The sequence below is a fragment of the Amycolatopsis sp. NPDC102522 genome (genome assembly GCF_055584485.1).
Window position 1 is genome coordinate 449,558 of record NZ_JBVJLY010000003.1, and the last position, 55,337, is coordinate 504,894.

General features: G+C 68.9%; 56 protein-coding genes and 3 tRNA genes (1 of these 59 cut by a window edge). 24 read left to right on the forward strand and 35 right to left on the reverse strand.

The genetic code is table 11. The features are described from left to right. Window positions 1–423 precede the first annotated feature (423 nt). Window positions 424–1,863: an NADP-dependent phosphogluconate dehydrogenase gene (gene gndA / locus ACZ6YV_RS12410; protein WP_465509649.1), complete on the forward strand. Its 1,440-nt coding sequence runs from the start codon at window positions 424–426 to the stop codon at window positions 1,861–1,863. Between the two features lie 106 nt (window positions 1,864–1,969). On the opposite strand, the gene ACZ6YV_RS12415 is transcribed toward gndA, so the two are convergent. Continuing rightward, entirely contained in the window at window positions 1,970–2,689 is a 720-nt protein-coding gene (locus ACZ6YV_RS12415; protein WP_465509650.1) for a Clp protease N-terminal domain-containing protein, read from the reverse strand. A 32-nt stretch (window positions 2,690–2,721) separates the two neighbouring features. Further along, window positions 2,722–3,936, reverse strand: coding sequence for an NAD(P)/FAD-dependent oxidoreductase (locus tag ACZ6YV_RS12420; RefSeq protein WP_465509651.1), 1,215 nt, complete (start codon window positions 3,934–3,936; stop codon window positions 2,722–2,724). A 148-nt stretch (window positions 3,937–4,084) separates the two neighbouring features. Here ACZ6YV_RS12420 and ACZ6YV_RS12425 point away from each other — a divergent pair, with 148 nt between their 5' ends. Next, entirely contained in the window at window positions 4,085–5,434 is a 1,350-nt protein-coding gene (locus ACZ6YV_RS12425) for a nucleobase:cation symporter-2 family protein (protein ID WP_465509652.1), read from the forward strand. 11 nt (window positions 5,435–5,445) lie between these two features. Here the strand turns inward: ACZ6YV_RS12425 and ACZ6YV_RS12430 are convergent, their stop codons facing one another. Continuing rightward, the gene (locus tag ACZ6YV_RS12430) at window positions 5,446–5,970 is read right to left on the reverse strand and encodes a serine/threonine protein kinase (RefSeq protein ID WP_465509653.1); all 525 of its coding nucleotides are present in this window, start codon (window positions 5,968–5,970) and stop codon (window positions 5,446–5,448) included. 246 nt (window positions 5,971–6,216) lie between these two features. On the opposite strand from ACZ6YV_RS12430, the gene ACZ6YV_RS12435 reads away from it, so the two are divergent. Next, entirely contained in the window at window positions 6,217–8,994 is a 2,778-nt protein-coding gene (locus tag ACZ6YV_RS12435; protein ID WP_465509654.1) for a sensor domain-containing protein, read from the forward strand. After that, window positions 8,991–9,290, forward strand: coding sequence for a GNAT family N-acetyltransferase (locus ACZ6YV_RS12440; RefSeq protein ID WP_465509655.1), 300 nt, complete (start codon window positions 8,991–8,993; stop codon window positions 9,288–9,290). Before ACZ6YV_RS12435 ends, ACZ6YV_RS12440 begins: the two co-directional genes overlap by 4 nt. Window positions 9,291–9,294: 4 nt before the next feature. Here ACZ6YV_RS12440 and ACZ6YV_RS12445 read toward each other — a convergent pair whose 3' ends face one another. The 12 genes from ACZ6YV_RS12445 to ACZ6YV_RS12500 all read right to left on the reverse strand — a co-directional run bounded on the left by ACZ6YV_RS12445 (window position 9,295) and on the right by ACZ6YV_RS12500 (window position 16,573). Continuing rightward, window positions 9,295–10,116: an arylamine N-acetyltransferase family protein gene (locus ACZ6YV_RS12445; protein ID WP_465509656.1), complete on the reverse strand. Its 822-nt coding sequence runs from the start codon at window positions 10,114–10,116 to the stop codon at window positions 9,295–9,297. Window positions 10,117–10,155: 39 nt separating this feature from the next. Further along, window positions 10,156–10,548 carry an alpha/beta hydrolase gene (locus tag ACZ6YV_RS12450; protein WP_465509657.1) on the reverse strand — a complete coding sequence of 131 codons (393 nt, stop codon included), beginning with the start codon at window positions 10,546–10,548 and terminating at the stop codon, window positions 10,156–10,158. Between the two features lie 37 nt (window positions 10,549–10,585). Next, the gene (locus ACZ6YV_RS12455; RefSeq protein WP_465509658.1) at window positions 10,586–11,095 is read right to left on the reverse strand and encodes a hypothetical protein; all 510 of its coding nucleotides are present in this window, start codon (window positions 11,093–11,095) and stop codon (window positions 10,586–10,588) included. Window positions 11,096–11,103: 8 nt separating this feature from the next. After that, the gene (locus ACZ6YV_RS12460; RefSeq protein WP_465509659.1) at window positions 11,104–12,306 is read right to left on the reverse strand and encodes an ABC transporter permease; all 1,203 of its coding nucleotides are present in this window, start codon (window positions 12,304–12,306) and stop codon (window positions 11,104–11,106) included. Beyond that, complete coding sequence (locus ACZ6YV_RS12465) at window positions 12,303–13,007, reverse strand: ABC transporter ATP-binding protein (RefSeq protein WP_465509660.1); 705 nt, start codon at window positions 13,005–13,007, stop codon at window positions 12,303–12,305. The genes ACZ6YV_RS12460 and ACZ6YV_RS12465 overlap by 4 nt, the downstream gene beginning before the upstream one ends. Continuing rightward, window positions 13,004–14,245 (reverse strand): efflux RND transporter periplasmic adaptor subunit, encoded by a 1,242-nt coding sequence (locus ACZ6YV_RS12470; RefSeq protein WP_465509661.1) that lies wholly within the window; start codon window positions 14,243–14,245, stop codon window positions 13,004–13,006. The genes ACZ6YV_RS12465 and ACZ6YV_RS12470 overlap by 4 nt, the downstream gene beginning before the upstream one ends. Window positions 14,246–14,381: 136 nt before the next feature. Continuing rightward, entirely contained in the window at window positions 14,382–14,903 is a 522-nt protein-coding gene (locus ACZ6YV_RS12475) for a hypothetical protein (protein WP_465509662.1), read from the reverse strand. Window positions 14,904–14,983: 80 nt separating this feature from the next. Then, window positions 14,984–15,057: transfer RNA gene (locus tag ACZ6YV_RS12480), tRNA-Phe, on the reverse strand. Between the two features lie 31 nt (window positions 15,058–15,088). After that, window positions 15,089–15,162, reverse strand: a tRNA-Asp gene (locus ACZ6YV_RS12485). Between the two features lie 28 nt (window positions 15,163–15,190). After that, window positions 15,191–15,263, reverse strand: a tRNA-Glu gene (locus ACZ6YV_RS12490). Window positions 15,264–15,408: 145 nt separating this feature from the next. Then, window positions 15,409–16,188, reverse strand: coding sequence for an SCO6745 family protein (locus tag ACZ6YV_RS12495; protein WP_465509663.1), 780 nt, complete (start codon window positions 16,186–16,188; stop codon window positions 15,409–15,411). Window positions 16,189–16,312: 124 nt separating this feature from the next. Then, on the reverse strand, window positions 16,313–16,573 hold the full coding sequence (locus ACZ6YV_RS12500; protein ID WP_465509664.1) for a hypothetical protein: 261 nt from the start codon (window positions 16,571–16,573) through the stop codon (window positions 16,313–16,315). Between the two features lie 536 nt (window positions 16,574–17,109). Between ACZ6YV_RS12500 and ACZ6YV_RS12505 the strand changes: the two genes are divergently transcribed. Further along, a complete protein-coding gene (locus tag ACZ6YV_RS12505) occupies window positions 17,110–17,532 on the forward strand; it encodes a hypothetical protein (RefSeq protein WP_465509665.1) in 423 nt (140 codons plus the stop codon). 117 nt (window positions 17,533–17,649) lie between these two features. On the opposite strand, the gene ACZ6YV_RS12510 is transcribed toward ACZ6YV_RS12505, so the two are convergent. Then, the gene (locus ACZ6YV_RS12510) at window positions 17,650–17,853 is read right to left on the reverse strand and encodes a cold-shock protein (RefSeq protein WP_003097368.1); all 204 of its coding nucleotides are present in this window, start codon (window positions 17,851–17,853) and stop codon (window positions 17,650–17,652) included. A gap of 421 nt (window positions 17,854–18,274) precedes the next feature. On the opposite strand from ACZ6YV_RS12510, the gene ACZ6YV_RS12515 reads away from it, so the two are divergent. From ACZ6YV_RS12515 to ACZ6YV_RS12540, 6 genes are all read left to right on the forward strand, one after another. Then, window positions 18,275–19,516: a L,D-transpeptidase gene (locus ACZ6YV_RS12515; RefSeq protein WP_465509666.1), complete on the forward strand. Its 1,242-nt coding sequence runs from the start codon at window positions 18,275–18,277 to the stop codon at window positions 19,514–19,516. A gap of 148 nt (window positions 19,517–19,664) precedes the next feature. Then, a complete protein-coding gene (locus ACZ6YV_RS12520; protein WP_465509667.1) occupies window positions 19,665–20,009 on the forward strand; it encodes a hypothetical protein in 345 nt (114 codons plus the stop codon). Continuing rightward, the gene (locus tag ACZ6YV_RS12525) at window positions 20,010–20,567 is read left to right on the forward strand and encodes a SigE family RNA polymerase sigma factor (protein ID WP_465509668.1); all 558 of its coding nucleotides are present in this window, start codon (window positions 20,010–20,012) and stop codon (window positions 20,565–20,567) included. A gap of 4 nt (window positions 20,568–20,571) precedes the next feature. Next, entirely contained in the window at window positions 20,572–21,033 is a 462-nt protein-coding gene (locus ACZ6YV_RS12530) for a hypothetical protein (protein WP_465509669.1), read from the forward strand. Window positions 21,034–21,247: 214 nt separating this feature from the next. After that, the gene (locus ACZ6YV_RS12535; RefSeq protein ID WP_465509670.1) at window positions 21,248–22,663 is read left to right on the forward strand and encodes an MFS transporter; all 1,416 of its coding nucleotides are present in this window, start codon (window positions 21,248–21,250) and stop codon (window positions 22,661–22,663) included. A 9-nt stretch (window positions 22,664–22,672) separates the two neighbouring features. Then, window positions 22,673–23,257, forward strand: a complete 585-nt coding sequence (locus ACZ6YV_RS12540) for a PaaI family thioesterase (protein ID WP_465509671.1) — start codon at window positions 22,673–22,675, stop codon at window positions 23,255–23,257. Window positions 23,258–23,267: 10 nt separating this feature from the next. On the opposite strand, the gene ACZ6YV_RS12545 is transcribed toward ACZ6YV_RS12540, so the two are convergent. Continuing rightward, window positions 23,268–25,937 carry a serine/threonine-protein kinase gene (locus tag ACZ6YV_RS12545; RefSeq protein WP_465509672.1) on the reverse strand — a complete coding sequence of 890 codons (2,670 nt, stop codon included), beginning with the start codon at window positions 25,935–25,937 and terminating at the stop codon, window positions 23,268–23,270. 134 nt (window positions 25,938–26,071) lie between these two features. Here ACZ6YV_RS12545 and ACZ6YV_RS12550 point away from each other — a divergent pair, with 134 nt between their 5' ends. From ACZ6YV_RS12550 to ACZ6YV_RS12575, 6 genes are all read left to right on the forward strand, one after another. After that, window positions 26,072–26,824 carry an ESX secretion-associated protein EspG gene (locus ACZ6YV_RS12550; protein ID WP_465509673.1) on the forward strand — a complete coding sequence of 251 codons (753 nt, stop codon included), beginning with the start codon at window positions 26,072–26,074 and terminating at the stop codon, window positions 26,822–26,824. Between the two features lie 94 nt (window positions 26,825–26,918). Beyond that, on the forward strand, window positions 26,919–27,344 hold the full coding sequence (locus ACZ6YV_RS12555) for a hypothetical protein (protein WP_465509674.1): 426 nt from the start codon (window positions 26,919–26,921) through the stop codon (window positions 27,342–27,344). After that, window positions 27,344–27,886, forward strand: a complete 543-nt coding sequence (locus ACZ6YV_RS12560; protein WP_465509675.1) for a DUF3558 family protein — start codon at window positions 27,344–27,346, stop codon at window positions 27,884–27,886. The genes ACZ6YV_RS12555 and ACZ6YV_RS12560 overlap by 1 nt, the downstream gene beginning before the upstream one ends. Before the next feature lie 2 nt (window positions 27,887–27,888). Next, window positions 27,889–28,500 (forward strand): DUF3558 domain-containing protein, encoded by a 612-nt coding sequence (locus ACZ6YV_RS12565; RefSeq protein ID WP_465509676.1) that lies wholly within the window; start codon window positions 27,889–27,891, stop codon window positions 28,498–28,500. A gap of 2 nt (window positions 28,501–28,502) precedes the next feature. Further along, window positions 28,503–28,856 carry a hypothetical protein gene (locus ACZ6YV_RS12570; RefSeq protein WP_465509677.1) on the forward strand — a complete coding sequence of 118 codons (354 nt, stop codon included), beginning with the start codon at window positions 28,503–28,505 and terminating at the stop codon, window positions 28,854–28,856. A gap of 211 nt (window positions 28,857–29,067) precedes the next feature. After that, entirely contained in the window at window positions 29,068–30,555 is a 1,488-nt protein-coding gene (locus ACZ6YV_RS12575) for a hypothetical protein (protein ID WP_465509678.1), read from the forward strand. 43 nt (window positions 30,556–30,598) lie between these two features. Here the strand turns inward: ACZ6YV_RS12575 and ACZ6YV_RS12580 are convergent, their stop codons facing one another. The 10 genes from ACZ6YV_RS12580 to ACZ6YV_RS12625 all read right to left on the reverse strand — a co-directional run bounded on the left by ACZ6YV_RS12580 (window position 30,599) and on the right by ACZ6YV_RS12625 (window position 40,037). After that, window positions 30,599–31,564, reverse strand: coding sequence for a glutamate ABC transporter substrate-binding protein (locus ACZ6YV_RS12580; protein ID WP_465509679.1), 966 nt, complete (start codon window positions 31,562–31,564; stop codon window positions 30,599–30,601). After that, on the reverse strand, window positions 31,564–32,958 hold the full coding sequence (locus ACZ6YV_RS12585) for a hypothetical protein (protein WP_465509680.1): 1,395 nt from the start codon (window positions 32,956–32,958) through the stop codon (window positions 31,564–31,566). Before ACZ6YV_RS12585 ends, ACZ6YV_RS12580 begins: the two co-directional genes overlap by 1 nt. A 106-nt stretch (window positions 32,959–33,064) precedes the next feature. Further along, window positions 33,065–33,703: a response regulator gene (locus tag ACZ6YV_RS12590; protein WP_465509681.1), complete on the reverse strand. Its 639-nt coding sequence runs from the start codon at window positions 33,701–33,703 to the stop codon at window positions 33,065–33,067. After that, window positions 33,700–34,827, reverse strand: coding sequence for a sensor histidine kinase (locus tag ACZ6YV_RS12595; RefSeq protein WP_465509682.1), 1,128 nt, complete (start codon window positions 34,825–34,827; stop codon window positions 33,700–33,702). The genes ACZ6YV_RS12590 and ACZ6YV_RS12595 overlap by 4 nt, the downstream gene beginning before the upstream one ends. An 8-nt stretch (window positions 34,828–34,835) precedes the next feature. Further along, a complete protein-coding gene (locus tag ACZ6YV_RS12600; RefSeq protein ID WP_255432399.1) occupies window positions 34,836–34,958 on the reverse strand; it encodes a hypothetical protein in 123 nt (40 codons plus the stop codon). Window positions 34,959–35,025: 67 nt separating this feature from the next. Further along, window positions 35,026–36,279: a GAF domain-containing protein gene (locus ACZ6YV_RS12605; protein WP_465509683.1), complete on the reverse strand. Its 1,254-nt coding sequence runs from the start codon at window positions 36,277–36,279 to the stop codon at window positions 35,026–35,028. Window positions 36,280–36,360: 81 nt separating this feature from the next. Then, window positions 36,361–37,242, reverse strand: a complete 882-nt coding sequence (locus ACZ6YV_RS12610) for an NAD(+)/NADH kinase (RefSeq protein ID WP_465509684.1) — start codon at window positions 37,240–37,242, stop codon at window positions 36,361–36,363. Window positions 37,243–37,447: 205 nt separating this feature from the next. Then, on the reverse strand, window positions 37,448–37,651 hold the full coding sequence (locus ACZ6YV_RS12615; RefSeq protein ID WP_409495731.1) for a cold-shock protein: 204 nt from the start codon (window positions 37,649–37,651) through the stop codon (window positions 37,448–37,450). Window positions 37,652–37,913: 262 nt separating this feature from the next. Continuing rightward, window positions 37,914–38,084 carry a hypothetical protein gene (locus ACZ6YV_RS12620; RefSeq protein ID WP_378238307.1) on the reverse strand — a complete coding sequence of 57 codons (171 nt, stop codon included), beginning with the start codon at window positions 38,082–38,084 and terminating at the stop codon, window positions 37,914–37,916. A 291-nt stretch (window positions 38,085–38,375) separates the two neighbouring features. Then, a complete protein-coding gene (locus ACZ6YV_RS12625; RefSeq protein WP_465509750.1) occupies window positions 38,376–40,037 on the reverse strand; it encodes a thiamine pyrophosphate-binding protein in 1,662 nt (553 codons plus the stop codon). A gap of 116 nt (window positions 40,038–40,153) precedes the next feature. Here ACZ6YV_RS12625 and ACZ6YV_RS12630 point away from each other — a divergent pair, with 116 nt between their 5' ends. Then, window positions 40,154–41,440: a hydroxyacid-oxoacid transhydrogenase gene (locus ACZ6YV_RS12630; RefSeq protein ID WP_465509685.1), complete on the forward strand. Its 1,287-nt coding sequence runs from the start codon at window positions 40,154–40,156 to the stop codon at window positions 41,438–41,440. After that, window positions 41,434–41,853, forward strand: coding sequence for an acyl-CoA thioesterase (locus ACZ6YV_RS12635; protein WP_465509686.1), 420 nt, complete (start codon window positions 41,434–41,436; stop codon window positions 41,851–41,853). Before ACZ6YV_RS12630 ends, ACZ6YV_RS12635 begins: the two co-directional genes overlap by 7 nt. Here the strand turns inward: ACZ6YV_RS12635 and ACZ6YV_RS12640 are convergent. The 4 genes from ACZ6YV_RS12640 to lanKC form a co-directional block, all read right to left on the reverse strand. After that, window positions 41,809–43,545, reverse strand: a complete 1,737-nt coding sequence (locus tag ACZ6YV_RS12640) for an ATP-binding cassette domain-containing protein (protein WP_465509687.1) — start codon at window positions 43,543–43,545, stop codon at window positions 41,809–41,811. The two genes, ACZ6YV_RS12635 and ACZ6YV_RS12640, sit on opposite strands and share 45 nt — an antisense overlap. Then, a complete protein-coding gene (locus tag ACZ6YV_RS12645; protein WP_465509688.1) occupies window positions 43,542–45,209 on the reverse strand; it encodes an ABC transporter ATP-binding protein in 1,668 nt (555 codons plus the stop codon). Before ACZ6YV_RS12645 ends, ACZ6YV_RS12640 begins: the two co-directional genes overlap by 4 nt. A gap of 124 nt (window positions 45,210–45,333) precedes the next feature. Further along, on the reverse strand, window positions 45,334–45,474 hold the full coding sequence (locus ACZ6YV_RS12650) for a SapB/AmfS family lanthipeptide (RefSeq protein ID WP_101613675.1): 141 nt from the start codon (window positions 45,472–45,474) through the stop codon (window positions 45,334–45,336). 38 nt (window positions 45,475–45,512) lie between these two features. Beyond that, window positions 45,513–48,056, reverse strand: coding sequence for a class III lanthionine synthetase LanKC (lanKC, locus tag ACZ6YV_RS12655; protein WP_465509689.1), 2,544 nt, complete (start codon window positions 48,054–48,056; stop codon window positions 45,513–45,515). 425 nt (window positions 48,057–48,481) lie between these two features. Between lanKC and ACZ6YV_RS12660 the strand changes: the two genes are divergently transcribed. Beyond that, entirely contained in the window at window positions 48,482–48,847 is a 366-nt protein-coding gene (locus tag ACZ6YV_RS12660; RefSeq protein WP_465509690.1) for a hypothetical protein, read from the forward strand. Beyond that, window positions 48,840–49,274 (forward strand): hypothetical protein, encoded by a 435-nt coding sequence (locus ACZ6YV_RS12665; RefSeq protein WP_465509691.1) that lies wholly within the window; start codon window positions 48,840–48,842, stop codon window positions 49,272–49,274. Before ACZ6YV_RS12660 ends, ACZ6YV_RS12665 begins: the two co-directional genes overlap by 8 nt. A gap of 55 nt (window positions 49,275–49,329) precedes the next feature. Here ACZ6YV_RS12665 and ACZ6YV_RS12670 read toward each other — a convergent pair whose 3' ends face one another. Next, window positions 49,330–50,316 carry an MCE family protein gene (locus ACZ6YV_RS12670; RefSeq protein WP_465509692.1) on the reverse strand — a complete coding sequence of 329 codons (987 nt, stop codon included), beginning with the start codon at window positions 50,314–50,316 and terminating at the stop codon, window positions 49,330–49,332. A gap of 97 nt (window positions 50,317–50,413) precedes the next feature. After that, a complete protein-coding gene (locus ACZ6YV_RS12675) occupies window positions 50,414–50,821 on the reverse strand; it encodes a MerR family transcriptional regulator (protein ID WP_465509693.1) in 408 nt (135 codons plus the stop codon). A 55-nt stretch (window positions 50,822–50,876) separates the two neighbouring features. On the opposite strand from ACZ6YV_RS12675, the gene ACZ6YV_RS12680 reads away from it, so the two are divergent. Then, window positions 50,877–51,836 (forward strand): SDR family NAD(P)-dependent oxidoreductase, encoded by a 960-nt coding sequence (locus tag ACZ6YV_RS12680; protein ID WP_465509694.1) that lies wholly within the window; start codon window positions 50,877–50,879, stop codon window positions 51,834–51,836. On the opposite strand, the gene ACZ6YV_RS12685 is transcribed toward ACZ6YV_RS12680, so the two are convergent. Next, window positions 51,820–52,908 carry an alpha/beta hydrolase family protein gene (locus ACZ6YV_RS12685; RefSeq protein ID WP_465509695.1) on the reverse strand — a complete coding sequence of 363 codons (1,089 nt, stop codon included), beginning with the start codon at window positions 52,906–52,908 and terminating at the stop codon, window positions 51,820–51,822. The two genes, ACZ6YV_RS12680 and ACZ6YV_RS12685, sit on opposite strands and share 17 nt — an antisense overlap. 139 nt (window positions 52,909–53,047) lie before the next feature. Here ACZ6YV_RS12685 and ACZ6YV_RS12690 point away from each other — a divergent pair, with 139 nt between their 5' ends. Together ACZ6YV_RS12690 and ACZ6YV_RS12695 are read left to right on the forward strand one after the other, a co-directional pair. Further along, window positions 53,048–54,247 (forward strand): sensor histidine kinase, encoded by a 1,200-nt coding sequence (locus ACZ6YV_RS12690; RefSeq protein WP_465509696.1) that lies wholly within the window; start codon window positions 53,048–53,050, stop codon window positions 54,245–54,247. Then, window positions 54,244–54,891 carry a response regulator gene (locus tag ACZ6YV_RS12695; RefSeq protein ID WP_465509697.1) on the forward strand — a complete coding sequence of 216 codons (648 nt, stop codon included), beginning with the start codon at window positions 54,244–54,246 and terminating at the stop codon, window positions 54,889–54,891. The genes ACZ6YV_RS12690 and ACZ6YV_RS12695 overlap by 4 nt, the downstream gene beginning before the upstream one ends. Here ACZ6YV_RS12695 and ACZ6YV_RS12700 read toward each other — a convergent pair. After that, window positions 54,881–55,337, reverse strand: the 3' portion of a protein-coding gene (locus ACZ6YV_RS12700; RefSeq protein WP_465509698.1) for a GNAT family N-acetyltransferase. Its footprint extends 188 nt past the window's final position; 457 of the gene's 645 nt are visible here — the last part of the coding sequence; the start codon falls outside the window, past its right edge; it ends in the stop codon at window positions 54,881–54,883. The two genes, ACZ6YV_RS12695 and ACZ6YV_RS12700, sit on opposite strands and share 11 nt — an antisense overlap.

Below are 55,337 nucleotides of genomic sequence, written 5' to 3' on the forward strand. Positions count from 1 at the left end.
CCTCTGCTTCCTTCGCCCAAAATTGTGTTTCTCCAGGTTGGCGGGTCTGCGCGCGGGTGGCTTATGGGTTTGCTATAATCCAAATTTCTTCCGGTTGAAGGTTGCGAAAGTGGCTTTCGCGACACCGTCTGCCTGCTCGAAGTGGTCGTGAGTGGCAAGTCGTGCTCGCTTGAGAGATAAAGCCCAGGTACCGCGCCGGCGAGAGCGCGAGGTATCACTCAGGGTGATTGCCGTGTGGAAATTGGGACGTTCAACGTCCCTATTCCCACACACCTCCTCGTCTCCCCGCCGGTCCGGTGTCGAGCCGGGTTGTCCACAGGTCGGCCAGGTTGTGGACAACTCCCGGTTGATCCCTTCTCGCCCCGGCGCCGTATCCCTCAACGGGGATAGGCTCGGCACGGGAATCGAAGCGGAAGGGTGCGGATGAGCAAGAAGGCGAGCATCGGGGTCACGGGCCTGGCGGTCATGGGCCGCAACCTGGCCAGGAACCTGGCGAGGCACGGGCACACGGTGGCCCTGCACAACCGCTCCGAGCAGCGGACGAAGGAACTGGTCGAGCAGTTCGGCGACGAAGGCGACTTCATCCCGGCGTATTCGGCGCAGGCGTTCGTCGACGCGCTGGAGCGGCCGCGTCAGGTCGTGATCATGGTCAAGGCCGGTGCGCCGACGGACGCCGTGATCGACGAGTTCGTCCCGCTCCTCGAAAAGGGTGACGTGATCGTCGACGCGGGCAACGCGCACTTCGCGGACACCCGGCGGCGCGAGGCGGCGCTGCGCGAGAAGGGCATCCACTTCGTCGGCACCGGTGTGTCCGGCGGCGAGGAGGGCGCGCTGCACGGGCCGAGCATCATGCCAGGCGGGTCCAAGGAGTCGTACCAGTCGCTCGGGCCGCTGTTCGAGGACATCTCGGCGAAGGTCGACGGCGAACCGTGCTGCACGCACGTGGGCGCGGACGGCGCCGGGCATTTCGTGAAGATGGTGCACAACGGCATCGAGTACGCCGACATGCAGTTGATCGCCGAATCGTTCGACCTGCTGCGCGGCGCGGGCGGCTACTCCCCCGCCGAGATCGCGCAGGTCTTCCAGAACTGGAACTCCGGACGGCTGGACTCGTACCTGATCGAGATCACCTCGCAGGTGCTGGCCCACACCGACGCCGCTTCCGGCAAGCCGTTCGTCGACATCGTGGCGGACCAGGCGGAGCAGAAGGGCACCGGCCGCTGGACCGTCCAAATCGGACTGGACCTGGGCGTGCCGATCAGCGGGATCGCCGAAGCCGTCTTCGCGCGCTCGCTGTCCGGTTCGTCGAACCTGCGTGAGGCCTCGCGCGGTCTCGGCGGTCCTTCGCGCGCTCCGCTGACAGGGTCCGCTTTGGACACCTTCGCGGACGACGTGGAACAGGCGCTGTACGCGTCGAAGGTAGTGGCGTACGCCCAGGGCTTCAACCAGATCCAGGCGGGCGGCGCCGAATACGGCTGGGACATCGACCTCGGCAAGGTCGCGTCCATCTGGCGCGGCGGCTGCATCATCCGCGCGAAGTTCCTGAACGACATCACCGCCGCGTACGCCGAAGAGCCCGGTTTGCCGACGCTCCTGACCTCCGGCGGCTTCCGCAAGGCCGTCGAGGACGCCCAGGACTCCTGGCGTTCGGTGATCTCCACCGCCGTGCGGCTCGGCATCCCGACACCGGGCTTCTCGACCGCGCTGGCCTACTACGACGGTCTGCGCGCGGAGCGGCTCCCCGCCGCGCTGGTGCAGGGGCAGCGGGACTACTTCGGTGCCCACACGTACCGCCGGGTCGACCGGGAAGGTTCGTTCCACACCGCTTGGGCCGCCGACGGCCGTCCCGAGTCCTCCGCCTGACAGCTGTCTGCCGTGATGGCCCCCGACCCCGAGGAAAGGGGCCATCACGCACAGGCGGCCAACAGGACGAGGGCGACGAACACCAGGACGGTGAGCGCGATCCGCGTCATTCCCCGCGTGCCGCGACGATTTCCGCCAGGGACCGCAGGATCGTCGCCTCGGTCTTCTCTTTCGTGAGGCCGAGCCCGGTCAGCAAAGCGCTCTCGAGTTCGAACAGGGCCAGCAGGATGTGCTCGGTGCCGATGTAGTTGTGCCCGAGCCGCAGCGATTCCCGCATCGTCAGTTCGAGCGTCTTCTTGGCCTGCGCCCCGAAAGCCATCTTCGCCGCCTCCGCCGGTTCCTCGGCGGGTTCCGGCAACGCGGCCACCGCGGCCTCGCGGACGGCTTCCAGGGTCACCTTCTGCGCCACGATCGCCCCGGCGGCGAGCGCGGCGGGTTCGGCGAGCAGACCGAGGATCAGGTGCGCGGGCTCGATCTGCGGGCTCTTCGCCGTGACGGCTTCGTCCCGCGAAACGACGACGACGTGCCGTGCGCGGTCGGTGTAGCGGCTGAACACCTTCACCAGGTCTTCGAGCGAAGAGCCGCTGGAGTCGACAAAGCGTTTCTGGGCGGCCTGTTTGGACACCCCCATGTTCTTGCCGATTTCGGTCCAGGACGCGCCGGAACGCCGCGCCTGGTCGACGAAGTGGCCGATCAGGTGGTCGGCCACTTCGCCGAGGTGTTCGCCGAGGAAGACCGCGTCGGACAGCTGGCCGAGCACGTTGCCGTCGGGATGTTGCTGCTTGATGTGGGAGATGAGGTCGTCGAGCCGGACTGGATTCGTCATGCCGTCAACTTTAGGTTGACGCTCTTCAATCGTCAACCACGGGTTGACGCAAAGGTCGCCTTCAGATCGAAGCCGTTGGCCTCCAGCGTCTCGAACCGCGGCGCCGGATCCGCGGCGAAAAGCCGTCGCGCCGCGATGTGGTCCGGCGGCCGGTTCACCGACTCGACCCCGGCCAGCACGCCGTCCCGGAACGACAGCACCGAGAACTTCCCGCTCTCCCGGTCCCCGGTCACGACGGTCTTCTCCGCCCCGGTCAGGATCCCGGCGATCTGCAGTTTCGCGCCGAGCTGATCGGTCCAGAACCAGGGCAGGCTGTCGTAGGGCGCGGGTTCGCCGGCGATGGCCGCGGCCGCCGCCCGTGCCTGGTCGACGGCGTTCTGCACCGACTCCAGGCGCGTCGCCGTCCCCGCCTGGACACACGGGAAGTTCGCGCAGTCCCCGACCGCCGAGATCTTCGGGTCGCTCGTGCGCAGGTGCTCGTCGACGACGACACCGTTCGCCACGGCGAGCCCGGCCTCCTCCGCGAGCCGTGTCCGCGGCTCCACGCCGACCCCGACCAGCACCAGATCGGCGGGCAGCAGGCTGCCGTCGCCCAGTTCCACCTCGGTCACCCGGCCATCCCCACGCAGTGCGGCGACACCCTCGCCGAGCAGGATCGTGTGCCCGGCCCCCTCGTGCAGGGCGGCGAAGAACGCCGAGACCTCCGGAGTCGCGACGCGGGCCATGAGCCTGTCCTGTGCCTCCACGATCGTCACGGGCCGCCCGGCATGCGCGGCGAACTCCAGCCCGATGAAGCCGCCCCCGACCACGACCACGTTCTCCGCGCTTTCCAGGGCGGCACGCAGGACGTCAGCGTCGTCCTTGGTGCGCAAGGTGAACACACCGTCCAAAGTGGACCCCGGTACCGGCAGCACCCGGTTGACCGCTCCCGTCGCCAGCACGAGATGGTCGTATTCGTGGGCGCTCCCGTCGTCGAGCACCACCTTCGCGCCGTCCCGATCCACCGACGCGACCCGGCCCGGGATCAGCTCGATGCCCTTCTCCGCGAAGAAGTCCTCGGGCCGCAAGCGCAACTGGGCGTCGCCCGCCGTCCCGGCGAGATAGCCCTTCGACAACGGAGGCCGTTGATACGGCAGCCCGGGCTCGTCGCCGATGAGCACCACCCGCCCGTCGAACCCCTTGTCCCGCAGCGAGGTCGCGACTCCGAACCCGCTCTGCCCGGCCCCTACGACGAGGACGGTCTCCATCGGCGCTCCTTCCGTTGTGCCCGATCCCCATTCAACACAGCTCCGGCCCTTTCGACCGCCCTTTCGCGACGTGATCCTCACGCGGAAGACGCGCTACGGTCATGACCGACGAATCCACTGGTGTTCCCGCACGTCAGGAGGGGGTCGCATGACCCGGCCCGAGATCCATCCGGTCGACGCCCGCCCGCCGCTGCCGAAGCTGACCTTGCTCGGCCTGCAGCACATGACGATCATGTACGCGGGCTCGGTGGCCGTTCCGCTCGTCGTGGGCAGCGCGCTGAAGCTGGACGCGGCGACGATCGCGTTGCTGGTCAACGCGGATCTGCTGGTCGCGGGGATCGCGACGCTGATTCAGGCGATCGGGATCGGACGGATCTTCGGCATTCGCCTGCCGGTGGTGGCCGGCGCGACGTTCACCGTGGTCAACCCGATGATCATGATCGCGTCCCAGTACGGCATGCAGGCCGTCTACGGCGCGATGATCGCTTCGGGAGTGTTCGGCCTGCTCATCGCCAAACCCTTCGCGAAGATGATCCGGTTCTTCCCGCCGCTGGTCTCGGGCACGCTGCTCGTGGTCATCGGCATCTCGCTCATCGGCCCCGGCGTCGGCCTGATCGCCGGCCACGACACCACGTCGCCGGACTACGCGAAGCCCGCCAACATCGCGCTCGCGTTCGGCGTGATCGCGGTGATCGTCCTGTTCACCCGCGTCCTGCGCGGATTCGCGAACCAGATCGGCCCGCTGCTGGCCCTGCTCCTCGGCCTGGCCGCCGCCGTCCCGATGGGGCTGGTGAGTTTCAAGACCATCGCCGCCGCCGACTGGTTCGGCCTCGCGTCACCGTTCCACTTCGGCCCGCCGACCTTCCCGATCGCGGCCGTGCTGTCGATGTGCGTCGTGATGCTGGTGACCTACACCGAATCCACCGCGGACCTGGTCGCGGTCGGCGAGATCACCGGACGGCCGACGACCGATTCGGACCTCGCGCGCGGGCTCGCCACCGACGGTCTTTCCGCCATCCTCGGCGGCGCGATGAACTCGTTCCCGGACACGGCTTTCGCGCAGAACGTCGGGCTCGTGCAGATGACCGGGGTGCGCAGCCGCTGGGTGGTCGCGATGGCGGGCGGCCTGCTCGTGCTGATGGGCCTGGTACCGAAGGTCGGCGCCTTCGTCGCGGCCGTGCCGGAACCGGTGATCGGCGCCGTCGCGGTGGTCATGTTCGCGATGGTCGCCGCGGTCGGCGTACAGAACCTGAAGAAGGTGGAATTCTCCGGCAACCACAACACGTTCATCGTCGCGGTGTCGTTCGGCGTCGGCCTGCTGCCGGCGTTCTCCACGAACCGGTTCGGGAACTCGATCTTCTTCCAGCACTTCCCGGCGTGGCTGCAGACCATCTGCGGCAGCCCGATCACGGTCGCCGCGATCGTCGCCTTCACCCTCAACCTGCTGTTCAACCACCTCGGCAAGCGCCGGGAGCCCGATCTACTGCAGGCGCCCTGAAAACCCGAGCCCTAACACCAGAGCCACTTCGGCCACAGGTTGCACTCTTCGGTGGGTGTCGTGGAGGGCGGCGGCGGGGTCTGGTTGGGCGGCTGAGGAGGGACCGTTGATCCCGTCGGCTTCGGCGGGTCGGCGGGCGCGTGTGACGAGGTCGGAGTCGTCGGAGTGTCCGGGGAGTCGGACGTCGACGCGGCCGAACTCGACGTGCGACGGCTCGACGTCGTCTTGCTGGGCTTCGACGAAGTCCCGCCGTCGCCGGTTTCGACCGTCTCGGTGGACGGGACCGCCGACGTCGCGTCGGCTCCCCTGTTCTCCGAAGGCCGCTTCGGCATCTCGATGACGCTGATGTTGTTCGGCTGCGCATTCTGCTCGGGATCCGAATCGAACCCGACGAGAACACCGGCCGCGCCACAGGCGACGACCACGGCGATCACCACCGCGATCACTCTCCAGCGTGACTTTGCCCGTGACTCCTCGTGGTCATCCCAGCCCTCGCGAATGAGCAGGTCGGCGACCGAAACGTCGTCGTCATCCACTAGTTGAGACCTTCCGCACCGGGATCGAGCGAACAGTAGTTTTACCGCAACTCACCGCTGAATGGGTGAAGTTAACCAAAAATTATTCACCCGATGGAACACGTTAGCGTATGCCAGTCACACAGCGTGTATTCATATGCTTTCGCGCATATCTGCGGCGGCCGACCTTCGGTTCGCGTATACAGCGCCCTCCGCGGGTGGTGTAATCGACGGTGCCAGCACCGAAAGAGGGGGTTCGGACGGATCATGGAGGCTGACGCCCTCGCCGTGCCGGGGGCCGGAAATTCCGGTCATCCGACAGGCGCACCGCTCGGAAACGAGCCGGTCGGCGATCTCGGCCTCGCGGGCGACCACGCCGCCATCTGGTCGTACGACTTCGAAGCCGAGACGCTGTCCTGGCTGCCCGGACTGGAGAACCTGCTGGGTGGAGCCGGTCTCACCGAAGCCGTGATCGAGGCACGGCTCGCCGATCTGGTCGCCCCGCTGACGTCGGGCACCCGTACTTCCCCGCCTTGGCGCGAGTTCGAACTCGAGCAGTCGATCCGCAACCCGGCGGGTGAGCTCCGCTGGATCCGCCTGCGTGCCCGCACCATCGGTGACGGCACCCTCTCCTCGGGACTGCTCGGGATCGCCACCGACGTGACCGACGTCCGCGAGAACCGGCAAGCCCTCGAAGACCTCACCGACCGTTACCGGCTCTTGGTGGAGCTCAGCCCCGACGCGGTCTGCGTCCACGAAGCCGGCGTCGTCACCTATGTGAACCGGGCCGCCGTCACCGCGCTCGGAGCGTCCTCGACCGCCGAACTGATCGGGCGGCCGATCATGGACCTCGTCGCCGACGAATCGCTCCCGGCCCTGCTGGACAGGATCGCGTCGCTGCACCGCCAGGGCGCGTCGACCGATCCCACCGACGCCGTCATGCTCCGCCTCGACGGCACGAAATACCTGGTCCAGAGCATTTCGGTGCGGACGACCTGGGAAGGCAGGCCCGCGTTCCAGGTCATCATGCGCGACATCAGCGCGCAGAAGGCCGCCGAAGCGACGCTGCGCTACCAGGCCGCGCTGATCAGCCACGTCAGCGACGCGATCATCGCGACCAGCGGCACCGGCATGGTGACCAGCTGGAACCCCGCCGCGGAGAACGTCTACGGCTGGACGGCGGGCGAGGCGATCGGCGGCACGGTGAGCGACCTCGTCGGTGCCCCGCTCGACCCGGAAGCGGTGCTGCGCAAGGGCGGTGTCCTGCAGACGACCCACCGCCACCGCAACGGCTCGACCCTGGCCATCCGCATCTCGGCCGCGGAGATGAACGACGGTTTCGTCCTGGTCTGCGCCGACGAAACGGCCCGGCGGCGCGCCGAGCGGCGCTACAGCACCGTGGTCGCCTCGCTCGACGAAGGCGTGGTCGTGATCGGCCCCGGCGGCCTCATCGAATCGGCCAACCCCGCGGCGTGCCGGATCTTCGGCGTCGACCACGACGACCTCATCGGCATCCCGTGCGTGACGCTGGAGCTCTACGACGAACAGGGCCGCCTCCCACCCGCGCGGATGCCGTCGGTGGTGACCCGGCGCACCCGGGTCACGCAGACCGGGCTCGTGCTGCGGCTGCGGCGGCCCGACGGCGGCGACGTCTGGATCTCGCTGACCTCGCGGCTGCTGACCCCGGAAGACCCGTCGGCCATGGCGGTGGTCACCTCGTTCACCGACATCACCGAACGCCGCGCCATCGGCGAGCGGCTCGCCCACGAGGCGACGCACGACCCGCTCACCGAACTCGCGAACCGGACGCTGGTGCTCGACAGCCTCGCCGAGGCGCTGTCCGGCTCCGGCCGCGCCGAGCTGACCACGCTGCTGTTCATCGACCTCGACAAGTTCAAGGTGATCAACGATTCCCTCGGGCATTCCGTCGGCGACAAGGTGCTCCGCATCGCGGGCGAACGGCTGCGCCGGGGGATCGGCGAGAACGACCTCGTCGGCAGGCTCGGCGGCGACGAATTCGTCGTCGTCACCGCGGAGATCACCGAACCGGACGAGATCAAGGCGCTGGCCGGGCAGCTGCGCGAGGCGCTGACCGAACCGATCACGGTCAACGGCAGGCAGCTGCACATCGACGCCAGCATCGGCATCGTCACCGCGGCCAATGACGACACCCGGACCGCCGAAGACCTGCTGCGGGACGCGGATGTCGCGATGTACCAGGCGAAAACGCTCGGCCGCGCGCGTTACGAGTTCTTCGACGTCGAGCTCCGCGAGCGGATGCAGCGGCGGCTCCGTATGGAGCAGGACCTGCGCGACGCCCTGCAGAACGAGGAACTCTGGACGGCGTACCAGCCTGTCGTGGACATCGAATCCGGCGAGATGGTCGCGGTGGAGGCGTTGCTGCGCTGGAAACATCCGGCGCACGGCACGATCTCGCCCGCCGAGTTCATCCCGCTGGCCGAGGAAAGCGACCTGATCAACCTGATCGGCAAGTACGTCCTCCGCACGACCACGCGCGAGATCGCCAAACGGCGCGAACAGCTCGGCATCGACCTGAACCTCAAGGTCAACCTGTCGGCCCGGCAGCTGGACGACCCGCATCTGGTACCCACCGTGCAGGACGCGATGAAGACGACCGGGCTGCCGCCGCACGCGCTGACCCTGGAGGTCACCGAGAGCGCGCTGATGCGGGACCAGGCCGCGGCCGCCGAAGTCCTGACGTCGTTGCGCGATCTCGGTGTCTCGCTGGCGATCGACGACTTCGGCACCGGTTATTCGTCGCTCGCGCAGCTGCAACGGCTCCCGCTGGACACACTCAAGATCGACCGCACGTTCGTCACCGGCATCGCGGAATCGCGCGACGCGGCCGCGATCGTCAAGAGCATCATCGCGATGGCGCACGCCGTCGACCTGATCGTCGTCGCCGAAGGTGTCGAAGACGAAGATCAGCTCACCGTCCTGCGTGAGCTGAACTGTGACCAGGCACAGGGCTTCCACCTGGGCCGCCCCGTGCCGCCGGACGAACTTTTCGGAGCCGCTGAATGAGTGTCGAGATCACTTCCGGAACAGACCGCTACGACATCGTCGTGGACGGGAAACCCGCCGGGTTCCTGGAAACCCGCACGCGGCCGGACGCGATCCTGTTCCTGCACACCGAGATCTCGGACGACTTCGCGGGCCAGGGCCTGGCGGGCAAGCTCGTGTCCGCCGCGCTCGACGACGTCCGGTCGCAGGGAAGGTCCGTCCTGCCCTACTGCCCGTACGTGCGCTCGTACATCGCGAAGCATCGCGAGTACGAGGACCTCGTCCCCGAGGACAAGCGCGCCGAGTTCGAACTCTGAGCCCTCAGCCCGGGTAGATCTTCAGCAGCTTCGCGAGTTCGTCCTCGGTGAGGACGACGTCCAGCTCGCGCAGGGTCGCGTCGAGCCGCTCGGGCGGGATCGTGATGGTCTCCTTCGTCCCGTCCGGACGTTCGACGATGAACTCGGTGCCGACCAGTTTGCGGCTGAGCCCTTCCTCCAGCCGCATGATCACCAGCTGCCCGGTGAACGGCGAACGCGGATGCGTCGACGTGTAGTGGTGGTAGACCTCGTAGTCGATCCGGTGCATCGGCGTGAGCGTGAAGGCGTGCAGGTCGGTCCAGTCGTCGCCCTCCAGCTTCTGCAAACGCCACCGGTCTCCGTCGGCGACGAGCCGGTGCGGCCAGCCCGCCTGGTCTACGACGGCGCCGTCGACCAGCGGCATCGGCACCAGCATCCCGGCGCCGAACCCGACGTCGACCAGGTGCTGGACGCCGTCGGCCTCGATGACGAGCGTCATATGCGTGTACGGGCCGTTCTTCTGCGGCTGCACCCGCGCGACCAGGCGGCGGACGGGGTAGCCGAGCTGCTCGGCGGCCGCCGCGAACAGGCTGCCGTGCTCGTAGCAGTAGCCGCCGCGATGACGGTGGACGAGCTTGCCGATCACGTCGTCGAGGGCGATCCCCTTGTGCTGTCCCAAAACGACGTCGACGTTCTCGAACGGAACGGCCAGGACGTGGGCCTTCGCCAGCTCACGCAGCGCGGCGGCGGACGGCTTCGCCCGGTCCTGGCCGATCCGGCCGAGGTACGCGTCGAGGTCGAGGGTGTCGACAGTCCATTCGTCGACCTGTTCAGGTGCGAGTGTCATGCTCCGAGCCTGACACCTCCACCTAGATCGAGGTCAAGATCAGGAGGCGCAGAATCTGTCCTTGGCGGGAAGCGTGCCGTCCAGGAGATAGCGGTTCACCGCTGCCTCCACGCATTTGTTCGGGTACGCGCCGAAGATCCCGTGCGAGCGGACCGGGACGGTCACCAGCTTCGAGCCGCGCATCGCCCGGTGCATGCCGAGGCCGTGCTCGTACGAGGTCCGGGTGTCCCCGGTCGCCTGGACGATCAGCGCGGGCAGGTCGTTGCCGACCACCGTCGGCCGCTCACGAGGCGGCGCCCAGAACGCGCACGGCAGGGCCATGCTGTGCATCGGGCCGAAGATCGGCTGCGTCGCGCGTGCCTTTTGGACGGTGCGCCAGTAGTGCTCGCGGCCCCGCGGCGCGGAGGTGTCCCCGCAGACGAGTGCCAGCATCAGCGAGCTCTGCGCGCTGCCGCTCTGTTCGATGGCCCTACCTTCCGGCCTCCTGCGTGATGGACCGCGCGGCCACCGTCCCGTCGTCACCGGTCTGTCCTTGGACGACGACCGTCGAGCCCGGCTTGAGGTCGGCGAGCTTGCCCGCCTGTGTCACGCCGACGGTCGTGTCGTCCGTTGTGGACACCGTGATCTCGCCGCCCTGCGCGTTCTTGACGTACACCTTGGTCCCGTCGACGCGGTCGACCGTTCCCGTGGTGCCGCGCCCGGCCGCGCCGCGGGTGCCACCCTGCCCCTGCGCGCCCGGCTGTCCCTGGCCACCCGGCGCGGCGGCCTGGCGGGTGGGCGCCGCCGGGGTCGAAGCCGAGCCGAACGCGGCATGCGTCCAGGCACCGAGGGCGAACACGGCCGCCAGCGCGACCAGACCGGCCAGCACCTGCGTGGTCCGGGAGAACGGCCGTGCGGCGCGGCGCATCTCGTCGTGGAGATCACCGGTCACCGCCGGACCGGCGACGATCTCCTCCGCGGTCGGTTCAGTAGACGGCATCGAGACTCCTATTCGTGACGCAAGGCGTCGATCGGCCGCAGCTTCGCGGCCCGGTTCGCTGGGAAGACCCCGAAGAACAGCCCGATCAGGGCGGAAACCGCGAAGGCGAGGAAGATCGAGGACGGCACCACGACCGGCTGGATCCCGGAAATCGTGAACCGGCTGCCGATCAGCCCGATCGCGACGCCGAGCAGCCCGCCGAACAGGCTGAGCATGGTCGCTTCGGCGAGGAACTGGCCGAGGATGGCCGAACGCGGTGCCCCGACGGCCTTGCGGATGCCGATCTCGCGGATCCGCTCGGTCACCGTCACCAGCATGATGTTGGTGACGCCGATCCCGCCGACCAGCAGCGAGATCGCCGCGACGGCGGCGAGCAGCACGGTGAACGTCTCGGTGGCCGAAGTGCGGGTCGCGAGCAGCTGCTCGGAGTTCTGGATCTGGTAGTCGGCGGTGCCGCCGGCGCGGATGCCGTGCCGCGCGTCGAGGATCGCGGTGATTTCGGTCTGGGCGAGGGAAACGGAATCCGCGCCGGTCGCCTGCACGGCGATCTGGCTCAGGCTTCCGTAGCCCGCCAAGGAGTTCTGCACCGCCGAGATCGGCGCGATCGCGACGTCGTCGGCGTTCTGCGGCCCGGTGCTCCCCTGGGCCTTCAGCACGCCCGCGACGGTGAACTGGATGCCGTTGAGCAGTACGTTCCCGCCCACCGGCTCGGCCGTGCCGAAGATCGACTGAGCCGTCGTCGCGCCGAGGACGACGACCTTCCGCGCGGCCGTCACGTCTTCGGCGGTGAACAGCGCGCCGTCGGCGATCTCCTTGTTGGTCGTGGTGAAGTACGCGGGTTCGGTGCCCACGACGCTCGGGATGTCGTACGACGTCTGGCCGCGGGTCGCGGTGGCCGTCGTGGTCACCACGGGGGACGCCGCCTTGACGTCCGGCGCGCCGATCGGGTCGACGAGCGCGTGCGCGTCCTGCACGGTCAACGGTCGCGCCGTCGCGCTCTGGCCGCCGCCGCGCGCCGGGGAGACGTTGACGACGTTGGTGCCGAGCCCCTGGATGCTCGCCGCGATGGCGGCGGAAGCGCCGTTCCCCACCGCCACGAGCAGGATCACCGCCGCGACGCCGATGGTGATGCCGAGCGTGGTGAGCGCCGATCGCAGTTTGTTCGCGGTGAGCCCGCGGATCGCGAACCGCAGGATCTCCAGGAAGTTCACGACGCCACTCCCACCGCGCGGGCCGGCTCGTCGGAGACGATCAGCCCGTCCTCGACGCGGACCACCCGGCGGGCGTGCGCGGCGACCTCGTCCTCGTGCGTGATCACCACGATGGTGCGGCCGAGCCGGTTCAGCCGGTCGAAGACGCCGAGGACGTCCGCGGTGCTGCGCCTGTCGAGGTTCCCGGTGGGCTCGTCGGCCAGCAGCATCGCGGGCCCGGTGACCAGCGCCCGCGCCACGGCCACGCGCTGGATCTGCCCGCCGGACAGCTCGCTCGGCAGATGCTTGGCCCGGTCGGAAAGGCCGACCATCTCCAGCGCGGCTAGCGCCCGTTCGCGCCGCACCGACCGACGAAGTCCACTGTAGACAAGAGGAAGCTCCACATTGGACACCGCAGAGGTGCGGGGGACCAGGTTGAAGGACTGGAAGACGAAGCCGATCTTGCGGTTGCGCAGCAACGCCAGCTGACGCTCGTTGAGCTCGCCGACGCCGAATCCGTCGAGCAGGTACTCCCCCGAGGTCGGCACGTCCAGGCAGCCCAGCATGTTCAGCAGCGTCGACTTGCCCGAACCGGACGCGCCCATGATCGCGACGTACTCGCCGGGCAGGATGGTGAGATCGACCCCGCGCAACGCGTGCACGGCGGTCTCCCCTTCGCCGTAGGTCTTGCGCAGCCCGGAGACCGCGATCACCGGGTTCATCCCCGACCGCCTCCGGTGCCGGTGCCGCGCTGGCCACCGCCGGGGAAACCGCCGGTCCCGCCGCCGGGAAGCCCGCCGGTGCCGCCCGTCCGCCCGGTACCGCCGGTGGTGCCGGTGGCGGCCGTCGCGGTCAGCACGACGTTCTCCCCCTCGGTCAGCCCCGAGGTGATCTGCACCGTCGACTCGCCGCGGATCCCGACCTGCACCTGGCGCTGGACGTTCTGGCCGTTCTCCTGCACGGTGACGGTGTTCGTGCCGCCGGTGGTCCGCACCGCGGCGGCGGGGACGCTCAGTGCGTTCTGCGCCTCGGCGACGGTGACCACGACGCTCGCGGATTGCCCGGGCCGCAGGCCTTCCGGCGCGCCGGTCAACGCCAGCTTCGTCCGGTAGGACACGACGCTGCCGCTGGACGTCGGCGTCAGGTCGACGCTGGAAACCGTCGCCTGGACCGGTTTGTCCGGCGACGAGTTCAGCGTCACCGTCGCCTTCTGGCCCGCTTTGACCTTGCTGACGTCGATCTCCGCGATCGAGGTGTCGACGACCAGGTCCGTCATGTTCGTGATGGTGACGAACCCGCTGCTGCCACTGGACGAGGACGACGTCGCGGCGTTGGAGTTCCCCTGGTTCCCGCTCGATGTGGACGGCTGGGAACTGCCGGAAGAGCCGCTGGAGGACTGCTGCCCGACGGTGCCACTGATCGCGGTGACCGTCCCCGCGCCGGGCGCGTGGAGCGTGGTGTTGTCGAGCGCGGTCCGCGCGTTCTGGACGTCGAGCTCGGCCTGGTCCACCTTGGCCTGCGCCGAAGCGACGCTGTTCTGGGCGCTTGGGGAGTTCTGGCCGGTGACGGGGGTGGCCTCCGCCGTCTCGGCGGTGTCGAGGTTGTCCCCCGCGACCACGAGGTTCGCCTTCGCGACCTGAAGCTCCTTCGCGGCCTGAGCGCTGTCGATGGTCGCGAGCTTCTGGCCCACCGACACGACGTCGCCGACCTTCACGTCGATCGACGCGACCTTGCCGGCCGTGGCGAAGTTCGCGGTGCCGGTGTAGCCGCTGGCGAGCGTCCCGGCGGCGGAGACGGTCTCGGTGACCGTGGCCCGGCGGACCGGCGTACTGCGGGTCTGGGCCTGCGCGGTGTTCTGTTCGGGACTGAATGCCTGATATATCCCGAAACCTGCTCCGGCCAGGAGCACGACCAGGACACCGTTGAGCACCCAGGCCTTGGAGGGGCGAGCTCGCGTCATGCGGTGACACTGCTGCCGTTGCTTGGCAATGACCTGTTGATTGCCTGTGAGCCCGCTGTGTATCCCGGGGCGCCCCGGTGATCCCAGCCTGGCCACCGCCACTAGGACCGCCTCGGCTTCGGTCGAGGCGGCCCTCTCACCGGGAAGTAGCCGCCCGTGGATCCGGGGTGAGGCCCAGTTCGTCGCGTGCCGCGGCGACGAAAGCCGCTTCCGCCGCCCAAAGCGCGTCGAAGAGTTCGTCCCCGCGGTCCCCCGCCTCGTGATCGGCGCGCCAGGCGGCGATCTGCCGGACGGACCGGACGAGCTCGGTGGACGTCTCGACCGCTTTCGCGGTGTCGGCGACGAGACGGACCGCGACCATGCCTGCCTCGAGATGTTCCTTGTACGGACGGCCCGCCTCGTCGAAGTAGGGCATCAGGTGCCCCCGCAGTCTCGGATGCGGCCGAGCCACGATCTTGGCGGTCGGTTCGAGGGCGAAAGCGATGTACTCCCGTGAAGCGGCCAGGAACTCTTGATAGATCGACAGGCGCTGATCGCGCCACTGCCGTTCGTGGTCGCGCCACCACAGCCGATCCTGATTGCGGTACGACAGCCAGCCGCCGAGGAAGACGCCGATCAGGGCGACTACCGGTGTGATCACGCTCACTGCGACGTTCACGGGCCCGAGTCTTCCACTGGATCCCGGCCACGGGCATGAAAAAACCGCCTTGACCTGAGTCAAGACGGTTCAGAAAGCGGTGGCCAGGGCCGGGGTCGAACCGGCGACCTTCCGCTTTTCAGGCGGACGCTCGTACCAACTGAGCTACCTGGCCGGGAACGCCGGCAAGGAGCCGAACGATCTTGCGACCCTGACGGGACTCGAACCCGCGACCTTCGCCGTGACAGGGCGACGCGCTAACCAACTGCGCCACAGGGCCTTGCATACTGCTTTGTAACTGTACTGCGTACTCCCAACGGGATTCGAACCCGCGTTGCCGCCTTGAAAGGGCGGAGTCCTAGGCCGCTGGACGATGGGAGCCCGGTTCGGTTTCGGCGAACCGATCGACCCGCGCTCTCCGGTGTCCCCGGGAGCGAACATAACTATAGGACACGCCCTTTTCAGCTCCCGCACAGGGGGTCCCCTAGTTGTTCACAGGGCTGGGACCTGCGAGAACGCGGAGAGTTCAGGATATCAGGGCCGACACGTCCCGAAGGGCGCCAAGACGCCGCTGAAGCTCCCCTTGCTCGTCGTCCGTAAGAGTGACGGCGAGAAGTTCGGCCACGCGCTGATCGGTCAGGTGCTCGGCGTGCCTCCACCGCTCCCGTAGCTCACCCTTCGCCTCCGCCGTGGCGATCAGTTCGCCGGCCGCCTCCTCGGACCACGCGGTGCGCAGCAGGCGCCCTCGTCCGCCCTCCGGGTCCGCGACGACGGCCTCGGGCACCGTCAGGCCCACGGCGCGAAGGGCCGCGAAGTGAACGCCGCCGCGGAACTCGCGGAAGACCATGAGCGCGAAAGCCAGCCGCTCGACATCGTCTTCCGGGCGTTCGGCGAGTTGCCATCCGGCGAACAACGCGAGACCACTCGCGTCCGCGGTGTCCACGAGACGGAAGAGCAGATCCGCCAGACGGCCGGGATTGTCGGCACCCGAAAGGCTGACGTGCGCCCACCTCGCCGATGACCGCGAGTAGGCACGGACCGCGGAGGCCGCGTCGAGGGCCGCCATCGCGGGCGGCAAGGCGAACTCGAAGAGCCACGACGGGAAGATCCCGAACAGCTCCGCGACCACCTTCGGCGGCGGGTCGCCGAGCACCGCCGAACGCCCTCGCAGGTACAGCGTCCGCGGCGGAAGACCGACTTCCGCCTCGACCTCGGTGAGCTCCGGAGAGGTCATGAACTTCCCGCCCAGCACCTGCACCGTGCCCCGGATCTCCCGTGCCACCTCGATGGCCGCTTCGTCACCCATGTCGTCCGCACCTTCCCGCCAGTTGAATAATAACAGTGTTACATTACTGGCGTCCCCTTCTCAAGGGCAAACGAAAGCCCGGCCGAGCGGCGAACACCGCACGACCGGGCTTTCGTGAACGAACTCAGCGCTGAACGGGCGCCTGCCCGTCCTCATCCAGCGTCAACCCCAGCATGTCCAGCAACTGGACACAGTCATCGACACCCAGCGCCCCATTGGCCACCGCCAGCCGGGCACGCCGCACCTGGTCGTCGGACACCCGCTGCTGGGCATCCCCCTGACCCGAGCGCTGCGCCGGCAGACCACCTGCCAACGTCGTCGAGCTTCCCCCATCGGCACCTTCGTACCGAAGGAGGAACTGTCGCACTTCCACAGACCCACCCATGGTTCCTCCAGACGGCCAACGAACAGCTTGGCCGCGAGGCTAGCCAGAGCCGGCCGCGACACACAGCCCCCCGGAGAGTGAAACTGTCGACACGCTCCGCACAACGCAGAGCAATCACGCGCATCCCGGCACCACATGAACCACAGGCGAACCACAGGTGGCGCGAGGACCGGAATTCTGCCCGCGCCCACTCGCCCTTCTCAGCAAACCGTGCAACAATCGATTTGCTGACACACCCCCGGTCAGCGCCTGTGGAGATCCCCTCCGACCCCCGCGTTCCTCCCCCTGGCGCGGGGGTCGCTCCGTGTTTTGGGGGGCCACCCCCCAAACCCCCAGGGTCCGTTCTGCGGCGGTTGGCAGCTTCGGGTCGGTGCGGTCGACGAGTTAGTGACGCTGGCGCGAATGGTGCGGTTGTTGCTTTTTGTGATCATGGGAAATCGGTTTCTTGTCGGGGTTGGGCCAAATGGGACAGAAAAGTGGGTGTGTCGTGGCTCACTGTGGTTGGTTTGCCGAGACCGAACCGTTATCGTGGCCCGGTGCCCCTTCCTTCCCTGAGCCGTCGTAACGGCAGCCGCACGAACTTGAAGCCGGTCAACCCGGGTCGTCACCGCAACTCCTCCTCCAAGGAGGCCGAAGCGGTCGTCGAAGACACGGAGCTCACCAGCTACCTTCGTGCCCTGGCCCCGGACAACGACCCGGAAAGCACCGGCACCGGCAAGCGCTTCGGTGAAGCCCAGGTGTTCCAGCTGCGGATGAACCTCATCGCCTGCGAACAGCTCAAGGACGCCGCCTCCGAGCGCAACCTGTCGCCGCAGGCACTGGCGCAGGAATGGATCCTCGAGCGCCTCTCGTGGGAGTCGCAGGCCAACTCGGCCCAGCAGCGCCGCCACGAAGAAGCCCACACCGACGAATTCCGCTTCGACGCCGACGCGTGGGAGCAGCAGCCCGTCCCCCGCTGACCCCGTCGCCCCCGGAACGGAACAGCACACCAAAAGAAGTCTTCAGAACAGAGAAAAGCCCCCGGCGAGAACGCCGGGGGCTTTTCTGATCAGTCTGAGCAACGCCGAAGGGCGGACTCAGATCGCGCGGACCTTTTGGGCCTGCGGGCCCTTCTGACCCTGACCGACTTCGAACTCCACTCGCTGATTCTCCTCGAGAGTGCGGAAACCGCGTCCCTCGATCTCCGAGTAGTGAACGAAGACGTCGCCCTCGCCGCCATCCTGCGCGATGAAGCCGAAGCCCTTCTCCGCGTTGAACCACTTCACAGTGCCTTGCGCCACCGCTTTACTCCTCGTTGCACATCCGCTTCGAGTGCCTCCGAAGCGACACCCAGACCGTCCCGGGCGGTTCCAACGAGTCGAGCAAAGAGCGCGTCACCGGCTCATGGCTCGCGTCAGAAGTTCCGCGAGTGTGAAGCCACGAACACGCAAAACGACGGCCTGATGGCAGAGTACCGGGATCTGGCCATATTTGAAGCCCGTGATCGGACTCTAAGCACCCCCAAGTACCAAGGTCACCGGAACGTCGTATACCGGCCCGTCTTCTGTCGGACCCTCTCGCTACCCTGTCGCCGCACGCCGACCTCAGCTCATCGTCGGACACGGACCGAAGTCGGTCATGCCCCGATCGTGAACTATGATCCACCCGATTGTGACTCGCATCACTCCCGGACGGATCAACTTACCGGGCGGTCCGGACGTCATGGTCGGTGTACAGGGGAGCAAAGGGGAAGCTTTGAGGTTCACGGAAACCGCGCGCCGCCGGACGGCACTCGCGGCACTGGGGCTGGTGGCCGTTCTGACGCTGGGGGCGTGCAGCAGCGAGCCGACGGTGTCGGCCAGCGGGCCGGACGGCGGCGGCCAGATGAGCGGCGAGACCGGCGGCAAGGCGGCCGCGCCCGCCAAACTGTCCTACGAGCCCGCCGCGGGTGCGCAGGACGTCGCCCCGGGCCAGCCCATCAAGGTCAGCGTCGCCGACGGCACGCTCGACCAGGTCGTACTGACCAACCCGGACGGCAAGCAGGTCGCGGGCCAGCCGTCCGAAGACAAGAAGAGCTGGGTCACCACCGAACAGCTCGGCTACGGCAAGGGTTACACGTGGTCCGGCAAGGCCACCGGCACCGACGGCAAGCCCGTCGAGATCGGCGGGGCCTTCACCACGGTCAAGCCGCGCAAGCAGGTCGGCGCGAACATCAACGTCTTCGACGGGCAGACCTACGGGATCGCCATGCCGATCACGCTGACGTTCCCGAGCAAGGTCACCGACAAGGCCTCGGTCGAGAAGGCGCTGTCGGTCGAGACCACGCCGAAGACCGAGGGGTCCTGGGCCTGGGTCCACGACGACACTTCGGTGCACTGGCGGCCGAAGGCCTACTGGCAGCCCGGCACCACGGTGAAGTTCAACGCCAAGATCTACGGCGTCAAGGTCGGCGAAGGCGTGTACGGCAAGGAAGACCGCTCGGCGAGCTTCACGATCGGCCGTTCGCAGATCGTCAAGGGCAACACCCAGACCCATCGGCTCCTGGTGGTCCGTGACGGTCAGCAGATCGCGGACTACGCGGCCAGCTACGGCCTCGACGCCGACCCGGGCCGTGTCACGCCGAGCGGCACGCACGTGGTGATGTCCAAGCACGACACGTACTCGATGACCAACGAGCGCTACAACTACGAGAACATCGTCGTCCCGTCCGCGGTGCGGTTCTCCACCAACGGCGAGTTCATCCACGGGTACGGGCCGTCGATCTGGGCGCAGGGCAAGAAGAACATCTCGCACGGCTGCGTGAACCTGGCGCCGGCGAACGCCAAGGCGTACATGGACGGCGCCTTGGTCGGAGACCCCGTCGAGATCGAGGGCAGCACCCAGAAGATCAACCGGGCGCGCGACTACAGCGACTGGACCTACGACTGGGCCGAGTGGTCCAAGCTTTCCGCTCTCGCGAGCTGAAGTACTTCCATGGAACCGGGCGGCCGGAGACCCCTGCGGTCTCCGGCCGTTCGTGTTGGTTGCCGTGCGCGGACTGGAACCTTCCGAAACTCGATGCAACCCGATGCGGGGCGAGGCGCATGTCTAACGACGTGAGGCGCCGCGGCCAATGAGCGGCGCCCGGATCGAGGAGACTCTCTTGCGTACTCGTATCGCTCTTTCCCTCGGCGCGCTGCTGCTGGCGGGCGGCGCCGCCTTCGCGACCACGTCGCTGGCGTCGGCCGACCAGAGCGCCCCGTCGCCGACGGTCACCCAGGCGCCCCAGCCTGTTCCCACCACCACGAAGCCTGTCGAGCCGCCCCGCGCCACCACCGCGCCGCCGCGCGACCCGCGACCCGCCCAGAAGACCCCGGCGGTCGCCGCCCCGGGCGAGCACCGCGTGCCCAAGGCCGTCCCGGCCGGGCCGACCGGGGACCTGAACCTCCCCGCCATCGTCGAAGGAGCCGGTAACTAGGTGTCGTTGAGCCGCTCGTCGAAGACCGGGACGGGCTCGCCGTGGGACGGCGAGTTCGCCCGGTACTTCGACGAGCGCGCTCACAGCCTGCGCGCCACCGCGTACCTCCTGTGCGGGGACTGGCACCAGGCCGAGGACATCACCCAGGCCGCGCTGCTGAAGCTGTACCTGGCTTGGCCGAGGCTCTCCCGGCACGACGCGCTCGACGGCTACGCGCGCAAGATCGTGCTGCGGACGTTCCTCTCCGAGCACCGGCGTGTCTGGCGCAAACGGGAGAAGCTCACCGACTCCCTCCCCGAACTCCCGAGCGAAACGGCGGGCACGGAACAGGAGATGCTGGTCAGGCACGCCCTCTCCGGCATCGCCCCGAAGCAGCGGGCCGTACTGGTGCTGCGCTACTTCGAAGACCTCAGCGTCGACGAGACGGCCACGGCGCTGGGCTGCAGCACGGGAAACGTGAAGAGTCAGGGCGCGCGGGGCCTGGCGACCCTGCGCAAGCGGCTCGGACCGCATTTCAGCGAACTGGCCTTGAGCGGAGCGCACGACGATGGGAGGTGAGGAGATGGACGAGGACATCAAAGGCGTGCTTTCGCACGGTGCGAGTGGTCCCCCGCTGGGCATCCGGGCGGCGGACATCATCGAGCGGGGTGGCCGGATCCGGCGACGACGCAAGCGGCTGGCCGTGGCGGGGAGTTCGCTGGCGACGGTCGCGGTGATCGTGCTCGGCGCGATCGCGGTCGGCGGACGCGGCGGCGAGGGACCCGCGCCGGTGCAACCCGCGGGCCCTGGCCTGTCGACCATCGCCCCGATACCCGCCCCGCCGTCGCCTGCCGAGTCGACCCCGGAGCCGGAAGCCACTCCCGGGAAACCGTCCGATCCGGAGACTTCCACGAAGCCCGGTCAGACGCGCGCGGTGCCCAAGACGTCTCAGCCCGGGCGCACGGCGACGATCATCCCTCCCCGCAGCGCGCCCACCCCGACCAAGGAGCCGAGCGAACCGCCGGTGGCGACCACGACGCGGTGATCCGCCGTCCGGAACGTCCGATTCTCAAGATGTCACCCAAAGTAATCGGAAATTCCCCGACATCGACCTCACCTGGTGGTTCATCACCGTTTTGGGGGAACGACGCCTGGGCGATCGGGCCAAAACGCTGAGTCCGGACGTTTGAACACCTACGGTCGAGGGAACAAACCCTCGTCGATGGGTAAGTAAACGGGTGGGTCGGGAGGTCAAACCCATGGCCGAAGAGGCGCTGAGTGCGTCGGATCAGGAAAAAGGGGAACCCGCGGAGGCCCCACCTGAACAGATCAGAAAGGCCGTCGCCGGAGCGGCGATGGGTAACTGCATCGAGTGGTACGACTTCGGTGTTTTCGGCTTCATGCCCGCCATCCTGGGGCAGGTTTTCTTCAACGCTTCCAGCACGTCCGAAGGCGCGCTGGCGACGTTCGCGGTCTTGGCGATCACCTTCATCGTGCGGCCGTTCGGCAGCTTCGTGTTCGGTCCGCTGGGCGACAAGATCGGGCGCCAGAAGGTTCTCGCGCTGACGATCATCCTGATGTCGGGATCGACGTTCGTCATCGGCCTGCTGCCGTCGTACGCGACGATCGGTCCGGCCGCGGCGGTCCTCTTGATCCTGCTGCGGACCATCCAAGGCTTCTCGGCGGGCGGTGAGTACGGCGGCGCGGCGACGTTCATCGCCGAGTACGCGCCCGCCCGGCGCCGGGGTTTCTGGGGCAGCTGGCTGGAGTTCGGCACGCTCGTCGGCTTCGCGATGGGCGCCGGGTTCGTCACGATCTTCACTGTCGTCCTCGGCGACGACGCCATGCGCGATTGGGGCTGGCGCCTGCCGTTCCTGATCGCCGGTCCGCTCGGCATCGTCGGTCTCTACCTGCGGAACAAGCTGGAGGACACCCCGCTGTTCCAGGAGATCGAGAAGAAGGACCAGGTCGAGAAGTCGCCGCTGAAGGCCCTGCTCAAGAAGCACTGGACGTCGATCCTGCACCTGATCGGCATCGTGGTGATGCTGAACGTCGCCGACTACATCGTGATCACGTACCTGGAGACCTATCTCAAGGACGTCGTCGGTTTCGGCGGGCACACACCACTGCTGATCATCCTGGCGACCATCGCGCTGATGCTGATCTTGATCGTCCCGGTCGGCATCCTGTCCGACCGCATCGGGCGAAAACCCATCCTGATCGCGAGTTGCGCGAGCTTCCTGGTGTTGCCGATCCCGGCGTTCTCGCTGATGGGCGCGGCCGCGGACGACCAGAACGCCTGGCAGCTCATGCTCGGCCTGGCGATGATCGCGATCCCGCTCGTGCTGATCCTCGCCGTGCTCGCGGCGACGCTGCCGGCGATGTTCCCGACGCAGGAGCGCTACGGCGGCTTCTCCATCGGGTACAGCATTTCCACCGCGCTCTTCGGCGGGACGGCGTCGTACATCATCGGCAGCCTGGTGAAGAACACCGGCGACAACCTGTGGCCCGCGTACTACCTGATGGGCGCGGCGGCGATCGCGGCCATCCCGATCCTGCTGCTGCCGGAGACGGCCGGGGTTTCGCTGCGGGGCATCGTGAACTCGCGGATCGCGCGGCGCCGGAAGCCGGAAACGGCCACTCCCGGCGGCGCCTCGGAGCTACCGGCGAGTTAACGTCTGTCCATGAGCCGTATCTCGCAGCCGTGGCCGCCGGTCGAAGTCGAACCGGCGACCGTCCACCCGAAAGCCCCGCAGCCGGGCAGCCATCTCGGCATCCACTTCGGTGAGTGCTTCGGGTGCGGCGACGAGATCGAGGCCGGGCTCCACCTGCATTCGACGGTGGGCGAAGGGACGACGGTGTACTCCAAGTTCACCGTCACCTCCGCCCACCAGGGTGCGCCCGGCCTCGCCCATGGCGGCCTGCTGGCTTGCGCTTTCGACGAGGCGCTCGGCGCCACCGTCGGCAACCTGCTGCGCCGCCCCGCCGTCACCGGGAAACTGGAGACGGATTTCCTCCGGCCGGTTCCGGTCGGTTCGACCCTGTACATCGCCGCGAAACTGGACGGCGTCGCCGGTCGGAAGATCTATGTGAGCGCCGACGGCAGGCTGGACGCCGAAGACGGCCCTGTCGCGGTGCGCGCGCGGGCGTTGTTCGTGCGGGTCGAGTTCGAGCACTTCAGCACCCACGGGGACCCCGAGGCGCTGCAGAAGCTCGCCGCCGCGCACGAAAAGGCCAAGCGCGAACGCGAATGGGACATCAACCCCTGAGCGTTTCGTCCTAGGTGAGCGTCCTCGGCCGGATCGCGTTGGCCTTGTCGACGAGTTCGACGCGCTGGTCGATGGTTCCGGCCAGCCGGGCCAGCGTCCGGTAGCAGCGCTCGAGGCCGAAGCGCAGGTCCCGCTCGTCCAGGGCGCAGCCCAGCACCTTCGCGCCCGGCGTCGGCCGGTTCTGCGAGTTGAGCCAGCCGTGCGCCGCTTCGAGAACCTCCGCCGACAAACGCGTGCGGCGTTCGGCGTCGAGCTGCAGGCGCTCCAGCCGCGTCGAGGCGTCGACGAGATCCCGCTCGGACACCATCACCGGGTCCTTGCCGCCGCCGTTGATCCTGGTCTTGATCTTGATCGCGGCCACCTGCGCGGCGACGTAGTGCGTGGACGACGCCGGGACGGCCTCCAGCACCTCGATCGCGCTGGCACGGGCGCCCTGCGCGAGGTAGACGCGAGCGAGCCCGAAAGCGGCGCTGACGTAGGACCGGTCCGTTCGCCACACCAGCTCGTAGTAGCGCGCGGCACCGAAGTAGTCCCCGACGCCCTCCGCGCTGACGGCCAAGGCCAGCTTCGGCGCGATCTCGCCGGGAAGGTCGTCGTACACCGCTTCGAACGCGACATGTGCGACGCGGGACCGGCCGCCCGCGAGCTCGATCAGGCCGCGGTACCAGTCGATCCGCCAGTCGTGCGGGAAACCGGCCTTGATCGCGAGGTACTGCGCGGCCTGCAGCTGCCGCTGCGCCTCGACCAGCTCACCGAGCTCGATCCGGGCCCGCACGATGCGCAACCGGACCTCGATCGACTCGCGCGGCGCTCCGGCCAGCGAATCGATCGCGCCGCCGGGATCGAGCGCGACCGTCGAGGCGAGCACGCCCGCCGCCGGGTCGTCGGTGTCGACCTGCGGGATCGGCAGGCCCGAGACCACCTCGCCCGGATCCGGCAGCGGCACGCTCCCGCCGTGCTCCGGGACCACCAGGTCCACGCCGAACGTGCGGGTCTCCGGGCCGAAGACGGTCGAAGCGCCCGGGCGCGGTTTCCCGGTGCCCAGCGCCATGATCTCGCGGAGCACACCGGTCAGCTGGTCGCCCATCTCCTCGGCCGCGATGAACCGGCGGTCCGGGTCGGTATGCGTCGCGCGCTTCAGGAAACGGTGGTACGAACCGAAAAGCGCGAACAGCGGGACGACGTCCGGTCCGGGCAGGGTCGCCTTGTACTTGCTGGTGTACCCGGAGAACTCGAAGCTGAGGACGGCGAGCGTGCGGCCGACCGTGTACAGGTCGGATGCGACCGAAGCGCCGTGGGTCGCCAGTTCGGGCGCGCTGTAGCCGGTGGTGAAGAACAGCGGGCTCTCGTAGTCGTCGACGCGGCGGACCGCGCCGAGGTCGATCAGCTTGAGCTGCTCGTGCGTCTGGATGACGTTGTCGGGCTTGAGGTCGCAGTACAGCAGGTTCTGGCTGTGCAGGTAGCCCATGGCGGGCAGGATCTCGAGCCCGTAGGCGATCACCTGCCCGATCGGGAGCGGCTCCGGGCGCTTCGTCTCGCGGTGGTGCGCGAGCGCGAGCTGGCGCAGCGACTGGCCGCCGACGTACTCCATGACGATGTAGCCGACGGAGTTGCCGGTGTCGCCATCCGGATGCTGCACGAAGTTGTGGATCTTGACGATGTTGGGGTGTTCGACCTCGGCGAGGAACCGCTGCTCGTTGGCGGCGGCCGCCATCGCGGTGGCGTCACCGGTGTCGATCAGGCCCTTGAGGACCACCCAGCGGTCGCTGACGTTGTGATCCTGCGCGAGGTAGATCCAGCCGAGGCCGCCGTACGCGAGGGCGCCGAGCACCTCGTACTGGCCGCCGACGATCTCGTTGGGCCGCAGCTTCGGGACGAAGGAGAACGGGTTACCGCACTTCTCGCAGTTGCCCTCCGGCGAGCCGGGTTTGCCGTCCTTGCCGCGGCCGACCTTCGCGCTGCAGCTGCTGCAGAAGCGCTTCTCCTCCGACACCATCGGGTTGTCAAGGACGGCGGACGCCGGGTCGCGGTACGGCACCTGCGGGACGTCGACGAGCCCGGCGCCGAGGCGGCCGCGGCGAGAGGTGCGCGACGACGTCCGGCGCGCGGTGCCGGGGAACGAACCCGTTCCGGTGCCGGTGCCCCGGCTGCCCGATCCGGTACCCGTGCCGGTGCCTGTTCCCCGGCTTTCGCTGGCACGTTCGGGGAGGACGCTTTCGGTGCCGGGATCCGGAAGCGGGCCGTGCCCGTGGTCGACACGCGGCGACGGCGGCATGATGCTCTGCGTCTCCGGCGTCGGCGAGGAGAGCACGCTGGTCGGCTGGGGCACGTCGACGGGTGCCTGCCACGCGGGGCGGACGATCTGGGTCTGCGGGCTCACGGGAGCCATCTCGCCCGGCGGGCGCGTCGGGTCCTCGGCGCCGGGGATCGGCCGCTGCTGACCGCGCGGCGGAGTCTGCGGACGCTGGACCGGCGCGTGGTAGATGGTGCGCTCGGCGTCCGACTCCGGCTGGGGCTTCGCCTTCGGCGGCTCGGAGAAGTCGAGCCTGCCGGAAATGGACGGTTCGGGCGTTTCCCAGCGGACCGGCGCCGGCGGCGTCCAGGAGGCGGGTTCCGCTTCCTTGTCCGGCGTGGCGTCATCCGGCGCTGCGTGCCGAGGACGGCGCGGCTCTTCCGACACTGGTACCTCCCGAATCCCCGCGACGGCGTCAGCCCTGATCCTAATGGTGAGCGGGCGGGTCCTGCCCGCGCCGGGTCGAACCCGCTACGGTGCGAGAGAGAACCGATTCAGCAGGTGATGAGGGGGAGGCCCGGGTGCCTGCGTCATTTTCGATGTCGATGGCCCAGCTCGACGTCGTACTCGAAGAGCTCGGGCTCGGCAGATTCGTGCTGCCCTTCACGATCCCGACCGTCGGCACCACCGTCACGGAACGCGAGCGGCACTGCGAAGAGGTCTGGGCCGGACTGGCCGACCGAGGCTTCGCGCGCGGCCGCGAACTCCTGCGCGACTACGAACAAACACTCCGGCTCTGGGCCACGGGAGATTTCGTCGTCACCCTGGAGGCGCACGAAGTCGAGCAGGACGCCGAATACCTCTATCGAGGTAGCTGGAACCAGCGTTCGGGCGTCGTGAGCCAGCAACGCGGATTCGACATCCTCTTCGAGCCGGTTTACCCCGAACAGGTCATCGCGACCCTCCTCGACAACCTGCCGTCACTACCGCCGTTCCCCGGACGGGTGACGACGTCGAGCACCCTCCCCCCGTCCAAACGGCCGGACGACCCGTTCGCCAAGGACCCCGGCAACCTCCGCCTGGGCGCGGCCGGCCGGTTCTTCGAATTCCCGCTCGCGAGGCTCGGCACGCTCGGCATCACCCTGCGCGACGATCGAGGCAAACCGCAGCAGAAGAGCGTCCAGTGGTTCGACAGCGTCCAAGGCCGCTTCATGCTCACCACCGACCGCTTCCCCGACGGTGAAGTCCGCCGCACGTTCACCCCGACGAACGGCTCCCACCTGGCACGATGGATCCACGAACTGGTCGAAGCCGCCCGCGTCGGCAGCGCGTGATCCTCGCCGGAAGGCGGGCTTCGGGGCCGTTTCCGCTGATATCGTGATCTGACGAGCGCTACGAGTAACCGGGACTTGGTACAGGGGAGAGACCATGACTGACGGCACCGGCGGACCACCGGGTGACTTCTCGCAGATGCTGGGGGACTTCTCGGCGCAGGCCGACGCGATGGTGACTGCCGCGAAGGAGGGGCGGTTCGCTGTCAGCCCCGAGATGGGCGAGGCGTACAAGACTGCGCTCAACGACTACCTGGACAGCTGGGTCAGCAACAAAGGCCAGTTCTTCCAGCTGTCCCAAGCGCCCGAGCTAGGCAGCAGTCCTTACTCCATCGCTGTCGGGAAACACGCCACTCTGGTGGCGGATGGCGACGAGCAATCTGCGCAAACCCAGCTCGAAGCGCTACAACGGGTTGTAACTCGAGCCGTGGAAGCGATCGAGACCGCAAAGGCGAACTTCAACAAGATCGAGCACGAGAACGAGTCGACCATCAAAGCCTTCGACGGGACTGATTCCAAGTAATGAAATCGGCAACACGACCGGCACTTGCCACTACGGCCATCATCGCCGCCGCGGCGCTCATCACCTCGTGCTCGTCCGAGAAACCGGGCACACCCAGTCCCGCACCGACCCCTTCCGCTTCACCTAGCTCCGAAAGCAACCAAGAGGTTTTCGCTGGCATGGATTCGTGCGAAATCCTCCGTTCGATCACGTCGGATTCAACGTTCGACAGCTATAACCCTGAGACGCTTGAAAGCGACAACGGCTGCCGAGCGGAGAAGGCTCGGTACGGGAACGCCGCTCTCTACCTGGTGGGCAACGAGGGCATCGACGGCCTGGAATCCAACAAGGGGACGAAAACAAGTACGAAGGTCGCCGGCCGCGACGCTGTCCAATTGTCCGGCGCCGCCGGGCAAGGCAACTGTTTCATCGGGATATCCGTGACACCCAAGGCCCGCGCGACGGTGAACCTGACCTTGTCGATCGGGTCGGACGATCAAGCCTGCACGGACGCCAAGGTGATCGCCGAAAAGGTCGCGCCGAAGCTTCCTCAAGGCAACTGACCATGCAGACCGAGGAGGTGATCATGATGAAAGAATCGAGCGATCTGTCCGCGAGGCGTCTCTCGGGCGGAGCCCGGACTTTGACTTCCGGATTGTCCTCGACGATTGTCATGGTCGCCGCCGCCTCGGGTCTCACGGCGTGCGCCGTGGACGGCAAAGGCGTCCCGGTTCCTACGCCGCCATCGACGCTGAGCGAACCAGGACCGAGCGGGCCGTCGAAGAACGTCTTCACTGGCCTGGATGCGTGTGAGATCCTCAGACATGCCACTTCATCGCTCGGCTACGAGGAATACAAGCCCGAGACGCTGGAGAGCAAAAACGGTTGCCGGGCCAAGAAAACCGACTATGGAAATGTCGGTTCGTATCTCGTCGGCAAAAAGGGAATCGACGGCGTGAGCCCCACCCAAGGCACGAAAACCGCCATAGGTGGACGTGACGCTGTACAGCTATCAGGTGATGGGGGTCGCGGGACACGCTACATCGGAATCGCTGTCACCAAGACCACCCGTGCGAGTGTCGGTGTCACCCTCGTCGACGGAACCGATGAGCAAGCCTGCGCGGACACCAAAGTGATCGCGGAACAGCTCGCACCAAAGCTTCCCCAAGGCAGCTGAACATGAGCATGGGACGCCTGATGATCGCCGCCACAGGCGGACTAGCCGTCGGCATTTTCCTGGCAGGCTGCACGAACTGCAATGGCGGAAGCCCACAGCCGACGAAGGCCAGCACGGAACCTGCTGGTTCGACCGCATCCAAGACGCCCAGAGACAGCTTCGGTGGCCTCACGGCATGTGCCCTTTTTCAACCGGTCACTGAAGATCAGGGCTTCGAACCCGCCAAAGAAGTGAAATTCGAAAGCGACAACGGATGCCAGGCTCGTAAGCCCGAGGTGGGGACCGCGAGCATGTATCTCGTCAACGCCGGGATCGACGAACTTCAGGATCTCGGTGGCACCAGGAGCACGACATGAATAGCCGGAACGGATTCGGTCGTCATCGCGGGTTCCGGCGGCAGCAGCAGCTGCTTCGTCGGCATGGCGATCGGGACAGGCGCACGAGCAACGGTGAGTATGACGCTCGCGAGCGGCTCGAACGAAGAAGCATGCGATTCGGCGAAGAAGATCGCCGAGCAGATCGCACCCAAGCTGCCCAGAGGGAACTGAACGGATCGGGGAGGGGACCATGGCGGACAACGCCGGTCAGGACAACTTCGAGTCCGTGCTGAGCGCCGACGGCAAGGCGCACCGGACGTACGAGGGCAAGCGCTACGCGGAGACTTACGACGAGACCAACCGGGGTCCCGGTGGCAACGACCTCACCGCGCGGATGACGGCGGAGGCGAAGGCCGGCCAGTACTCGGGCGAGCAGGCCGAGGCGCTCACCCAGGGTCAGCAGTTCCGGGCCGGGCTCGGGCCGTCGGGTCAGCGCTACGAGGGCAACTCGCACGGCGACCTGGTCGGCATGGTCACCAACAACCTCTCCGCCGAGAAGATCGACCAAAAGGGCGAAATCTGGAACAACCAGGGCAACGCGCTGAACACCTTCAGCAGTGCCCTCAGCACCGCCGCCAACAAAGAGGGCGCTCACTGGCAGGGGCCGTCCGCGGAGGCCGCGCACGGGTTCTTCAAGAACCTGGGCAAGTGGGCCGACACAGCGGGTGACGGCGCGTACCTCGCGTCCAACCGCTTCTCCCAGTCCGCCGCAGCGGCCACCGCGGCGAAGAACTCCATGCCCGAAGAGGTCCCCTTCGACCGCAACGCCGAGTACAAGAACGCGATGCAGCAGCTCGGGAGCGGGAACTTCGCGGGCGCGGTGGAGACGGTCGGCAACATCTCGGCCAAGCAGGAGCAGTCGTTCCAGGCGCATCAGCAGGCCGCGCAGGTGATGCACACCTACGACCAGTCGCTCTTCGACGTCAATTCCCGGCAGCCCACGTTCGCCCCGCCGCCGGAAATGGGTGATTCGACGACGGCGTCCGGGTTTTCCGGGGGTACTGAGGCCAAGGGCTTCAGCGGCGGGCCGGGGCCTGGTCCCGGGTCCGGGCCTGGGGTGTCCGGGCCTGGCTACACAGGCGGACCGGGGCCGACGTCGGGGCCCGGGCCCGGGATCACCACTGGCGGCGGGCACACCGGGGTGCCGGGTCCGGGGCAGTCGTTCAGCGGGCCGCCGGGGTCGTTCCGGCCCGGGCCGACGCCGGGGCTGGCGGCCATGAACGGTCCTGGTCCCTCCGGCCTCGGTCGTCTGGGCAGCGAGCAGTACCGCGGCAAGCCCGGCCGGACGCCGAGCGGGCCGGGTGGCAGTGCGGCGAGCCGGTTGACCGGTGGTGGGAGCGGCGGGTTCGGGCGCAACGGCGGGTCGGGCAACGTCGCCGAGCGGCTCGCGGGCGGCAAGGTTCCGGCCGGTGAGGCCGAGAAGCTCGCCGGCAAGGGCGGCGGGTCCGGGTCGGGCAAGCTGCCCGAGGAGCGCGTCACCAGGGGTGGCGCGGCCGCGGCGGGCAAGAGCGGCGGCCAGGGTCCGATGGGCGGCGGCGGTCCCGGCGGCAAGGGGCAGAAGGAAGAGGACAAGGAAAAGAAGGCCCCGGACTACCTGCAGGAGGAAGACGCCGACGTGTTGTTCGGCGGCTACGACGGCGACATGAAGCCGGTGCCGCCGGTGATCGGCGAGAAGTAGACCGAAGCGGGCCGTTCGGGAGCGAATCCCGAACGGCCCGTTCTCACTTGTACTGGGCCGAAGGCGGCGTTCCGCCTTCGAGTTTGTTCCCGATCCACTTCGCGTAGCTCGCCTGCCACGCGCCACCGCGCACGTTCTCCAGCACGGCGTTCACGTACCGCACCATGTCCTCGTTCTCTTTCGGGACACCGATGCCGTAGTTCTCCTCGCTGAACCGGTCCCCCACGATCTTCAGCGTCGGGTCCTGCGCGAGCATCCCGGCGAGGATGACGTCGTCCGTCGACACCGCCTCGACCTGCTTCTGCTGCAGCATCACCAGACAGTCCGACCAGTTGTCCACCGAGACCGGCACCGGCTTCGAGGGATCCGCCGCGATCTTCGTCAGCGAAGTCGACGTCTTGGTCGCGCACACGCGCCGCCCGGCGAGGTCCGACAGCTGCCCGACCTTCGACCCGGATTCGACCAGGATCCGTTGCCCCGCCTGGTAGTACGCCGTCGAGAAGCCGACCCGCTTCAGCCGGCTGCAGGTGATGCTGTAGGTCCGGACGACGATGTCGACCTGCTTCTTCTCCAGCACCTCTTCCCGCAGTTTCGACGGGATCGCCCGGAACTGCACACGGCCTTCCGCGCTGCCGAAGATCGCCTTCGCGATCTCGTTGACCATGTCGATGTCGAAGCCTTCGAGCTGGCCCGACGTCGGATTCCGGAAACCGAACAGGAACGTCGTCTGGTCGACGCCCGCGATGAGCTTGCCGTTTTCCTTGATCTTCGCCATCGTCGAGCCGCTGGTGATCGACGTGCCGTTGGTCGGCCGCAGGCTCGCCAGCGGGTTGCAGCTCGTGTCGGTCGTCCCGCCGCCACCGGCGTTGTCGGCGCCGCCGACGTTCGCGGGCTGAGGCGGGGCGACGTCGCCGGCGGGCGCCGGGTCGACCGGCGCCCCCGCGCTGCCGCAAGCCGTCGCCAGCACCAGGACCGCGCCGAGCACGGCCCCTCGCAGACCGTTCCGCATCACCGGTACTCCCTCAGCCGTTCACGGATTCCCAACGCGGACCCCGCCGCCGCGATCAACGCCAGCACCGCGATCCCCGGCGCGAGCAGGGTCAGGGCGCGGTCGGCACCGCGGGTGCCGTCGAGGAATTCCTGCCGTCCCACGTTGATCGCGGCCACCAGGTTCTCGTCGAGCCGCAGGAACGCCCCGGCCGCGCCGTCCTTCTTGTCGTCACGGATGGCCGTGTCGACGGCGTCCTGGTAGAAGCCGTCGTCGTCCAGGCGCCGCACTTCGCGGTGCGCCTTGAACCACGCCGACGCCGCTTGGATCGCCGCGTCCACCTTGTCCGCCGCCGCGCCGCCCGCCGCGAGGCCGTGGGCCTCGCCCAGCAGGCCGCCCTGGCCGTCCGTCCCGCCGAGTTGCGCGGCGAGATCGCCGAAGTCCTTCTCGTACGCCGCGCCGTCGCCGCGGGCGACGAGGGTCAGCGTTTCGTCGGCTCGCGCCTGCAGCGCCGCGATCCGGGCGCGGACGAGGACGTCCGCCTGGTGCGAGCCGTCTTCCTCGCCGCTGCCGACGAGGCTGCTCTGCAGAATCAGCGCCACCGCGCCCCACAGCAGGGCGACCACCACCGACACGGTCGCGGCGGCGAGCCCGACGTTCAGCAGCCGGTTGGTCTTCCTGGTCAGGTGCACCTGGGTGACGATCAGCGCTGCCAGCAGGGCGAGCATCAAAGCCGTTGCCAGCCAAGGGAATCCGGTCGCGTCGTCCTGTTCGGCGGCGAGCCTGTCGGTGTCGATGCGGTACAGATCCTGTGCGGCGGGAAGGATTTTCGCCCGCATCAGTTCGGATGCCTCACGCAGATACGAGGCCCCGACGGGATACCCCTGCCGGTTGTAGGTGCGCGCGGTCTCGATCAGTCCTGTGTAGACAGGGATCTCGCGGCCGAGGATGTTGATCTGCTCGGCCGCTTCGTCGACGCCGGAAGAGTCCGACGCCGCCTTCGCCAGCGCGGCACCGGCCTCCGCGACGTCGCGTTCGTACCGCTGGCGCATCGGGAGCGGCTCGGTGCCGATCGAAAGGAAGGAACTGGCCGCTGTCGCGTCGGCGTCCGAAAGCGCGCGGTAGACCTGCTGCGCCGCGGCCGCGAGGGGTTCGCGGTGGTCGATCAGGCCGTTGATCGTGTCCTTCTTGTCCTGCGCGGCCAGCGTGCCGAACAGCCCCGCGACCAGCGAGAGCAGAACGAGCCCGATCGCGATGACCGAAAGCCTGCCCGGTGTGGTCGCCGCGGACCGGATGATCGCGCGGATCCCGATCCCCGGCAGTTCGAGCAGCCCGGCGATCCCGCTGCGGCCTTCCGGCGCAGGGGGCGGCGCGGGGCTGCCCGGCGGCCCCGGCCGGGTCACTGTGCTCGTCATCGCCGATCCTCCCCATTGGCTCTACCCGCAAAGAAGGTATCCGAGTCGGGATCGGCGCAGCCAGTGACACCGGCGTGTGTCATCGGCACGTGATCTGCGCGCCGGGTCAAAGGCCTTTTTCCAGGCCGTACCGCACGGCCTCCGCACGATTGCGCACACCGATCTTGGCGAAAGCGTGATTGATGTGGCTTTTCACGGTGGCCTCGCCGATGAACAGCTCGGCGGCGATTTCCGGATTGGACAGCCCGCGCGAGATGAGGCCGAGCACTTCGGCTTCGCGGGCCGTGAGCCCGTCCGGGAATTCGGTCTTGGCCCGGGTGACCGTTCTCGATTCGAGTGCCGCGACGAGCCTGTCGGAGACTTCGGCGGCGAAGATCGCCTGTCCGTTGGCGGCGGAGCGGACGGCCGCCCCGATCTCGGCACGGCCGGCGTCCTTGGTCAGGTAGCCGCGGGCTCCGGCGCGCAACGCGTCGGCGATCGAAGCGTCGTCCGCGTACGTCGTGAGGACGACGACCGCGACCTCCGGATGATCGCGTTTGAGCAGCCTGGTGGTGGCCACCCCGTCCAGGACGGGCATGCGCAGGTCCATCAGCACGACGTCGGCCGCGGTGTGGCGGAGCAGGTCCAGCGCCTGCCGCCCGTCGCCCGCGGAGCCGGCGACCTCGACCCCGTCGATCAGCCCGAGCAACGCGACGAGCCCTTCGCGCATGACCTGCTGGTCATCGACCACGACCACCCGGATCACGCCCGCACCACCGCCTCCACCGTCCAGCGCCCGTCGTCCGGGCCCGCGGTCAGCGTGCCACCGGCGAGCGCGAGCCGCTCCCTCATCCCGGTGAGACCGAATCCGCCGGTCTCCTCCGATCGGACGGTGTCGCCGAGTTCGTTCCACACCCGCAAGCGGACCTCCGAAGGGGTGAAGAGCAGCCGGAGCGACACCGGTCGCCCGGAAGCGTGCTTGGCCGCGTTGGTCAACGCCTCCCGCGCGACCCCCACCAGCGAGACCACCTCGGCGGACGGCAGCGGCCGCTGCTCCCCCGAGACCTCGTAGGACACCCCGTCGTGGTGCGCGTCCGCCAAGTGGCGCAAGGCTTCGGCGAGCGACGGGACGTCGCTGCGCAGGGCCGCGACGGCGTCGCGCGCCTCGGTCAGCCCGTCGGCGGCGAGCTTCCTGGACAGCCGGACCCTGCCGAGCGCACCGTCCACATCGGACTTCTCGGCCAGCAGTGCCTCGGCGACCTCCAGGTGGATCCCCAGCGCCCCCAGCGAATGCGCGAGGACGTCGTGGATCTCCCTGGCGATCCGCGTGCGCTCGTCGAGCGCGGCCGCCCGCGCGTGTTCGCTCTGCGCCAGCTTGGTCTGCTCCAGCAGCGCGGCCGCCTGCGCCGCCTGCACCTCGTACTGCCGCCGGTTCAGCCCCAGCAGCATCAGCACGAGCAGCACACCGACGTTGCCGAACACCAGCGGCGCGGACGCGCCCGCGACCAGGCCGGTGACCGCCGCGAGGCTCACGTCGAGCCCCACCACCCCCAGAATGGCGGCCACCGACGGCTCGGTCAGGGTGGCGAACCGGCTGACCGTGACCACCGCCAGCACGATGGCGGAGGAGTCCTCCGCCCAGCCGAGCGCGATCGACGGCGCGATGCTCGACACCGCGAGCAGCACGGTCGCCACCCGGGGGAACCGCGGGGAGGCCGCCACGAAGCCCAGCCAGCAGGCGCCGGAGACCCCGTACGCCGTCCAGATCCACGCACTGGACTCGCTCGCGGTCAGCAGCACCACCACGACCGCGGCCGTGCCGAGCAGCTGGACGACCAGCCAGCTCGGCGCGATCGTGTCCGGCAGCAGCGGCCTCTCCCGTTTCCCCATGTCCCCCCTCAGTGATCGCTCAGCCGCGTGATCATCTCGACCAGGATCAGGCGGTATGCCAGGAACCCCAGCAGGACGACGACACCTACCACTACCAGCCCCAACAGGCCTTTCACGTTCATTTTTCCCATGGCCCGAACGTTAGGCACGCCGAGGGGTGGACCGGGACCGTCGCCGGGTGGAGCCGGGGGTGGAGGTTCAGGCGCGGACGGCGGGCGCGACGGAGTGCGGAAGGACCTCGCCGCCGTCGGCGGGCCGTTCGACGACGATCTCGACGCCGTCGTCGAACCGGTACGGCCTGGCCAGCAGGATCCCGCCGAAATGCCGCCTCATCCTGGACATCTCCGCGCGGACGGTGACTGTGCGGCCGGCGTCGCCGAAGAGGTCGAACGACAGTTCCGACGCCGACCTCCCTTCGCGATGGCGTGCGAGGACGTACAGCATCTCCGCGTGCCGCGGGCTCAGCCGATGCGACCAGGTGCCCGCCGCGCCCGAGACGCGCAGCGTGCTCTCCCGCGACGACCTCAGGTCGAGGACGACACTGGTCGGCGGCGCGTCGTCGGACTCGGTGAGCCGGACGAGCCAGCCTCCGGGCAGCGGCTCCAGCAGGCAGTTCCCGTAGGTGGGCAGCCAGGCCCGGCCCGCGGTCGCGTCGTTCGGCAGCGCGATCCGGCCTGCGGGGACGAAGCCCGCCGAGGCCGCGATCCAGCCGTGCGGGTCGGCGATGACCGCCCGGCCCCGCACCTTGGTGAGCAGGGGCGAGGCCAGCCCGCGCAGCTTTTCGAGTTCCGCGAGGTGCGTGGTGCGCAGATGCGCTTCGGCGAGTTTCGCGACCGCGTCGACCAGGGCCAGCGTCGTCGGATGCACGGTGGAGGCCGGGCCGGAGAGGTCGACGACGCCGAGCAGCCTGCCGTCCCTCGGGTCGTGCAGCGGCGCGGCGGCGCAGGTCCAGTCGTGCTGGTTACGGACGTAGTGCTCGGCGGAGTAGACCTGGACCGGATGCCTGGCGACCAGCGCCGTCCCGATGGCGTTGGTACCGGCGGAGTTCTCGTGCCAGTCGACCCCTTCGACGAACCCGAGCGCGTCGGCGCGGCGGCGGACCGCGGTGCTGCCGTCACGCCAGAGGACGCGGCCGTCGGCGTCGACGACGGCCATGATGTGCGCGGCCTGTTCGGCGAGGCTGATCAGGCCGCCGCGCAGGGCGGGCAGGACCGCGGCGAGGCCGCTCTGGCGACGGCGGGCCTCCAGCTGTTCCGGGACGAGCACGGGAACCGGCGCACCGCGCTCCGGGTCCAGGCCGAGACGGCGCATGCGCTGCCAAGACGCGCCGATGACCGCTCGCGGATGGCTCGGGAGCGTGGTTCCGGCCAAGGCGGCCTCGCGTAGTTCCGAGAGAGCCCGCGCGTGCCGCCGCGGGTCCGCGCCGACCGGCAACGCCGCCTCCAGCTGCACCTGGCCTACTCCCTTGATCTGTTCAGGCCAGTGTGCCCGGGTATCCCGGCGTTCGGAAGGTCTCTGTGACCTGGGCGCCGCTCACCCCGTGAAGGGCGCGTCCGCCAGGTGGGAGGTGGGAAAGGCGCCCTTCGGCCGCCGTCCCAGGAGCAGGCCGGTCCTGGTGGCCTCGGCCATCACGGCGCGGACGTCGACGCACCACGGGCCGTCGGGCTTCAGCTCGACGAAAGCGCTCTCTCCCGGCTTCAGCACGAAGTGCGGCTGACCGTCGAGCGCGATGGAGCCGCCCCCGGCGGCGAGGTCCACCCGGACCCCCGCTTCCAGCACGCTCCAGCCCCGGACGCCCACCGCCCGGACCTCGCCGGGCGCGATCGGCGCCTGCACGACGTACGGCGTCTCGTCGACCGGGCCGAGCGAGACCGCGACACCGTCCACAGTGGACTTTGGACTGGGGCACAGCCGCCCGGGGATGCTCGACAGCCCGATCCCGTCCGGTACGGCGAACGTGCAGTACAGCTCGGTCAGCGACGCGGGGTCCCACCGGCTCTCCGAACACACGCTGACGTCGTTCAGCGCGATCTCACGACGGGCCTTCGTGACGACCTCGAGGACGGTCGCCCGGTTCGTGACCAGGTCAGCGTCCACCTGATGGGTGGCCAGCAGCCCGGCGGCGAGCCCGGCGACGGTGGGCTCGGGAAGCGCGTCGGTGCTCCCCGTCGGCATCATGAGCATCGGGACGTCGCCGCAAGCCGCCGCGGCGGCCCGCATCAGGCCGTCGTCGCCGAGGCAGATGAGCACACTCGCCCCCGCGTCCACCATCCGGCGGACGGTGCCGATGATCTTCCCCGCCTCGGTCCACACCATCACCCGGCCGACCCCGGCCACGCGGAGTGCCGAGCGCAGGCTCTGGATGTCACGCTCCGAAGCGGGGTTCGCCACGATCCCCGCAACCGCTTCGCCCACATGTCCTCCGCTGCCGCGCCAAGTCCTACAAGGAAACGACTTCGGGGCCGCGAAAGAAAGAGTTGCACGAGGTTGCATCACGACTTGCAGTGCGGATACGACCATTTTGGTCACCTCGCGGGGAGCGACCCGGCCGTACTCACCGTGGAAAAGCAGCAGGGCCGCCTCCCCCGAGGGGATGGCGGCCCTGCTTGGAAAACCTGGATCAGATCAAGTTGACCGAGGTGGCCTGCGGACCCTTCGCGCCCTGCCCGATCTCGAACTCCACTCGGGCGTTCTCCTCGAGGGTACGGAAGCCGTTGCCCTTGATCTCGCTGTAGTGCACGAAGACGTCGCCGCCGCCGTTGTCGGGAGTGATGAAGCCGAACCCCTTCTCGGAGTTGAACCACTTCACAGTGCCCTGAGTCATAAAATCTCCATATGCAACACAAACAAACAGGAAGCCACGTCGGCAGCCCGGGTCATGACCAGACGGTTTGCTTCCCCGGAAACACGAGGAGACACTACGCCCGCTGAGTTCTGCGAGCGTGAACCAACACGAACACAAAAATCGAGACCTGGAGCAGTAAAGCACACCTCAGGCAGGCCGACAAGCGCCTTCATCCGGGTGTGCGCGGACACACTGTATCCTCCGCCGCCCAGCCCCGCGCGACCGGCCCTTCACCGCCCGGTTATTCGCCACTCGCCGCGCGCAGCGGCACATCGGCGCCGAACGGCGAACGGCGCAAAGCCTCCCGGTTCGTGGCCACGACGGCGATGTCGTGGGTCTCCGCGTCCGCACTGAACTGCACCGGCACCACACCGGAAACGGACATGTCCTGTGGCTTCGTCTCGTCAGCCATTTTTTCTCCCCTGTGTCAACACAACGCTCTACGTACTGCGTGCCAACAACTCACCGGCGAACGGCCGAGGCCGGGTGTTTCGGTGGCTCGGTGACCGCTCCGGTCCATATCGGACTCTCGGTGTTGCGGCGATTGTGCCACGGCCGACCGACAAAATCCGGTCCCCGCGCCCGAAACTCTGCCGAGTCGTCACCACATTCTCACCCTTTGGAGCAGGTGAAGGCGGCACCTCAAGGATTTCTGTGTATCCCCTGAGAAAATGTACCGTGCGGTAATCGGCGAACCGTGACCTTACTGTCCCCCCTGCTGCGGCCTCGCGGCGCCCAGCAGGGTCGTCAGCCGGATGTCCGGGGTCACCACGTCCGGATCCGTCCTGATGTCGATCACGCACGGCCGTTGCCGGACCAGCGCGCTCGCGATGATCGGCTCCAGCTCCTCCCGGTCGTCCACGGTGTATCCGGCGGCGCCGAGCCCGCGTGCCCACGACGCGAAGTCGGTGACGGGGACGGTGACCCCCGAAAGCCGCCCGTGCTTGCGGGCCTGGTGCACGGCGAGCGGGCCGTGCAGTCCGTTCTGGAACACCAGGACGGTCACCGGCACCCGGTAGCGGACGGCGGTCTCGATCTCCTGCCCGGTCATCAGCGCGCCGCCGTCGCCTGCCATCGCGATCACCGTCCGGCGTGGTTCGGCGAGTTTCGCCGCGACCGCCGCGGGGACCGCGTACCCCATGGCCGCGTTGCTCGGGCCGAGCTGGCTGCGCGGCGCGGTGAAACACCAGTAGCGGTGCATGAACTGGGCGAAGTTGCCCGCGTCGCTGGTCACGATCGCGTCTTCGGGCGCGAGCTTGCGCACCGCGCGGATGACGTCGGCGGGATGGACGCGGGTGGCGCCGCTGGTGTCGGGCGGCGTCATGAAGGTGTGCACGGCGGCGTTCGCGGCCGACGCGCGGCGTGTCCGCGGCGAGGCGACTTCGCGCAGTTCGCGCAGGAACGGCTCGACCTCGGAATCGACCCGGAAGGTCAGGCCGCCGCGCCGGGCGGGCTCGATCCCGGTGCCGACCAGCACCAGGGTCTGCGACGGCGTCGGGTAGCGGAAGGACTGGGTGGTGACCTCGTCGAGCTGCGTGCCCAGCGCGAGCACGAGGTCGGCGCGCTCCAGGGCGTCGAGCTGCCGCGCGGGGATGCCGATGCCGAGGTGGCCGGCGTAGCGCGCGTGGTTCTCGGGGAAGGCGTCCTGACGGCGGAACGCGTTGTACACCGGGAGCGCGAGTTCGTCGGCGACGGCGATCAGCTCGTCCCGCGCCGCGCGGGCCCGGCCGCCGACGATCACCACCGGGTAGCGGGCCTCGTCGACCAGCTGCGCGACCGCCTCGGCGGTCCGGCCGAGCGCGCCGGTGGCGGGCGCCTTGACGGAGGCGACCGGTTTGGCCGAATCGAACGGGACACCCCAGAAGTCGGCGGGGACGGCGACGACGGTGGGCCCCGGCCGCCCTTCGCGGCAGCGGGTCAGCGCCTCGACCAGCAGGCCGGGGACCTCGTCCGGGGATTCCGCGCGGCCGGTCCACTTGGCGATCGGCTCGAACATCGCCGTCAGGTCCGCGGTGGGCAGTTCGCTGGTCGGGCCGGGGCTGGACGGCGGGTTCTCCAGCAGGACGACCATCGGGCTCTCGTCCTGGTACGCCGTCGAGACGCCGATCGCGAGGTTCGCCGCGTTCGGCCCGCGGCCGGCCAGCAGGACCGCCGGGTGCTCGGTGAGCTTGCCTTCGGCCTCGGCCATGAAGGCCGCGCCGGAGTCGTGCCTCGCCGAAACGAAGGTGATCGACCGCTCGCGTTGCAGCGCGTCGAGCAGATCCAGGAAGGACTCACCCGCCACCGCGTACACACGGTGGATCTGCGCCTCGGTCAGGATCCGCACGGCCGTCTGGGCGACGGACGCTCCCGGTTGGTATCTAATGGGATTAGCTTAGGCGGGCGGTGATCGGTGCCGTCAAGCGATCTTCCGATTCCGGCAATCCCGGAGCGGTGGAATGTCCGATATCGGAACGTGTTCGAGCAAGGGAGCACGAAAACGTGACTTCAACCACCGCCGGACGTGAAACTGTTTTCACTTACGGTGCCCCGGCCCTGAAATACGGCACCGGATCGAGTGACGAGATCGGCTACGACCTCACCCGGTACGGCGCCCGGCGGGTCCTCGTCCTGACCGACGCCGGCGTCGCCGCGACGGGCTGGCCACAACGGATCGCCGAAGGCATCGAGACCTACGGCATCGAAGCGGTCGTCTTCGACGGCGTGCACGTCGAGCCGACCGACGTCAGCATGCGGAAGGCCGTCGACTTCGCCCGCGGACAGGGCGAGTGGGACGCCTTCGTCGCCGTCGGCGGCGGTTCGGCCATCGACACCGCGAAGGCGGTGAACCTGTTGACCAGCAACGACGGCGACCTGATGGACTACATCAACGCCCCGGTCGGCGGCGGTCGCGCACCCGCCGCGCCGCTGAAACCTCTGGTCGCGGTGCCGACCACCACCGGGACCGGCTCGGAGAGCACCACGGTCTGCGTGCTGGACGTGCTGTCACTGCGGGTGAAGAGCGGCATCAGCCATCTCCGGCTGCGGCCGAGCCTCGCCGTGGTCGACCCGAGGCTGACGGTCTCGCAGCCGCCGGAGGTCACCGCCGCGAGCGGGATGGACATTCTTTGTCACGCCGCGGAGAGTTACACGGCCAAGCCGTACACCGAGTTCGACCGGAAACGCCCGGAGGACCGGGTTCCTTACTGTGGCTCGAATCCCATGGCCGACATGTTCGCCGAGCAGTCGCTGCGGCTGCTGTCGTGGGCGCTGCCCGCGGCCGTGCGGAACGGCACCGACCTGAAGGCGCGCGAGGCGATGGCGCTCGCGGCGACGTTCGCCGGGCTCGGGTTCGGCAACGCAGGCGTGCACATCCCGCACGCCAACGCGTATCCGATCGCCGGGCAGGTACGGGACTTTCATCCCTCCGGGTATCCGGGCGAGGAAGCGATGGTGCCGCACGGGATGGCCGTCTCGCTGACAGCGCCTGCGGCGTTCCGGTTCACCTTCGACGCCGCTCCCGAGCGGCACGAGCGGGTGGCCCGGCTGCTCGCGCCGGACTACGAGTGGCCGGGCGATCTGCGGGATCACCTGCCCGCCGTGCTGCGGCGGCTCATGCGGGAGATCGGGATCCCCAACGGGATCGGCGCCGTCGGCTACACCGAGTCCGATGTGGACTCTCTGGTTTCCGGCACGGTGAAACAACAACGGCTGCTGGCGACAGCGCCACGCGAAGCGTCCGAAGAGGACCTCGCCGCCATCCTGCGGGATTCGGTGACGCTGTGGTGAACACCGAGTACCCGAACTGGCAGACGGTTCCGTTGCGGTGGAAGGACAACGACGTCTACGGCCACGTCAACAACGTCGTCCACTACTCGGTGATGGACACCGTGATCAATACCTGGCTGATCGAACGCGGCGGGCTCGACATCGAAACCGGCGAGGTGATCGGGCTGTGCGTGGAATCGCAGTGCAAGTACCACGCTTCGGTGTCGTTCCCGGGAGAGCTCGAAGTCGGCCTGCGCGTGGGGCATCTCGGCCGGTCCAGTGTCCGCTACGAGATCGGGATGTACTCGAAGGAGACGCTGATCGCGGAGGGGACCTTCGTGCACGTCTTCGTCGATCGTTCTTCGAGGAGGCCGGTCCCCGTCGAGGGCCTACTCAGGAGCGGGCTGGAAGAACTGCGCACCGGGCTGGGGTAGCCGCGGCGACCACGCGTGCATGAGCTGGGCGTAGCGCGTGGACCGGTCCATGAGTTCGAGGTGGGTGCCGAGCGCGGTCTCCTTGCCGTCCATCACCAGGACCCGGTCCGCGCGCAACGCCGACGACAGCCGGTGCGCGATCACCACCAGCACCCCGCCCCGCTCGGCGAACGCCCGTTCGGCGCGGGCTTCGGCGGGCGGGTCGAGGTGCGACGTCGCCTCGTCGAGGACGACGACACCCGCGTCGCTCGCGAACACCCGCGCGAGCGCGATCAGCTGCGCCTCCCCGGCGGACAGCGTGTCGTGCCCGATCTCGCCGTCGAGCCCGCCCAGCCGCGTCACCAGCGGTTCGGCGCCGACGGCCGCCAGCGCGGCCAGCAGTTCGCCGTCCATCGCGGTCTGCGCGAACAGCCCGACGTTGTCCCGCACGGATCCCGCGAAGACGTAGGCCTCCTGTGGGATCAGCGCGACCATCCGGTGCCGCAGCGCCGCCGGGATCTCCCGGACCGGGGCCCCGCCGAGCAGCACCCGGCCCGCCTGCGGTTCGAGCATGCCGGTCAGGAGCCCGGCCAAGGTCGACTTGCCGATCCCGCTCGGCCCGACCACCGCCAGCCGCTCGCCGGGCCGCAGATGCAGATCGAGGCCGCGGACCACCGGTTCCGCCGCCGCGCCCCAGCTGAAGGTCAGGTCGCGTACGTAGATCGCGGTCCCGTCGGGTTCGGCCGTGCCGTCGGCCTCCGGTTCGGCCTCCGCGGTCTCCGCCAGCCGCCGCAGCGCGACGATCAGCCGCAGCACCACGGTGCTCGCGGTCGCGGCCAGCCCCCGCAGCGCCGGCTGCATCGTCGTCGCCAGGTAGACGAGCGCGCCGAGCGCGGCCCCGGCGGTCAGCACGCCGTCCTTGACCATTCCGGGCGCCACCAGCAACGCCAGGAGCAGCGGCACGAACCCGCCGGTCGCGATCACCACCGACCGCGCCGCCCCGGACCGCGCCACCCGCACGGCCGCCTTGGCCTGGGTGTCGATGGCGTCGTAGAGCTCAAGCGCGGCAAGGGGTTCCGCGCCGCACGCGACGATGTCTCGCATACCGGACAGCGACGCGCCCGCGACCTCGGCGGTCCGCTCGTCGGCCAGCGCGAGCGCGCGCTGACGGCGGGCCAGCGACGGGAGCAGGAAGGCGAACACGACGACCGCGACCACCACCGGGATCGCGACGATCAACGCGAGCGAACCGGCGACGGTGAACAGCCCGGCCAGCGCCGCCACCGTCGTCACGATCATCCCGCGTGCCTGCACCAGGAGTCCGGCCGTGGCGTCGCGGACCACCTCGACGTGCTGGGTGATGCGGGCGACGCCGCTGGCGTCCGGCTGGTTCCGCGGTGGCGCCGGATCGTGCAGGACCCCGCGTACGACGGCGGTCACCAGCGCGTCGCGCAACGGCTCGACGACCTTGCCGAGCTGATGCCACACCAGCCGTGAACCGAACGCGCCGATCACCGCGACCAGGCCGAAGACCGCGAGCCAACGCAGTCCGGTGCCTGGCCGTCCCGCGGCAAACCCCTCGTCAACCGCGAGTTCGACCAGGCGACCGGACAAGAACGCGGGCGCGCTCTCCAGTACGGAGCACGCCAGCAGGACCAGCCCGCCCCTCCACTGCCCGGCCAGCGCCGAACGGTAGAGGCCCCAGACGCTCACTGCGCGCCCTCGGTGAAAACAGCTTGATAAGCCGGGTCTCGCCACAGCTCCGCGTGCGGGCCGACCGCGCGGATCCGGCCGTCTTCCAGCCACACCACCGCGTCCGCCCGGGCCGCGGTGGCCGCGCGATGCGTCACCACCACCCGGGTCCGGCCGGGCAGGGTGGCTTCGATCGCTTCTTCGACGGCGGCTTCGGTGACCGTGTCGAGGCTGGCGGTGGCGTCGTCGAGGATGAGCACCCGCGGCGCGTGCGCGATCGCGCGCGCCAGCCCGATCCGCTGCGCTTCCCCGCCGGAGAGCGGTGTTTCCGCCAGCGGCGTCCGGTAGCCGTCCGGCAGCCGGACGATCAGGTCGTCGACCTGCGCGGAGCGACAGGCGCCGCGTACGGCGGCTTCGCCTGCCCAGGAGCCGTACCCGACGGCGTCTCCGATGGTCGCGCCGAGCAGCGCTGGCCGTTCGAAGGCGAACCCGACGACAGCGCGGAGTTCGTACGGCCGCAGCTTCTCCAGCGGACGGCCGTCGAGCACCGCCGTCCCCTCGTCCGGTGTCAACAGCCCGCCGAGGACGTTGACCAGCGCGGACTTCCCCGAACCGGATCGGCCGACGACCGCGGTGAACCGGCCGCCCCGCACGAGCAGGTCGACCTCGCGCAGGGCGCCTTCGACGGTGACCCCGCGAAGTTCGAGCGTGCCCCGGCCGGGGACGACGCCGAGATCGCCCGGTTCGGGGACCGGCGAGTCCAGCACCTCGTTGATCCGCCGCGCACACGACCGCGCGCGGGAAAGTGTGGTGAGCAAAGGAATCTGGGTGATCAGGCCCATGCCGAGCGCGACGTAGCCGAGCGCCGCGAGGACCTGGCCGACGGTCAGCCTGCCCTCCATGACGCCGAATCCGGCGGCCGCGAGCACCGCGAGTTCCACCGCGGGCAGCAGCAGGCCGGAGCGCCACACCATCCTGGCCTGCGTGCGCCACATCCCCCGGCCGGCGAGACTCAGTTTCGGCAGCGGCCGCAGCACGCGTTCGGCCTCGCGGTCGGCGGTGCCCGACGCGGCGATCGTGCGGAGCCCGGCGACGGCGTCGACCATCCTCGCCGCCAGTTCGCCGGACACCTCTTGATAGGTCAGGACGTCGTCGGCGGTGTTCTTCAAGTGAGTGCGCGCGAGCATCAGGCCGAACGGGATGCTGCCGAGGAAGACGAACGCGAGCCGCCAGTCCATCAGCGCGAGCAGGACGATGGAGCCGCCGGAGATCAGGGTGGTCGACCCGAGCTGGACGACGACCGAGGCGACCAGTCCGGCGCCGGTGCAGTCACCGGTGAGCCTGCTGATCGCGTCACCGTCGGCGAAGGCCGAACGGGTGCCGAGCGCGAGACAGCGGTCGGTGAGTCGGCGGCGCAGCCACGCCGTCGCGTAGGCCGTCATCCGCGCGGTCAGGATCCCGCCGATCAGGCCGACGGCGATCTCGGTGACACCGAGGACGATCAGCCAGGAGACCTCGGGAAGGCTGGGACGTCCGGCCACCACGGCGTCGACAGCGGCCGCCAGCGCGCCGGGCAGGAGCAGCCCTGCCGCGGTCCCGGCGAGCGCGCTCAGGACCAGCGCGACCAAGCGGGGGCGATCGAGCGCGGTCACCTTGACCAGCAGCCGATCGGAGGACCCCGCCATCCCACTCCTCAATCCGTGATCCCATCGAGATGAACCGGAAGGCAAAATGAAGAGCGCGGGAGCGGCGCACTTGGCCTGTGCCGCTCCCGCACCTTCAACTACCAGCTGGGCGAACTGCCGGAGATCAGTGGCAGGTCAGCAGGCTGATGGTGCTGTTGTTGCAGGAAGCGAGCAGGCTCAGGTTGCTGCCCCCGCCGCCGCCGCCGTGGCCACCTTCGAGAACCTCGGGGGCTTCCAGGGCCTGCAGGTCGAGAACCAGTTCCATGGTGTTCCCTTTCATCGGTTACCTGTTTCCGCCGGCCGTCAGTGGCCGGTGGTCTTGGAGGACAGGAAAGGCAGCAGGGCCTTCCCGTCCAGGGTCGCGGCGAGGGCGAGGAGCACGCCCGCGCCGCCGGTGACGACGTCCATCGACAGCCGCAGCAGCTGGTTGCCGGGAAACGCCAGGCCGCCCTTGTACGGCATCGCGTACCAGGCCAGCCGGGAAAGATGCAGGTCGATGGTGTCGCGGACGCGCTGATCCGGCTCGGAACCCATCGAGAGCGCGGTCATCAGCCCGCATCGGCCGAAGAAGAGGCCGGGATGGATGACGAACTCGCCACGGCAAGCTTCCCGAAGGCCGGGGAGGCTCTTCAACGACTTCGCGTCCGGGCGGTACTTCGCCAGCTCCTCGGCGACCATGAGGATCCCCGCTCCGCCGACACCCACGTAGGGCAACGTCCTGGATTCGCCGTCGCGGACCTGCAAGGAGCCGTCGTCGGACTCGACACACTCCTCGATGTCCCGCTCCAGCGCCTGGTCGGCGAAGGACAACCAGCCCTCTTCGCGGGTGCGCTCGAACAGCCGGACGAACAGCAGCGCGGGTCCGGACCAGCCGTTGAGCAGGCCTGCCCTGGCGAATTTGCCGGGCGGGGCGGCGGTTTCGAGCGCTTCGGCGAGCCGGACCGCCGTGGCGAGCGCCTGCCTGCCGAACTCGTTGTCCTTGCGGGCCACCGCGAAGTGCAGCTGAGTGAGCCCGATGCCGGACAGGCCGCCTTCGAGGCTGTGGTCGGTGGTCTGCTCGACTAGCGTCGCCGACGCCGCCAGCAGCTTCGTGGCCTCTTCGCGATACCCGAGTTCTTCCAGGACATACGCGATTCCGTACGAGCCGTCGTAGAACCCCGGGCGATCCGGCGGATCGCGGCGGATCGAGTCCAGCAGCCAGCGTTCGTGATCGGGATACCGCTCCCCGCCGACCGCGTTCAAAGCGTGGAGGACACCGGCCGCGCCGTAGCCGAAGCAGGCTCCACCGACGCGGAACTGCTCGATGTCGCCGGGGAAGAGCCGGTCGGTGCGCTCGGGGGTCGCGGAGGCGAGGATCCCCTCGGTGATCTGCTTGCGGACCAGCGCCCAATCGGGCTTTTCCTGGTCGAGCTCGGTCGAAGCGCTCCGCGGCTGGGCGTTCCGTGGCGCGAGCTCGGCGACGATCGAGTCGGCGTAGCCCTCCGGGACGTCGAAACGCCGCTGGACGAAGTCCGCGAGCCCGCGCAGCTTCGCCGGGGCGAGCTCGAGAAGCGTGGTGAGCGGCAGGAAGATCCACAGCTTCAGCACGGCGATCGCGTAGTCGTCGATCTCGAACCCGTTCCGGTCCCGCGGGGCGCGGAACCCGGGTGCGCCGAGCGCCGGCCGCTTGCCGCTGTCGGCGTCCGTGGCCATCTCGAAGTCGATCAGCCCGATCTCGTCGTCGTCACCGTCGACCAGGATGTTCATCGAGTGCAGATCGCCGAAGACGATCCTGCGGCCGTGCACCTCGTCGACCATCCGTGCCACGCGGTCGACCAGCGCCAAGGCTCGCCCGGTGTAGGCGACGATGTCGGCCTCGGTGCAGTCCCGCCGGGTGAGCGGGTAGTTGCGGGCGAGCCAGCTGCCGAGGGAAACGCCCGGCATGTACTCCATGGCCAGGAAGTGGTGCTCCCAGACGGTGAAGCGGTCGTAGGCCGCGGGGATGCCCTCGATGCCCTTCAGCCGCTCCAGCACCTCGTGCTCCCAGCGGAGACGATCGACCGCGTCGATCTCGTCGCGGTCGAGGCCGGCGAACGGCCTGGCCTCCTTGAGGACCACCTGCTCGCCGTCGGCGTTCCGGTCGGCGAGGTACACGCCACCGCCGTTCGAGAAGTGCAGTGAACTTTTCACCCGATAGGGGAACTGATCCACACCGCCGCTCTTGCGAGCTGCGAGATGAGGCGCGAGGAACTCCGGAATCGTCACCCAGTCGGGTACGGAGAAGGTTGGCTCGCGCTTATCCGGGACCAACGTTCCGTCGGGTTTGCGCACCGCGAGGACACGTTTTCCGTCGAGTTCGACCCATTGCTCGGCGAATCCGCCATAGCGGACGTAGAGCGGCCCGGCACCATACCGAAGATCACTGAGAATGTACGCACCGGGTTCCCCGTCGAGCTTCGCGGACAACTCGGCGAGCACGCGCTCCAGCTCGTTGTTGTCAGCTGGATAAAGAGTCAGCAACTTGCCGCTTCCGTCACGCGGAGCGTATTTAGAATTCCTGGCCAGCAGTGTGCTCCGCGAACGCAGATGCTTGTAGGACAGAGTGCGCTCGAGACAATGCTCGTGCACCTTCACGAGCACTCGCTCGGCGTTGCCCAGCCCTGCCGAAACGTGGATTTTCCAGCCCTGCAAGGGAAGGTTCCGAGCAACAGGGTGCATCATCCGCCACACACCGCGCACCCCGGTCCGCCAGCCAGACTCGGGAGCGGGCAGCAGGGAGGCGAAATCGTCGGCGGCGTCCCCGTTTTCCTGCTGCTCGTCGAAGAACAGCGGATCGGCGAAGCAATACGCTTCGTACCGGACGTCCATCGAGCGCCCCCTCCTTGGCACCAATCGGATGGGCCATGTGCACCATCGCGATGGGGAATATTCCACCCGTCAGATAGCGAACGGCCAATCCGCCATACCGGGGGTTCGGATGGGCTGTTCAGGGACGTGAATTTGAAACCTACCGAATGGTAGGGGTACCCAGCGTGAGATCAACTCGGATTTCAACCACCCGGTCGGTGTGTAACAGGAACGTATCTTCGACGTAATCCCAGGTCCCGGCGCCGAGCGCAATAACGCGCCACCGAATTGGCGGAGCGCCAACCCGATGCGCTTCGTGATCTATTCACCCGAGGTCTGGACCACTGCTCGCTCCGTGGCGCCCGCCACGCGGCCGACCGGTCGCCCGTCGGCGGTGATCGGCCCGGAGGTACGTTGTCGCCGGTGGAGCAGGTAAGGAGGCGGGCGTGATCACAGGCTTCGCGGTGACCGTCGCGATCTGCGCGGCGCTGGTCGCGGCGTGGAGTTTCGTGCAATCCGCGCGTAAAAAACTGCCGGACAACGCCTTGCTCGCCGGCCTCGCCGTCGTCGAACTCCTCCTGGTCGCCCAGCTCGTCATCGGCGTGGTGCTGCTGATCGACGGCGGCCGCCCCGGCAGCATGGCCACCTATCTCGCCTACCTGATCGGCAGCCTCGTCGTGCTCCCGCTCGGGACGTTCTGGGCGCTGGCCGAACGCACGCGGTCGAGCACCGCGATCCTCGGGATCGCCTGCCTCGCCATCCCGGTGATGGTGCTCCGGCTGCACGAGGTGTGGGCGGGCGCCAGTGCCTGAGGAAACCGAGGAGAACGCGGTGGACACCGCCACGGAAACCCATCCGGACAAGACCTCCGGCCCGGGACGGATCCTGGTCGCGGTGTACGCGATCTTCGCGCTGGCGGCGACCTCACGCGCCGCCGTGCAGATCGGGACCAAGTTCCACGAGGCCCCGCTGGCCTACGCCCTCTCCGCGTTCGCGGCCGTCGTCTACCTCCTGGCCACCGTGGCACTGGCCCGCCGCGGCGCGGGCTGGTGGCGGGTCGCGCTGGCCGCCTGCGGGATCGAACTGCTCGGCGTGCTGACCGTCGGCACGTTCAGCCTCTTCGACCGCGAGGCCTTCCCGCACGCCACCGTGTGGTCGGTGTACGGGCAGGGCTATCTCTTCATCCCGCTGGTGCTGCCGGTGATTGGGTTGTTCTGGTTGCGGCGGACGAAGCCTTGACACCCTCGTGAGTGGTAAGGACGGTTCTAACCGTCCTTACCACTCACGAGGTGAGTCACTTCTCGAAGCAACCCTTTTCGTTGAGCGGGCCGAACGAGGGCAGGATCAGCCCGCACAGGTAGCCGTCGATCCAGTGCCCGTTGCCCGCGACGTTGGTGAGCACCCGGATCGCCGGGGCGAACGCGGCGATCCCCTTGGCCAGCGAATCCTGGTTGCGCTGGAGCATCGACGTCAGCCTGTCGAGTTGTTCGAGCACCGGCCCGAGTTGCCCGTCGTTGTCGGCGATGATGCCGTCGAGGGCGGTCGCGAGCCGTCTCGACCCGTCGAGCAGGTCCTTGATCGCCTGCTGCCGGGTGGAGATCGCGCGCAGCAGCGCGTTGCCGTCCTGGATCAGCCGCTGGGCCTCGGTGTCGCGGTCGACGAGGGTCTGCGAGACCTGCCGCGTGTTCGCCACCAATGTCCGGAGTCGCCGGTCGCGGGAGGCGATGGTGCCGGATAGCTTCGAGATCCCGTCGAGCGCGGCGCGGACGTCGGCGGGCGTGTCGGCGAAGGTGGCCGAGATGGCGTCGAAGCTCTTCGCGAGCTGGTCGACATCGATGGCGTCAACGGTCTTCGACAGATCCCGAAACGCTTCGAGGACGTCGTATGGCGCGGTGGTCCGCCGCAGCGGGATCGCGTCACCGGGATCGAGGATCGCTTCGCCACGCGGATCGAGCGCCAAGTACTTCTGCCCCAGGACGTTCTTGATCCGGATGGACGCGCTCGTGGCGTCGCCGAGCCACGCGTCCTTCACCCGGAAGGAGACGAGCACGCGATCGCCTTCGAGGTCGATCTCGGAGATCTTGCCGACCTTCACCCCGGCTATCCGGACGTCGTTGTCCGCGCGAAGCCCGCCCGCGTCGGAGAATTCGGCGGAATAGGTGGTGCCGCCGCCGATCACCGGCAGGGCGTCGGCGTTGAGCGCCGCCGCCATCCCGAGAGCCATCGTGGTGAGCCCGGCGAGCGCCATCTTGACCGGATCCACCGCGCCGAAGGATCTCATCGCCTCACCTCGCAGGTCACGAGCGGCAAACTCTAGGGGCCACCCCTGCCCATCGCCAGGCGAAACGTTGCACCGATCGGGTACTGTCGTCTGTCCATTATGGACGAATGTGCTGGCGCCAAAGCGTGTCCGCGGTCCCCCGCGCGACATGCTCCTCGTAGACCTCGACCTTCCTGCCGATCAGCTCCAGGCAGTCGGCCAGCTCGGCGATCCGGTCGCGGACGGTGGCCTGATGGTCCCGCAGCAGCTCCAGCCGCTTCTCCTCGTTGCCCGGCCCCTGCCGGACGAGCTCCGCGAACTCGCGGATCGTGGCGAGCGGCATCCCTGACGCCCGGAACTTCGTGCAGTTCACCAGCCATTCGACGTCGTGCTCGGTGTACACGCGGCGGCCGTTCGCGTCCCGTTTCACCGGCGCCGCGAGCAGCCCTTCCTTCTCGTAGAAGCGAAGCGCGTGCACGCTGAGGCCCGTCCGGTCGGTGACCTTGCCGATCGCGAGTTCCGTCACCCGGCCGACGATAGCGTTTGACCTAGAGAGCCCTCTAGCTCCTAGCGTTCGCCGCATGACCACCTCACAGCACAAGATCGGCTCCGGCTTCGGCGCGCGCAGTACCGCCGCGGAAGTCCTGAGCGGGATCGACCTCTCGGGCAAGCTCGCCCTCGTCACCGGCGGATATTCGGGGCTGGGCCTGGAAACCACCCGCGCGCTGGCGAACGCCGGCGCGCACGTCGTCGTCCCCGCCCGCCGTCCGGCCGACGCGGAGTCCGCCCTCGCCGGGATCTCCGGCACCGAGGTCGGCGAGCTCGACCTCGCCGACCTGCCAAGCGTCGAGTCCTTCGCCCGCCGGTTCCTCGGCACGGGACGCTCGATCGACCTGCTGATCGCGGGCGCCGGGATCATGGCCGCGCCCGAACGGCGGGTCGGCCCCGGCTGGGAGTCGCATTTCGCGATCAACCACCTCGGCCACTTCGCCCTGGTGAACCGGCTTTGGCCCGCGCTGACGGCGTCCGGCGGCGCCCGGGTCGTCACGGTGGCCTCCTCCGGTCACCATTCCTCGCCGATGCGCTGGGACGACGTCCACTTCGAGCGCGGCTACGACCGGTGGCTCGCCTACGGCCAGGCCAAAACGGCGAACGTGCTGTTCGCGGTGCATCTGGACAAGCTTGGCGCCGACCACGGGATCCGCGCGTTCAGCCTGCATCCGGGCGCCATCCTCACTCCCCTGCAGCGGCATCTGCGGCAGGAGGAGATGGTCGAACGCGGCTGGATCGACGATCATGGCAACCAGGCCGACCCGGATTTCAAGTCGCCGGAGCAGGGCGCGGCCACCCAGGTCTGGGCGGCGACGTCACCGCGGCTCGACGGCATGGGCGGGCTCTACTGCGAGGACTGCGACGTCGCCGAGATCGCGCCCGAAGAAGGCGAGTGGGTGGGTGTGCGCCCCTTCGCGATCGACGCCGGCGAGGCCGCCCGGCTCTGGGAGCTTTCGGACGGCCTCACCGGTGTCAGTTCCAGAACTTGATCTCGGGGTTGCCCGCCACCGGCCCGTCCAGCAGCGGCTGACGTCCGCCGCGCAGGTTCTTGTCGAAGAAGGCGGACACGTAGGCCCTGGTCAGCGCCATTCCTCGGTCGCCCCCGAGCGTGCCGGGCGGGGTCAGGCCGAGCTGCTCACCGAGCACGCCGACGTCGGTGAAGGACGCGTGCCCGGCCGCCGCGACGCTGATCCAGCGCTTCCAGCCGGTGAGGTTCGGCCAGCTGCTCGCCCAGGTCGTGTCCGGGCCGGCCGGGGTGTACTCGCTTTCGCGGCCCAGCAGCAGGAACGGCCGGTCGACCCCGGACGCGGGGATCGGGGACCACAGCCTGCCGTCCAGATCGGCGCCGGCGCGGATCCGCTGGTCGGCGACCATCGCCGTCGGCGTGCTGTACCCGCCGATCGAATGCCCGGCCATGCCGATCCGCGTCCGGTCGATCAGCCGGGACCACGGCGACGAAGGCGTGGTCAGCGTGTCGAGGACGAACGAGACGTCCGCGGCGCGCACCGGCGGGAGCAGCGTCGAGTCCGACCCGCAGGCGACGCAGTCGGTGACGTGCCCGTCGGGGAAGGCGGTGCCGTGGGATTCGTAGTTATGACCGATCAGCGCGACGACGAAACCCTTGCTCGCCAGCTCTTCCGCCAGCCCGGTGAGCGTGGTGCGCGGTTTGCCGAATCCCGGCGACAGGACGACCAGCGCGCGCTTTCCGGGCTGGGGCGGGGCGTCGACCCTGGCGCTGGTCCGGATCCCGGCGACCCGCGCGGGGTCGACGTCGGGGACACCGGATTCGGTCAGGAACGCCTTGGCCTCGGCCAAGGTGAGGTACGGGCGTATCGGGCCGAGCGGCAGCAGGGCGGGGTAGAACATCGACACCATCAGCTCGCGCGGCCCTGTCGGCACCCACGGGTCCTGACGCGCGGAGTCGACCAGGTGCAGGTCGGTGGAGCCGACCGGATGCGGGCCGGTCGGCGGCGGCAACGTCAGCCGGGGAGCCGCCGAAGCAGGACTCGCCAAGGACACCATGGCGGACAAGGCGGCCAGTGCGACGAGAAGCCTTCTCATGAGGATTCCGTTTCTGTCGAGGATCTTCCGCCGCCCAGCCTGCGGCCCGGTGCCGTGTTCGCGCGTCTGCCGCAGGTCGTATCCCGATGTCTGCCGCGAGGTGGATCCGCTGCGCCCGATCCGGGATTACGCTCGGCTGGTGCTGGCCATCCTCAGGAGTCACCCGAAGGCAGTGGACGTCGGGCTGACCGTACTCATCGGACTGTCCACTGTGGTCTCCGCCGATGACCCCGAGGGCTTCGGGTGGTGGCTGACCTCCTTGGTGGCCTTGGCTTCCTTGCTGATCCGGCATCGCAATCCCACGATCACGTTCGCGGCCGGGGCGGTGGTCTCCCTCCTGCATCTGGCTATGGGCAACGATCTCCGCCCGGTCGACGGCGTGGCGTTGATCGGTCTCTTCTCCGTCGCGGCGTGGGGGTCGCGGCGGGTCTCGCTCGCGCTGCTGGCGGCGGGACTGCTCGTCGCCGGAGCGTGGTCGTTCCATTCCGCCGAAACGAATTCGCGGACTCCGGCTCCGATACCGCCGCGGATCATCATCATCGATCCGCTGGCACCCCCCGACTTCGACGCCGACCACCGCCAAGTCCAGGACTGGGGCGGGTTCCCCGGCATCGGGCTGTCGCTCGCGGTGGCGTGGCTGGCCGGGCTGAACACGCGGCAGCGCCGGATCCGCCTGGCGGTGCTGGAACAGCGGGCCGCCGACCTCGAACGCGAGCGGGACTCCCAGGCCGCGCTGGCCGTGGTCGCCGAACGCGGCCGGATCAGCCGCGAACTGCACGACGTCGTCGCGCACGCGCTTTCCGTGATGGTGCTGCAGGCCCAGGGCGCCCAGGCGGAACTGGAGCGGCGGCCCGAACGGGCGCGAGAGGCGCTGGACGCCGTCGTCGGCACCGGGCGGACAGCGCTGAGCGAGATCCGCCGGCTGCTCGGCGCGCTCGGCCAGGACGAGCCGGACCGGGAGCCCCAACCCGGCGTCGAACGCCTGCCGCGGCTGGTCGCCGACGTCCGTTCCGCGGGCACACCGGTCGATTTCCGGGTCGAAGGGGAGCCCCGGCCACTTCCGTCCACAGTGGACCTCGCGGCCTACCGGATCGTGCAGGAGGCGCTGACGAATGTGCTGAAACACGCCGGTCCGGGCGCGTCGGTGACTATCGTGATGCGATACGGGCCCGGCGTGCTGGAGATCGAGGTGACCGACGACGGCAGCGCGGCGGAGCCGTCCGGCGGCGGGCACGGCCTCGAAGGGATGCGGGAACGGGTGAACGTACTGGGCGGCACCTTCGAAGCGGAGCCGCGGCCGGATTGTGGCTTCGCCGTCCGCGCGACCCTGCCGTCATGACGATCCGGGTGGTCATCGCCGACGACCAGGCGCTCGTGCGCACCGGCCTGCGGATGATCCTGGACAACGCGGAGGACATCGACGTCGTCGGCGAGGCGGGCGACGGCGCGGAGGCCATCACGCTGGTGAAGGACCTCGATCCCGACGTCGTGCTCATGGACATCCGGATGCCCGAGATGGACGGCGTCGAGGCCACCGCCGAGATCGCCGCGGCCCACCGCGCCCGTGTGCTGGTACTGACCACCTTCGACCTCGACGAATACGTCTACGCCGCGCTCCAGGCAGGGGCCAGCGGCTTCCTGCTGAAGGACGCGCTCGCGCCGGACCTGCTCTCCGGCGTCCGCGTCGTCGCCGCCGGTGACGCCACGCTCGCGCCCACCGTCACCCGGCGGCTGCTCGACCGTGTCGTCACGGGCCTGCCCGCCCCGGTGCCGGACGACAGGCTCGCCCTGCTCACCGGGCGCGAACACGAGGTGCTGCAGCAGCTGGCCCGCGGCCTGTCCAACGCCGAGATCGCGGAACTGCTGTTCCTCTCGCCGGGGACGGTGAAAACCCACGTCGGCCGCATCCTCACGAAACTCGGCCTCCGGGACCGCGTCCAGGCCGTCGTGTTCGCCTACGAGTCCGGGATGCTCAGCCGCTGACCGGGGCGGGCGCGCGCCAGTGCTTGCCGCGGCGGGGCCGCCGGTGCTGACCGCGCCTGCCGAGGTCGCCGAGGTCTTCGGACGGGCGTGCGGCGAACTGCTCGGCCGTGATGCCCATCCGCACCAGGTACTTGATCTCGCCGCGCACCACTTCGGTGTCGCGCAGCCTGCCTTCCTCGCGGAAGCCGAGGCCGCCGTGCAGCGAAAGCGACGCCAGGTTGCCGCCGTACACGGTGACCTCGCATTTGCGGAAGCCGCGTTGCTCGAACATATGCGCCAGGAGGACGGTGATGGCGTCCGTGGCGTATCCGCAGCGCTGGTGGCGGGGGGCGATCCCGATGCCGTATCCGAACTGGCCGGTCACCGGGTCGGCGCCGATGGTGCAGACCGAACCGACCAGCATCCGGCCGCGCACCGTCTCGATGCCGAAGTGGATGTCGTCGCCC

What these genes read in the sequence shown, in the direction of transcription:
- gndA (WP_465509649.1), top strand. Translation starts at nt 424, where the DNA reads ATGAGCAAGAAGGCGAGCATCGGGGTCACGGGCCTGGCGGTCATGGGC.
- ACZ6YV_RS12415 (WP_465509650.1), bottom strand. Translation starts at nt 2,689, where the DNA reads ATGACGAATCCAGTCCGGCTCGACGACCTCATCTCCCACATCAAGCAG.
- ACZ6YV_RS12420 (WP_465509651.1), bottom strand. Translation starts at nt 3,936, where the DNA reads ATGGAGACCGTCCTCGTCGTAGGGGCCGGGCAGAGCGGGTTCGGAGTC.
- ACZ6YV_RS12425 (WP_465509652.1), top strand. Translation starts at nt 4,085, where the DNA reads ATGACCCGGCCCGAGATCCATCCGGTCGACGCCCGCCCGCCGCTGCCG.
- ACZ6YV_RS12435 (WP_465509654.1), top strand. Translation starts at nt 6,217, where the DNA reads ATGGAGGCTGACGCCCTCGCCGTGCCGGGGGCCGGAAATTCCGGTCAT.
- ACZ6YV_RS12440 (WP_465509655.1), top strand. Translation starts at nt 8,991, where the DNA reads ATGAGTGTCGAGATCACTTCCGGAACAGACCGCTACGACATCGTCGTG.
- ACZ6YV_RS12445 (WP_465509656.1), bottom strand. Translation starts at nt 10,116, where the DNA reads ATGACACTCGCACCTGAACAGGTCGACGAATGGACTGTCGACACCCTC.
- ACZ6YV_RS12450 (WP_465509657.1), bottom strand. Translation starts at nt 10,548, where the DNA reads ATGCTGGCACTCGTCTGCGGGGACACCTCCGCGCCGCGGGGCCGCGAG.
- ACZ6YV_RS12455 (WP_465509658.1), bottom strand. Translation starts at nt 11,095, where the DNA reads ATGCCGTCTACTGAACCGACCGCGGAGGAGATCGTCGCCGGTCCGGCG.
- ACZ6YV_RS12465 (WP_465509660.1), bottom strand. Translation starts at nt 13,007, where the DNA reads ATGAACCCGGTGATCGCGGTCTCCGGGCTGCGCAAGACCTACGGCGAA.
- ACZ6YV_RS12470 (WP_465509661.1), bottom strand. Translation starts at nt 14,245, where the DNA reads ATGACGCGAGCTCGCCCCTCCAAGGCCTGGGTGCTCAACGGTGTCCTG.
- ACZ6YV_RS12495 (WP_465509663.1), bottom strand. Translation starts at nt 16,188, where the DNA reads ATGGGTGACGAAGCGGCCATCGAGGTGGCACGGGAGATCCGGGGCACG.
- ACZ6YV_RS12500 (WP_465509664.1), bottom strand. Translation starts at nt 16,573, where the DNA reads ATGGGTGGGTCTGTGGAAGTGCGACAGTTCCTCCTTCGGTACGAAGGT.
- ACZ6YV_RS12515 (WP_465509666.1), top strand. Translation starts at nt 18,275, where the DNA reads ATGGTCGGTGTACAGGGGAGCAAAGGGGAAGCTTTGAGGTTCACGGAA.
- ACZ6YV_RS12520 (WP_465509667.1), top strand. Translation starts at nt 19,665, where the DNA reads ATGAGCGGCGCCCGGATCGAGGAGACTCTCTTGCGTACTCGTATCGCT.
- ACZ6YV_RS12530 (WP_465509669.1), top strand. Translation starts at nt 20,572, where the DNA reads ATGGACGAGGACATCAAAGGCGTGCTTTCGCACGGTGCGAGTGGTCCC.
- ACZ6YV_RS12535 (WP_465509670.1), top strand. Translation starts at nt 21,248, where the DNA reads ATGGCCGAAGAGGCGCTGAGTGCGTCGGATCAGGAAAAAGGGGAACCC.
- ACZ6YV_RS12540 (WP_465509671.1), top strand. Translation starts at nt 22,673, where the DNA reads ATGAGCCGTATCTCGCAGCCGTGGCCGCCGGTCGAAGTCGAACCGGCG.
- ACZ6YV_RS12555 (WP_465509674.1), top strand. Translation starts at nt 26,919, where the DNA reads ATGACTGACGGCACCGGCGGACCACCGGGTGACTTCTCGCAGATGCTG.
- ACZ6YV_RS12560 (WP_465509675.1), top strand. Translation starts at nt 27,344, where the DNA reads ATGAAATCGGCAACACGACCGGCACTTGCCACTACGGCCATCATCGCC.
- ACZ6YV_RS12565 (WP_465509676.1), top strand. Translation starts at nt 27,889, where the DNA reads ATGCAGACCGAGGAGGTGATCATGATGAAAGAATCGAGCGATCTGTCC.
- ACZ6YV_RS12570 (WP_465509677.1), top strand. Translation starts at nt 28,503, where the DNA reads ATGAGCATGGGACGCCTGATGATCGCCGCCACAGGCGGACTAGCCGTC.
- ACZ6YV_RS12575 (WP_465509678.1), top strand. Translation starts at nt 29,068, where the DNA reads ATGGCGGACAACGCCGGTCAGGACAACTTCGAGTCCGTGCTGAGCGCC.
- ACZ6YV_RS12580 (WP_465509679.1), bottom strand. Translation starts at nt 31,564, where the DNA reads ATGCGGAACGGTCTGCGAGGGGCCGTGCTCGGCGCGGTCCTGGTGCTG.
- ACZ6YV_RS12585 (WP_465509680.1), bottom strand. Translation starts at nt 32,958, where the DNA reads ATGACGAGCACAGTGACCCGGCCGGGGCCGCCGGGCAGCCCCGCGCCG.
- ACZ6YV_RS12595 (WP_465509682.1), bottom strand. Translation starts at nt 34,827, where the DNA reads ATGGGGAAACGGGAGAGGCCGCTGCTGCCGGACACGATCGCGCCGAGC.
- ACZ6YV_RS12600 (WP_255432399.1), bottom strand. Translation starts at nt 34,958, where the DNA reads ATGGGAAAAATGAACGTGAAAGGCCTGTTGGGGCTGGTAGTGGTAGGT.
- ACZ6YV_RS12615 (WP_409495731.1), bottom strand. Translation starts at nt 37,651, where the DNA reads ATGACTCAGGGCACTGTGAAGTGGTTCAACTCCGAGAAGGGGTTCGGC.
- ACZ6YV_RS12620 (WP_378238307.1), bottom strand. Translation starts at nt 38,084, where the DNA reads ATGGCTGACGAGACGAAGCCACAGGACATGTCCGTTTCCGGTGTGGTG.
- ACZ6YV_RS12645 (WP_465509688.1), bottom strand. Translation starts at nt 45,209, where the DNA reads ATGGCGGGGTCCTCCGATCGGCTGCTGGTCAAGGTGACCGCGCTCGAT.
- ACZ6YV_RS12650 (WP_101613675.1), bottom strand. Translation starts at nt 45,474, where the DNA reads ATGGAACTGGTTCTCGACCTGCAGGCCCTGGAAGCCCCCGAGGTTCTC.
- lanKC (WP_465509689.1), bottom strand. Translation starts at nt 48,056, where the DNA reads ATGGACGTCCGGTACGAAGCGTATTGCTTCGCCGATCCGCTGTTCTTC.
- ACZ6YV_RS12670 (WP_465509692.1), bottom strand. Translation starts at nt 50,316, where the DNA reads ATGAGATCCTTCGGCGCGGTGGATCCGGTCAAGATGGCGCTCGCCGGG.
- ACZ6YV_RS12680 (WP_465509694.1), top strand. Translation starts at nt 50,877, where the DNA reads ATGACCACCTCACAGCACAAGATCGGCTCCGGCTTCGGCGCGCGCAGT.
- ACZ6YV_RS12685 (WP_465509695.1), bottom strand. Translation starts at nt 52,908, where the DNA reads ATGAGAAGGCTTCTCGTCGCACTGGCCGCCTTGTCCGCCATGGTGTCC.
- ACZ6YV_RS12695 (WP_465509697.1), top strand. Translation starts at nt 54,244, where the DNA reads ATGACGATCCGGGTGGTCATCGCCGACGACCAGGCGCTCGTGCGCACC.